Annotated in this window: 55 protein-coding genes (2 of these 55 only partly in view); 26 read left to right on the top strand and 29 right to left on the bottom strand. The window is 72.1% G+C overall.

Going from position 1 to position 55787, the window contains the following annotated elements; genetic code table 11:
• A protein-coding gene (locus FR742_RS33090; protein WP_148035250.1) for a type I polyketide synthase crosses the window boundary here: on the bottom strand, positions 1 to 6979 show its 5' portion. Its footprint begins 524 nt before the window's first position; only the first 6979 of its 7503 coding nucleotides appear in the window; it begins with the start codon at positions 6977 to 6979; its stop codon lies beyond the left edge, outside the window.
• 243 nt (positions 6980 to 7222) lie between these two features.
• Between FR742_RS33090 and FR742_RS33085 the strand changes: the two genes are divergently transcribed.
• Together FR742_RS33085 and FR742_RS33080 are read left to right on the top strand one after the other, a co-directional pair.
• Complete coding sequence (locus FR742_RS33085) at positions 7223 to 7825, top strand: DUF6230 family protein (protein WP_148035249.1); 603 nt, start codon at positions 7223 to 7225, stop codon at positions 7823 to 7825.
• 2 nt (positions 7826 to 7827) lie between these two features.
• Positions 7828 to 8640, top strand: a complete 813-nt coding sequence (locus FR742_RS33080) for a DUF6114 domain-containing protein (protein ID WP_148035248.1) — start codon at positions 7828 to 7830, stop codon at positions 8638 to 8640.
• Here the strand turns inward: FR742_RS33080 and FR742_RS33075 are convergent.
• The 3 genes from FR742_RS33075 to FR742_RS33065 form a co-directional block, all read right to left on the bottom strand.
• A complete protein-coding gene (locus FR742_RS33075) occupies positions 8633 to 9013 on the bottom strand; it encodes a multidrug efflux SMR transporter (RefSeq protein WP_148035247.1) in 381 nt (126 codons plus the stop codon). The genes FR742_RS33080 and FR742_RS33075 overlap by 8 nt on opposite strands.
• 44 nt (positions 9014 to 9057) lie before the next feature.
• Positions 9058 to 9378, bottom strand: coding sequence for a multidrug efflux SMR transporter (locus FR742_RS33070; RefSeq protein ID WP_148035246.1), 321 nt, complete (start codon positions 9376 to 9378; stop codon positions 9058 to 9060).
• Between the two features lie 73 nt (positions 9379 to 9451).
• Positions 9452 to 9907: a MarR family winged helix-turn-helix transcriptional regulator gene (locus FR742_RS33065; RefSeq protein ID WP_148035245.1), complete on the bottom strand. Its 456-nt coding sequence runs from the start codon at positions 9905 to 9907 to the stop codon at positions 9452 to 9454.
• A 343-nt stretch (positions 9908 to 10250) separates the two neighbouring features.
• Between FR742_RS33065 and FR742_RS33060 the strand changes: the two genes are divergently transcribed.
• The gene (locus FR742_RS33060) at positions 10251 to 10547 is read left to right on the top strand and encodes a hypothetical protein (RefSeq protein WP_148035244.1); all 297 of its coding nucleotides are present in this window, start codon (positions 10251 to 10253) and stop codon (positions 10545 to 10547) included.
• A 44-nt stretch (positions 10548 to 10591) separates the two neighbouring features.
• On the opposite strand, the gene FR742_RS33055 is transcribed toward FR742_RS33060, so the two are convergent.
• Both FR742_RS33055 and FR742_RS33050 read right to left on the bottom strand, forming a co-directional pair.
• Entirely contained in the window at positions 10592 to 11680 is a 1089-nt protein-coding gene (locus tag FR742_RS33055; protein ID WP_261809098.1) for a CU044_5270 family protein, read from the bottom strand.
• A 5-nt stretch (positions 11681 to 11685) separates the two neighbouring features.
• The gene (locus FR742_RS33050) at positions 11686 to 12198 is read right to left on the bottom strand and encodes an RNA polymerase sigma factor (RefSeq protein WP_187281479.1); all 513 of its coding nucleotides are present in this window, start codon (positions 12196 to 12198) and stop codon (positions 11686 to 11688) included.
• Positions 12199 to 12572: 374 nt separating this feature from the next.
• Here FR742_RS33050 and FR742_RS44820 point away from each other — a divergent pair, with 374 nt between their 5' ends.
• Positions 12573 to 15485, top strand: coding sequence for an SCO7613 C-terminal domain-containing membrane protein (locus tag FR742_RS44820; protein WP_187281478.1), 2913 nt, complete (start codon positions 12573 to 12575; stop codon positions 15483 to 15485).
• 1 nt (position 15486) lies between these two features.
• Here FR742_RS44820 and FR742_RS33030 read toward each other — a convergent pair whose 3' ends face one another.
• From FR742_RS33030 to FR742_RS33000, 7 genes are all read right to left on the bottom strand, one after another.
• A complete protein-coding gene (locus tag FR742_RS33030; RefSeq protein WP_148035242.1) occupies positions 15487 to 17205 on the bottom strand; it encodes a CocE/NonD family hydrolase in 1719 nt (572 codons plus the stop codon).
• Between the two features lie 8 nt (positions 17206 to 17213).
• Entirely contained in the window at positions 17214 to 18134 is a 921-nt protein-coding gene (locus FR742_RS33025; protein ID WP_148035241.1) for an MBL fold metallo-hydrolase, read from the bottom strand.
• Positions 18131 to 19036 carry an alpha/beta hydrolase gene (locus tag FR742_RS33020; RefSeq protein ID WP_148035240.1) on the bottom strand — a complete coding sequence of 302 codons (906 nt, stop codon included), beginning with the start codon at positions 19034 to 19036 and terminating at the stop codon, positions 18131 to 18133. Before FR742_RS33020 ends, FR742_RS33025 begins: the two co-directional genes overlap by 4 nt.
• A 19-nt stretch (positions 19037 to 19055) precedes the next feature.
• Complete coding sequence (locus FR742_RS33015) at positions 19056 to 20174, bottom strand: FAD-dependent monooxygenase (protein WP_148035239.1); 1119 nt, start codon at positions 20172 to 20174, stop codon at positions 19056 to 19058.
• A 14-nt stretch (positions 20175 to 20188) separates the two neighbouring features.
• A complete protein-coding gene (locus FR742_RS33010; protein ID WP_148035238.1) occupies positions 20189 to 21142 on the bottom strand; it encodes a phosphotriesterase in 954 nt (317 codons plus the stop codon).
• Positions 21143 to 21179: 37 nt separating this feature from the next.
• Positions 21180 to 22154 carry a phosphotriesterase gene (locus FR742_RS33005; protein ID WP_148035237.1) on the bottom strand — a complete coding sequence of 325 codons (975 nt, stop codon included), beginning with the start codon at positions 22152 to 22154 and terminating at the stop codon, positions 21180 to 21182.
• Positions 22155 to 22274: 120 nt separating this feature from the next.
• Positions 22275 to 23864 carry an MFS transporter gene (locus tag FR742_RS33000; RefSeq protein ID WP_148035236.1) on the bottom strand — a complete coding sequence of 530 codons (1590 nt, stop codon included), beginning with the start codon at positions 23862 to 23864 and terminating at the stop codon, positions 22275 to 22277.
• Between the two features lie 190 nt (positions 23865 to 24054).
• Here FR742_RS33000 and FR742_RS32995 point away from each other — a divergent pair, with 190 nt between their 5' ends.
• From FR742_RS32995 to FR742_RS32970, 6 genes are all read left to right on the top strand, one after another.
• Positions 24055 to 24669: a TetR/AcrR family transcriptional regulator gene (locus tag FR742_RS32995; RefSeq protein WP_148035235.1), complete on the top strand. Its 615-nt coding sequence runs from the start codon at positions 24055 to 24057 to the stop codon at positions 24667 to 24669.
• A 65-nt stretch (positions 24670 to 24734) separates the two neighbouring features.
• Positions 24735 to 25046 (top strand): hypothetical protein, encoded by a 312-nt coding sequence (locus tag FR742_RS32990; protein ID WP_148035234.1) that lies wholly within the window; start codon positions 24735 to 24737, stop codon positions 25044 to 25046.
• An 82-nt stretch (positions 25047 to 25128) separates the two neighbouring features.
• The gene (locus FR742_RS32985; RefSeq protein ID WP_148035233.1) at positions 25129 to 25572 is read left to right on the top strand and encodes an SRPBCC family protein; all 444 of its coding nucleotides are present in this window, start codon (positions 25129 to 25131) and stop codon (positions 25570 to 25572) included.
• Complete coding sequence (locus FR742_RS32980) at positions 25569 to 25910, top strand: winged helix-turn-helix domain-containing protein (protein ID WP_148035232.1); 342 nt, start codon at positions 25569 to 25571, stop codon at positions 25908 to 25910. Before FR742_RS32985 ends, FR742_RS32980 begins: the two co-directional genes overlap by 4 nt.
• 19 nt (positions 25911 to 25929) lie before the next feature.
• Positions 25930 to 26361 carry an SRPBCC domain-containing protein gene (locus FR742_RS32975; protein WP_148035231.1) on the top strand — a complete coding sequence of 144 codons (432 nt, stop codon included), beginning with the start codon at positions 25930 to 25932 and terminating at the stop codon, positions 26359 to 26361.
• A 168-nt stretch (positions 26362 to 26529) separates the two neighbouring features.
• Entirely contained in the window at positions 26530 to 27090 is a 561-nt protein-coding gene (locus FR742_RS32970; RefSeq protein ID WP_148035230.1) for a fasciclin domain-containing protein, read from the top strand.
• 52 nt (positions 27091 to 27142) lie between these two features.
• Here FR742_RS32970 and FR742_RS32965 read toward each other — a convergent pair whose 3' ends face one another.
• Complete coding sequence (locus FR742_RS32965) at positions 27143 to 27796, bottom strand: DUF998 domain-containing protein (RefSeq protein WP_148035229.1); 654 nt, start codon at positions 27794 to 27796, stop codon at positions 27143 to 27145.
• 285 nt (positions 27797 to 28081) lie between these two features.
• On the opposite strand from FR742_RS32965, the gene helR reads away from it, so the two are divergent.
• From helR to FR742_RS32950, 3 genes are all read left to right on the top strand, one after another.
• Positions 28082 to 30250, top strand: a complete 2169-nt coding sequence (helR, locus tag FR742_RS32960; protein ID WP_148035228.1) for an RNA polymerase recycling motor ATPase HelR — start codon at positions 28082 to 28084, stop codon at positions 30248 to 30250.
• A 161-nt stretch (positions 30251 to 30411) separates the two neighbouring features.
• Positions 30412 to 30966, top strand: coding sequence for a dihydrofolate reductase family protein (locus FR742_RS32955; protein WP_148035227.1), 555 nt, complete (start codon positions 30412 to 30414; stop codon positions 30964 to 30966).
• 58 nt (positions 30967 to 31024) lie between these two features.
• A complete protein-coding gene (locus FR742_RS32950; protein WP_148035226.1) occupies positions 31025 to 31315 on the top strand; it encodes a DUF3817 domain-containing protein in 291 nt (96 codons plus the stop codon).
• Positions 31316 to 31325: 10 nt separating this feature from the next.
• Here the strand turns inward: FR742_RS32950 and FR742_RS32945 are convergent, their stop codons facing one another.
• From FR742_RS32945 to FR742_RS32920, 6 genes are all read right to left on the bottom strand, one after another.
• Positions 31326 to 31712: a cellulose binding domain-containing protein gene (locus tag FR742_RS32945; RefSeq protein ID WP_148035225.1), complete on the bottom strand. Its 387-nt coding sequence runs from the start codon at positions 31710 to 31712 to the stop codon at positions 31326 to 31328.
• Between the two features lie 98 nt (positions 31713 to 31810).
• A complete protein-coding gene (locus tag FR742_RS32940; RefSeq protein WP_148037107.1) occupies positions 31811 to 32491 on the bottom strand; it encodes an ABC transporter ATP-binding protein in 681 nt (226 codons plus the stop codon).
• Positions 32478 to 33206, bottom strand: coding sequence for an ABC transporter ATP-binding protein (locus tag FR742_RS32935; RefSeq protein WP_148035224.1), 729 nt, complete (start codon positions 33204 to 33206; stop codon positions 32478 to 32480). The genes FR742_RS32940 and FR742_RS32935 overlap by 14 nt, the downstream gene beginning before the upstream one ends.
• Positions 33203 to 34180 (bottom strand): branched-chain amino acid ABC transporter permease, encoded by a 978-nt coding sequence (locus FR742_RS32930; RefSeq protein WP_222709219.1) that lies wholly within the window; start codon positions 34178 to 34180, stop codon positions 33203 to 33205. Before FR742_RS32930 ends, FR742_RS32935 begins: the two co-directional genes overlap by 4 nt.
• Positions 34177 to 35121, bottom strand: a complete 945-nt coding sequence (locus FR742_RS32925) for a branched-chain amino acid ABC transporter permease (protein ID WP_148035222.1) — start codon at positions 35119 to 35121, stop codon at positions 34177 to 34179. Before FR742_RS32925 ends, FR742_RS32930 begins: the two co-directional genes overlap by 4 nt.
• Positions 35118 to 36350, bottom strand: coding sequence for an ABC transporter substrate-binding protein (locus tag FR742_RS32920; RefSeq protein WP_148035221.1), 1233 nt, complete (start codon positions 36348 to 36350; stop codon positions 35118 to 35120). The genes FR742_RS32925 and FR742_RS32920 overlap by 4 nt, the downstream gene beginning before the upstream one ends.
• 275 nt (positions 36351 to 36625) lie before the next feature.
• On the opposite strand from FR742_RS32920, the gene FR742_RS32915 reads away from it, so the two are divergent.
• Genes FR742_RS32915 through FR742_RS32905 form a run of 3 tightly spaced genes read left to right on the top strand, consistent with a single transcriptional unit; the run spans position 36626 to position 39065 of the window.
• Positions 36626 to 37789 (top strand): NAD-dependent epimerase/dehydratase family protein, encoded by a 1164-nt coding sequence (locus FR742_RS32915; protein WP_148035220.1) that lies wholly within the window; start codon positions 36626 to 36628, stop codon positions 37787 to 37789.
• On the top strand, positions 37786 to 38532 hold the full coding sequence (locus tag FR742_RS32910; RefSeq protein ID WP_148035219.1) for a bifunctional 2-polyprenyl-6-hydroxyphenol methylase/3-demethylubiquinol 3-O-methyltransferase UbiG: 747 nt from the start codon (positions 37786 to 37788) through the stop codon (positions 38530 to 38532). Before FR742_RS32915 ends, FR742_RS32910 begins: the two co-directional genes overlap by 4 nt.
• Positions 38529 to 39065, top strand: a complete 537-nt coding sequence (locus FR742_RS32905) for a GtrA family protein (RefSeq protein ID WP_148035218.1) — start codon at positions 38529 to 38531, stop codon at positions 39063 to 39065. Before FR742_RS32910 ends, FR742_RS32905 begins: the two co-directional genes overlap by 4 nt.
• Here the strand turns inward: FR742_RS32905 and FR742_RS32900 are convergent.
• Both FR742_RS32900 and FR742_RS32895 read right to left on the bottom strand, forming a co-directional pair.
• On the bottom strand, positions 38948 to 39787 hold the full coding sequence (locus FR742_RS32900; RefSeq protein ID WP_148035217.1) for a glycosyltransferase family 2 protein: 840 nt from the start codon (positions 39785 to 39787) through the stop codon (positions 38948 to 38950). The genes FR742_RS32905 and FR742_RS32900 overlap by 118 nt on opposite strands.
• 35 nt (positions 39788 to 39822) lie before the next feature.
• Positions 39823 to 40740 carry an NAD(P)-dependent oxidoreductase gene (locus FR742_RS32895; RefSeq protein WP_148035216.1) on the bottom strand — a complete coding sequence of 306 codons (918 nt, stop codon included), beginning with the start codon at positions 40738 to 40740 and terminating at the stop codon, positions 39823 to 39825.
• Positions 40741 to 40912: 172 nt separating this feature from the next.
• Here FR742_RS32895 and FR742_RS32890 point away from each other — a divergent pair, with 172 nt between their 5' ends.
• Complete coding sequence (locus FR742_RS32890; RefSeq protein WP_148035215.1) at positions 40913 to 42136, top strand: hypothetical protein; 1224 nt, start codon at positions 40913 to 40915, stop codon at positions 42134 to 42136.
• Between the two features lie 87 nt (positions 42137 to 42223).
• Here the strand turns inward: FR742_RS32890 and FR742_RS32885 are convergent, their stop codons facing one another.
• The 3 genes from FR742_RS32885 to FR742_RS32875 form a co-directional block, all read right to left on the bottom strand.
• Positions 42224 to 42823 carry a MarR family winged helix-turn-helix transcriptional regulator gene (locus FR742_RS32885; protein WP_148035214.1) on the bottom strand — a complete coding sequence of 200 codons (600 nt, stop codon included), beginning with the start codon at positions 42821 to 42823 and terminating at the stop codon, positions 42224 to 42226.
• Entirely contained in the window at positions 42799 to 43203 is a 405-nt protein-coding gene (locus tag FR742_RS32880; RefSeq protein WP_148035213.1) for a hypothetical protein, read from the bottom strand. Before FR742_RS32880 ends, FR742_RS32885 begins: the two co-directional genes overlap by 25 nt.
• 112 nt (positions 43204 to 43315) lie before the next feature.
• Positions 43316 to 44062, bottom strand: coding sequence for an SDR family oxidoreductase (locus tag FR742_RS32875; RefSeq protein WP_148035212.1), 747 nt, complete (start codon positions 44060 to 44062; stop codon positions 43316 to 43318).
• 264 nt (positions 44063 to 44326) lie between these two features.
• Here FR742_RS32875 and FR742_RS32870 point away from each other — a divergent pair, with 264 nt between their 5' ends.
• The 4 genes from FR742_RS32870 (at position 44327) to FR742_RS32855 (ending at position 48132) form a co-directional block, all read left to right on the top strand.
• The gene (locus FR742_RS32870) at positions 44327 to 45454 is read left to right on the top strand and encodes a sensor histidine kinase (protein ID WP_148035211.1); all 1128 of its coding nucleotides are present in this window, start codon (positions 44327 to 44329) and stop codon (positions 45452 to 45454) included.
• A complete protein-coding gene (locus FR742_RS32865; protein ID WP_148035210.1) occupies positions 45447 to 46568 on the top strand; it encodes a hypothetical protein in 1122 nt (373 codons plus the stop codon). Before FR742_RS32870 ends, FR742_RS32865 begins: the two co-directional genes overlap by 8 nt.
• The gene (locus tag FR742_RS32860) at positions 46538 to 47239 is read left to right on the top strand and encodes a response regulator transcription factor (RefSeq protein WP_148035209.1); all 702 of its coding nucleotides are present in this window, start codon (positions 46538 to 46540) and stop codon (positions 47237 to 47239) included. Before FR742_RS32865 ends, FR742_RS32860 begins: the two co-directional genes overlap by 31 nt.
• Positions 47240 to 47316: 77 nt before the next feature.
• Positions 47317 to 48132 (top strand): AfsR/SARP family transcriptional regulator, encoded by an 816-nt coding sequence (locus FR742_RS32855; protein ID WP_148035208.1) that lies wholly within the window; start codon positions 47317 to 47319, stop codon positions 48130 to 48132.
• A gap of 75 nt (positions 48133 to 48207) precedes the next feature.
• On the opposite strand, the gene FR742_RS32850 is transcribed toward FR742_RS32855, so the two are convergent.
• Complete coding sequence (locus FR742_RS32850) at positions 48208 to 48945, bottom strand: bifunctional 2-polyprenyl-6-hydroxyphenol methylase/3-demethylubiquinol 3-O-methyltransferase UbiG (RefSeq protein WP_148035207.1); 738 nt, start codon at positions 48943 to 48945, stop codon at positions 48208 to 48210.
• A 44-nt stretch (positions 48946 to 48989) separates the two neighbouring features.
• Positions 48990 to 49727 carry an SDR family oxidoreductase gene (locus FR742_RS32845; RefSeq protein ID WP_148035206.1) on the bottom strand — a complete coding sequence of 246 codons (738 nt, stop codon included), beginning with the start codon at positions 49725 to 49727 and terminating at the stop codon, positions 48990 to 48992.
• 69 nt (positions 49728 to 49796) lie between these two features.
• Between FR742_RS32845 and sigJ the strand changes: the two genes are divergently transcribed.
• The 4 genes from sigJ to FR742_RS32825 all read left to right on the top strand — a co-directional run bounded on the left by sigJ (position 49797) and on the right by FR742_RS32825 (position 54359).
• The gene (sigJ, locus tag FR742_RS32840) at positions 49797 to 50672 is read left to right on the top strand and encodes an RNA polymerase sigma factor SigJ (protein ID WP_222709218.1); all 876 of its coding nucleotides are present in this window, start codon (positions 49797 to 49799) and stop codon (positions 50670 to 50672) included.
• A 74-nt stretch (positions 50673 to 50746) separates the two neighbouring features.
• Positions 50747 to 51790, top strand: coding sequence for an iron ABC transporter substrate-binding protein (locus tag FR742_RS32835; protein ID WP_148035205.1), 1044 nt, complete (start codon positions 50747 to 50749; stop codon positions 51788 to 51790).
• 2 nt (positions 51791 to 51792) lie between these two features.
• A complete protein-coding gene (locus FR742_RS32830) occupies positions 51793 to 53328 on the top strand; it encodes an iron ABC transporter permease (protein WP_148035204.1) in 1536 nt (511 codons plus the stop codon).
• Positions 53325 to 54359: an ABC transporter ATP-binding protein gene (locus FR742_RS32825; RefSeq protein ID WP_148035203.1), complete on the top strand. Its 1035-nt coding sequence runs from the start codon at positions 53325 to 53327 to the stop codon at positions 54357 to 54359. Before FR742_RS32830 ends, FR742_RS32825 begins: the two co-directional genes overlap by 4 nt.
• Here the strand turns inward: FR742_RS32825 and FR742_RS32820 are convergent.
• The gene (locus FR742_RS32820) at positions 54344 to 54820 is read right to left on the bottom strand and encodes a hypothetical protein (RefSeq protein ID WP_148035202.1); all 477 of its coding nucleotides are present in this window, start codon (positions 54818 to 54820) and stop codon (positions 54344 to 54346) included. The genes FR742_RS32825 and FR742_RS32820 overlap by 16 nt on opposite strands.
• 143 nt (positions 54821 to 54963) lie before the next feature.
• Here FR742_RS32820 and FR742_RS32815 point away from each other — a divergent pair, with 143 nt between their 5' ends.
• Positions 54964 to 55545: a hypothetical protein gene (locus tag FR742_RS32815; protein WP_148035201.1), complete on the top strand. Its 582-nt coding sequence runs from the start codon at positions 54964 to 54966 to the stop codon at positions 55543 to 55545.
• Here FR742_RS32815 and FR742_RS32810 read toward each other — a convergent pair.
• Positions 55530 to 55787 carry the 3' portion of a hypothetical protein gene (locus FR742_RS32810; RefSeq protein ID WP_148035200.1) on the bottom strand. 135 nt of this gene lie beyond the right edge of the window, so only the last 258 of its 393 coding nucleotides appear in the window; its start codon lies off the right edge, out of view; the stop codon is at positions 55530 to 55532. The two genes, FR742_RS32815 and FR742_RS32810, sit on opposite strands and share 16 nt — an antisense overlap.

Below are 55787 nucleotides of genomic sequence, written 5' to 3'. Positions count from 1 at the left end.
CCAGCACGCCGGTGCCGGCGAGCGCGCCCAGGCAGACCGCGAGCGCGGGCAGGCCCCGGGCCCGCCGCCGTCGCGCCAGCGCCTCCAGGAACAGGTTCGCCGACACGTACGGCGACTGCCCGATGTTGCCGATCGTCGTCAGCGACGAGTACAGCACGAACGCCTCCAGCGGCAGGTCCGCGGTGAGCTCGTCCAGCACCAGCGCGCCCGCGACCTTGGGGCGCAGGACCGCCCGGATCCGGTCGTCGGAGAGATCGGCCAGCGCCGCGTCGTCGAGATGCATGGCGGCGTGCACGACGCCGCGCACGGGGTGGCCGGAAGCGTCCAGTTCGCGCAGGATGTCCCGCATGGCGTCGCGGTCGGCCACGTCGGCCGCGTGCGCGGTGGCCTCCGCGCCGAGGCCGCGCAGCTCCTCCAGCAGCGTGTCCGCGCCCGGCGTGTCCGCGCCGCGCCGGCTGACGAGCGCCAGCCGCCGCACCCCGCCCCGCGCCAGGTGCCGCGCCGTCTCCGCGCCGAACCCGCTCAGCCCGCCCGTGATCAGGTACGTGCCCGCAGCCGGACGCCGGGTGGGCCGGGACCGCACCGTGACAGGGTCGCCGAGGGAGACGACGACCTTGCCGATGTGCCGGGAGTGCCGCATCAGCGCGAACGCGTCGGCCACCCGCTCGGCCGGGAACACCGTGTGCGGCAGCGGGCGCTGGTCGTGCACGTGCTGGAACGCCGCCGTCATCCGCTCGGCCATCAGCGCCGGGTCCTTCCACATGAGGGTGCCCACGTCCACGCCGAAGAACGCGAGGTTGTCGCCGAACGGCCGCAGCGCCACGTGCCTGCTCTCGTAGATGTCGCGCTTGCCCAGCTCGACGAACCTGCCGCCGTGCCGCAGGCACTCCAGGCCGCGGCTGATGGCCTCCCCGGCCAGGGAGTTGAGCACGACGTCCACGCCGCGGCCCCCGGTCAGCTCCCTGACCTGCTCGCCGAAGCGCAGGCTGCGCGAGTCCAGCACGTGCGCGGCGCCCAGCGCGCGCAGCAGGTCGCGCTTGGCCTCGCTGCCCGCCGTGGCGATCACCCGCGCGCCGGCGTGCCTGGCGTACTCCAGCGCGGCCAGGCCGACCCCGCCCGCGCCGCCGTGCACCAGCAGCGTCTCGCCGGGCCGGAGCCGCGCGCACCCGTGCAGCGAGTGGTAGGCGGTCGAGAACGCCATCGGCAGCGTGGCCGCCGCGGCGAAGGTGAGACTGTCGGGGATCCGGACGGCCGTCCACTCCTCGGCCACCGCGTGGCTGCCGAACCCCACCGGGCCCGCGGCCATCACCCGGTCGCCGGGCCTCAGCCGGACGACGCCCGGCCCCACGGCGGTGACGGTGCCGGCGCACTCCAGGCCCAGCTCGTGGCCGCCGAAGACCGCCTCGACCGCTTCCGACGGGAGCAGGCCGACCGTGAACATGACGTCGCGGTAGTTCAGCCCGATCGCCCGTACCTCGATCAGCACCTGGCCCGGCCCGGGCTCCGGGATCTCGGCCCGTTCCCAGCAGAGCTCGTACGACAGCCCCGGGTCACGCACCGCCAGCCGGTACGCGCCCCGGCGGCCGGCGAGGACGGACGGCGGCGCCGACCTCACCAGACGCGGCGTGAACCGTCCCCGGCGAGTGAGGAGGATCTCGTCGTCCTCCCCGGCCGACACCAGCTCCGCCACCAGCCGCGCCGCGTCGCGCCGGACGTCGCCACTACGGTGCAGGCACACCCGCCGGGCGTCCAACTGAGGCTGCTCGTTCCCGAGCGACCGCACCGTCCCCCAGGTGGCGGCATCCTCGGGGTGAAGGGTTTGTACGGGGTCGGTGGCGTTGTCGGGGTGGAGGGTCTGTACGGGATCGGTGGCGTTCTCGGGGCATGCGGCGTCGGCGGTCTTCACCGGGTTGGTGTTTCCGGCGTAGACGTCGTCGGCTGGTCCCGGCTGCGGGAGCGCGCCGCATGGGCGGGTCACCAGCCACAGCCTCACCTGGACGTGGTGCGGCAGTTGCTCGCAGGCCAGGGCGATCGCGCGGAGCGCCGCGGCCCGGCGGGTGATCCGTTCGACGGCGTCCTCCGGGCCTGTGCCGCCGAGGACGACCGCGAACGTGACCATGTTCGCCGACAAGGCCGCGGCCGCCCACGCGGCGGGATCATCGGCGAGGGGCGCCACATCCGCCCGCCCGCCCCGCTCCCGCAGCGACGAAGCGAGCTCGACGGCGAGTGGATCCCCGTCGTCCTCCGCAGCGACAACCCACACGCCGTCCGCACCGCCGTCGGCGATCCTCTCCGCCATGTGGCCGGGGGGAGAGGTGGCGAGGAGTACGGAGAAGTCGCCTGCTTCCGGGTCCTGTTCGGGGCCGGTCTGGATGATGTCGGCGTATCCGGCTTCCGCCAGCAGCTCCGGCCACCGCTGGGCGGACGGGAGCGCGTCGGGGCCCCACAGCTCCGGTGTCAGCCCCAGGAACGGCAGCAGCGGTCCGGCCCGGTGCGGTCCCGCGACGAGTAGTTTGCCGCCCGGGGCGAGGAGCCGTCCCAGCCCGCGGAGGGCGCCGGTGAGGTCACGCGCGAGATGCAGGCACCCAGCCGCCACCACGAGGTCGAACCCGCCGGCCGGCCACCCCTGCCCGGCCGGGTCGGCGTCCAGGTCGAGCAGGCCGAACTCGGCGACGTCCACCCCGGACAGCCGCTGCCGCAACCGGGCCAGCACCGGCTCGGCCACGTCGGTCACCGTGTAGCGGACCCGGTCGACCGGCAGGATCGGCAGCAACGTCACCGTGGTGCCGCCCGTCCCCGCGCCCACCTCCAGGACCCGCAGCGGCCGGTCGGCCGGCCACCCCTTGACGACCTGCTCCACCAGCGCCCGCGCGAGCCGGTTCGCGAACAGGCTCGCCGGCCCCACGTCGTGATACTGGTCCAGCAGCTCCCCGGCCCCGTCCGAGCCGAGCACGTCGCCGGCCGCGACCTCCCCGGCCAGCACCTCGCGCAGCCGCAGCCCGGCCCGCACCGCCAGCGCCGTCTGCGCGGGGAACGCCGCCCCCGCCACGGCCAGCCCCCGCAGCTCGGTCGTGACCGGTGCGGGCGGGGCCAGGCGCACCCCCCGCTCGCCGCGGCGTTCCAGCACGCCGTGCCGTTCCAGCAGCGGCAGCGCCGCCCGGACCAGCGCACGGTGGTGCGGCTCCCGGCAGGCGGCGGCCAGATCGTCGACGGTCAGCTCGCCTCCGCCGGTCAAGGCCGCCAGCGCCGCGCCGAGCGTACGGGCGAACGTCTTTTCCAGCTTGGCCGCGTACTCCGGGTAGCGCAGCTCACGCCAGGCCGAGCGCACTTCGCCCAGCCGCGCGGAAGCCCCCGCGAGTATGCCCGCCGGATCAGGCCCCGGCCAGGCGTCCGCCGGCTCCCCGGGCCGGGGCGTCGCCCGGAGTTCGACGTGGTAGCGCTCGGTCCGCGTGGCGTGCAGGCCGGGCGTCCGGCGCAGCCGGACCCCCTCCATCTCGGCCGCCACCCGGCCGTCGTCCCCGGTGACCGTGATGTCCCAGCACACCTCCTCGACAGAACTGGAACGTTCCCGTACATGCAGGAAACCTTCCGGAGCCGGTCTGCCCCAGAGCCGGACCGACCCGATCGCGGCAGGCATATAACCCGTGCCGCCCACCAGCGCGTCCACCAGCCACAGCACGCCCGCCTGAAGGGCGCTGTCGAACAGCACGGGATGCGCCTGGTAGCGCTCGTCCCGCTGGTCAGGGCACGTGTACGCGCCCAGCACCTCGCCCGGGGCCCGCCACAACCCCGTCAGCACCCGGAACGCCGGACCCCACACCATGCGCCCCTCGGCGGCCCGCGCGTAGTAGGCGGGCACGTCCACGGGCTCGGCGACGCGGGCGCGCAGCTCCGCCAGGTCGAGCGGCGCCGGGGCCGGGCGCAGCAGCGGCCGGACCCGCGCCCGGAAGTGCTCGCGCGGATGCTGCCCGCGCCGCGTCGTGCTCGCCACCGTGATCGTGCCCGTCTCCGCGGACAGCGACGTCTGCGCGCAGACCGGCTCCGCGCCCGGCCCCGGCACCACCAGTGCGCGGGTGATGCTCACCCGGTCCACCTCGATCGCCTCGCCGGCGTCCGGGATCGCCTGCCGGCCCGCCGCCAGCGCCATCTCCACGTAGCCGGTCGCGGGCATCACGGCGGCCCCGCCCGCCCGGTGGTCGGTCACCCAGGGCACCCGGACCTGGTCGATCTCCCCGTACCAGGAAGGGTCGAGCGCGGGCAGCCGCTGGCCCAGCAACGGGTGCGTGATCTCGGGGTCGCCGATCGTGCGCACCCAGGTCAGCGGGCCGCCCAGCCAGTGCCGCTGCCGCTGCCACGGATACGCGGGCAGCGACCGTACGAGGCCCGGCCGCGGGAAGTAGCGGTCCCAGTCGACGTCACCCCCGGCCGCGACGACCGCCGCCACCGCAGATCCGACGGCGGCGCTCGCGGCGGTCTCCTCCACAGCGCCACGCCGCAGCGTCGGCACCACGGCGGCGCGGACGCGGGCGGCGGCCGCGACGCGGCGCAGGTACGACTGCAGCACCGGGTGCGGGCCCACCTCCACCAGCACGTCGAACCCGTCGGCGAGCACCCGCTCGACCGCCGCCGAGAAGCGCACGGGCCGCCGCACGTTGCGCCACCAGTACGTCGCGTCGAGCTCCTCGCCGGTCAGCGGCTCGCCGGTCACGGTCGACACCATGGGGATCCGCGTCCGCGACGGCCTCAGGTCGGCCAGCGCCGCGCGGAGCGGCTCGCGCACCCCGTCCATGGCCGCGCTGTGGAACGGATAGTCCACGTCCAGCTCGCGGAAGAACACCTCGCGCGCCGCCAGATCCTCGCCCAGCCTTCCGAGCGCCGCCCGCGGCCCCGCGACCGTGACGTCGCGGTCGGAGTTGACCGCGGCCACCTCCACCCCGGGGTAACCGGCCAGGAGTTGCCGGGCCTCGGCCTCGGGCAGCCCGACCGCCGCCATCCGGCCCTGCCCGCGCGTCGCGGCCTGCGCCAGGCCGCGCTCGGCGATCACCTGCGCGGCCTGGGCGGGCGACAGCGCCCCGGCGACGTATGCGGCGGCCACCTCGCCGACACTGTGACCGAGCACCGCCCCCGCCCGCACGCCCGCCGCCTCCAGCATCCCGGCGAGCCCGGCCTGGACGGCGAAGAGCAGCGGCTGGGCCCGCTCGGTCGCCGACAGCCGCCACCGGTCCGCGGGCAGCGTCAGCTCCTCCAGCACCGACCAGCCCAGCCGGGTCGCCAGCTCGTCGTCCACGGCCTCGACGGCCTTACGGAAGGCAGGATCACTCAGCAGGCCGGCGCCCATCCCGGCCCACTGCGAGCCGTTGCCGCAGAACACCAGCGCCACCCGGCCCCGCTCCACCGCCTCGCCGATCACCGGCGACGAACCGTACAGACTGGACAGGCTGCCCGCCGCCTCCGCCGCGGACGCGGCGAGCACCACGGCGCGGTGCCGGTGCAGGCCGCGCCGCCGGGTGGCGGTGTAGGCCACGTCGTAGAAGTCACCCTCGTCCACCGACGCCAGGTGTGCGGCCGCCCGCGCGACGGCCTCCGGCAGCGCGCCCGCGGCCCGGGCCGACACGACGACAGGCACCGGCGCGGCCCCCGCCGGCCGCGCCGGCGCCGCTCGGAGGGGCGGTGCGGCCACCGCCACATGCACGTTCGCGCCCCCGAACCCGAACGAGTTCACCCCCACCACCGCCCGGCCGCCCGTCTCGGGCAGCGGGCGCGGCCGGGTGACGACGCTCAGCCGGAGCCCGTCGAAGTCGATGGCCGGGTTGAGCGTCGAGGCGTGCAGCGACGCCGGGATCGTCCCGTGCCGCAGCACCAGCAGCGCCTTGAACAGCCCCGGCATGCCCGAGGCCGGCTCCAGGTGCCCCAGGTTCGTCTTGACCGAGCCGATCGGCAGCGGGCCGCCCGACCGCGCCGTGCCCAGCGCCCGCCCCAGCGCCCCGCACTCGGCCGGGTCGCCGGCCTGGGTCCCGGTGCCGTGCGCCTCCACGTACGCGACCTCGTCCGGGCTGATCCCGGCCTCCCGGTACACCTGCCGCAGCAGCGCCTCCTGCGCCTCGGTACGGGGCAGCGCCAGCCCCATCGTGCGGCCGTCGTTGTTGGCGGCGGCGCCCACGATGACACCGTGGATCCGGTCGCCGTCGGCGAGCGCCTCCTCCAGCCGTTTGAGCACGACCACGCCGCCGCCCTCCGACCGGACGAACCCGTCGGCGTCGGCCGAGAACGCCCGGCACCGCCCGGTCGGCGACAGCATCGACGCCTGGCTGAACCCGACGAACCCGGTCGGGCTCAGCAGCACGTTCACGCCCCCGGCCAGCGCCGTCCGCGTGGAGCCGTCGGCCAGCGCCCGGCAGGCGCGCTCCACCGCCTGCAGCGCCGACGAGCAGGCGGTGTCGATGCTCATGCTCGGCCCGCGCAGGTCGAAGGCGTACGAGAGCCGGTTGGCCGCGATCGACAACGCGCTGCCCGACATCGAATAGGGGCCGATCCCGCCGGGCTCCAGCGCCTGCAGCACCCCGTACGAAGGATCGGAGACGCCGACGAACACCCCCGTGTCGGTCCCCGCCAGGCGTGCCGGGTCGATGCCTGCGTCGTCGAGCGCCTCGGCGGCCATCTCCAGGAGCAGCCGCTGCTGCGGGTCCATCGAGGCCGCCTCCTTGGGCGAGATCCCGAAGTAGGCGGCGTCGAAGCCGGTGAGGTCGTCGAGGAAGCCGCCCGCCCGCGTGTAGCTGCGGTCGGGGCGCGGGAGAGACTCGTCGACGTACCGCTCGGCCTCGAACCGGTCCGGCGGCACGGTGCCGACCAGGTCGTCACCGCGCAGCAGGGCCTGCCACAGTCCGTCGAGGTCGCGGATGCCGCCGGGAAGCCGGCAGCCCACGCCCACGATCGCCACCGCTCGCCCCGGCCACGTCCGCTCGTTCCCGCCTGCGCTCATATGCCACCTTTCCTGTTCGTCGGCGACACCCATGGCATCACAGCCGTACGTGGTCGAACAGCGACTGTTCGTGTTCCTTGCTGGTAAGCGTCATGCCTCCTGTTAAGGGATGGTGTGGTGCGCCGCGGAAACGTAAGGAATGTTGCCGAGAGTAGTCAACGTTATGCAAAGAGTCCCTATACTGGGCCCGCCGGTTCACTCGTTCCGGCTTCCCCGTCCCGCGCCCGAGCGAAGGTGAGCGCCATGTCAGCCGAGACGCGGCTCGGCCGCACGCGGTGGCGGCGCTTCGCCGCGGTGCTCGTCCCCGCGCTGGCGGCGGCCGCGATCCTCGTCGGCGTGACCGGCGAAGGGGGCGTCGCGGCGTCGTTCGCGCTGTCCGGCGAGCGGTTCAAGATCTCGGCCGACCGGCTCGTGGGCAAGGGATTCGCCCAGTACGGAGACGTGGCGTCGACCGCCGAGGGGCGGCGCCCGGTCCTCGTCTCGGTGATCGGCCGGGCGCGGATCACCGGCCTGTGCCAGTCGGCGCTCGTGCGCACCCCGGTCGGCCCGGTCACGTTCCTGGTCAGGGCGGGCGACGGGGAGCGGCCCGTGGAGGCCGCGAACCTCGTGATCGACCTCCACCAGCTCTCCGGCGACGTCACGTTCGGCGACATCGAGATCGGCCGCGACGCCGCCACCCTCGACGCCCCCGCCGGTCTGGGCGGCCGTCCGGGCGACATCGGCCAGCAGGCGGCCACCGTGCGCATCACCGGCCTGCGGCAGACCGCCTACGCCGTCAACGCCGGCACCTTCCGGCTCAACGGGCTGCGGCTCAGCTTCGAGCCCGGCGACCACGAGTGCTTCTGACCATGCCTGACACCCGATTCCGCCGGTGGCGGCGTACCCGTCCCTTCTGGGGCGGGCTGTGGGTGGCCGCCGGTGGGGCCGTCATCCTGCTGGCGCCGCTCGCGCCGCTCCCGCTCCTGGTCCGGCAGGGGGTCGCCGGGATCTCCGGCTATCTGGCGGGGCTGCTTCTCGTCGCGGCCGGCCTGCTGAGCTGGTGGCAGCACGGGCAGCGGGTGTTCCTCGGGGTCGCCGCCATCGCGCTGTCACTGGGCTCCTTCGTCACGTCCAACCTCGGCGGTCTCGGCCTCGGCATGCTCGCCGGGCTCACGGGTGGCGCGCTCCTGTGCGCCTGGAGCCCCGACGGCCGCCCCGCCCGCCGGCGGGAGGAACCGCTGCGCGCGATCGCGGCTGTTCCGGTGGCTCTCGTTCTCGCCCTGCCGGCCCCCCACCCCTCCGGGCCCGCCGATTCCGGGCTCGAAGCCGCGCGGCTCACCCTGTGGGGCGGCCGGTTCGAAGGAGTGGTGAGCCGGCCCGCCGGTCCCCGTCTCAAGCTGTCCATGTCCGCCGTCGAGATCGAGGACGGCCTGCACCGGACGCGTGGTTCCGATGCGGCCGTCCACCAGCGGTTCTCCCGGCTGCGGCTGTCGGGCGGTGTCGTCATGTACGTGACCCGGCTGCGTGCCCGGGTCGGCGGCGTCGCCCTCACGTTCACTCCCGAGCTGCCGCCGCCCCCGCTGCCGCTGCCGTCCATGACCGTCACGGACGTCGAGGCCGACCGGCTCCTCGTCCGTGCGGCCCGCGCCCGGATCGAAGGGCTGACGCAGCGGGTCAGCTGACTCCGGCCGCCGTCTTCTCGGGCCTGTCCTCCAGGGCGGGACTGTCGGCGAGCTTGAGCCACACCACCCCGGCGATGATCACGGCCAGCCAGAAGGCGCGCGCCGGGGTCAGCACCTCGTCGAAGAACACCGGGCCCAGGAGTGCCGCGCCGACGGCCCCGATGCCGGCCCACACGGCGTAGCCGATGCCGACGTCGATGCCCTTCAGGGCGACGCTGAGGCAGAACAGGGTGAGAAGGAAGAACACGACGGCGACGACCGACCAGCCCGGACGGGTGAAGCCTTCGCTGCCGTTCACGGTGAGGGCGTAGCCGACCTCGAACACTCCTGCCAGGAGCAGGACGAGCCAGGAGACGGTCTTGCTGGGTGTCATGGGAGAAGTCCTTCCGGGTGTGGTGTTGGTGGGACGCGCGGAGGTCATGCGCCACCGCTGAGCTGCAGGCCGATGACACCGGCGATGACGACGACGATGCCCAGGAGCTTCTTCCAGGTCAGCTGCTGGCCGAGCAGCAAGGCGCCGACGATGACGATCCCGACCCCGGCGATCGACGTCCACAGGGCGTAGCCGACGCCGACGTCGAAGGTCAGCAGCGCGAGGCTGAGGAAGAACGTGGCGATCCCGCCGGTGACGAGCGTGGCGACGGTCCACCACAGGTCGGTGAATCCCTTCGCGTTGCTCGCGCTGATCGCGACCGCGATCTCGAAGACGATGGCGATCGCCAGATAGAGCCAGCTCATGATGTTCCTTATCTCTCTGCATGTACATACATATTTGTACGCGGGCGCATCTCGCCGCGCCGGGCGCCGTCGCTCACGGGGTGACGACGTCCGCGATCTGTCGTAGTGCGGTGCCGAGCAGGCGGACGTCCACGTGGGGCGCCTCCGCCGACGCGCTGGCCAGGAGTTCGCCGATGCGCTCGTCGTAGGACGCCCGCACCTCACGCGCGAGCGCCTCACCTTCCGGGGTGAGGACGGCGTAGACCCCGCGGCCGTCGTCGGCGCAGATGTCGCGCCGCGCGACGCCCTTGCTCTCCAGCCGGCTGACCAGCCGGGTGGCCGAGCTCTGGTTCAGGCCGATCTTCTGTGCGAGATCGTTGACCCGCAGCTCCTTGTCCGGCGCCTGCGTGAGATGGGCCAGCGCCCGATACTCCGTCAGCCCGATCCGATGCACATCCACGAGCCACTTGCCCAGAGCCGTGTCGATCGCGGACGTGAACGCCGCGACCTGGGACCACTGCGACCCGAGGTCATCTATCTGCATGTGCATGCACTTACCGTAGCGCGACACCTGGCGCCGGCGCAAGCCGCGTTTCCTCCGTGCGAGCTACCGGCGGATGTCCACCGAGCGGTGACGATTCCGGGGCCGGCGTTGCGGTGTCCGGCCGCTTCCCGCTCCACTTGCATCGCAGGGGCATCCGTGCTGACCGCACTCTGCGCCACCGTGGTCGGTGCGTGGCTCGCCGGCCGCGACAGCGACACGGTGGAGAACCGGGACCCGTTCGCCCCCGCCACCCAGACCGGCCCGCTCTCCGGAACCCGGAAGATCGAGGTCGCGGGCCGGTCGGTGTCCTGTTCGGGGGACCCGCGAGCTGCGCGCCCAGAACCTAGCGGTGTTCCAGGGCCAGAACCCGGAGAAGCTCGTCATCCCCGACGGGAAAGTCCGTCCAGCAGGGGTGGAGGTGATCGAGCACGGTCAGCCGTACTTCGCGGCCGTCCCCGAGTACAGGCCGCGCCTGGAGAAGGCGTGGGTCGCCGGACAACGCGAGTGGCTCACGCTGTCCGGCGACAGCAAGCTGACCACGGCCGAGAAGAGCGGACACCACATCTATGCCGACCGGCCTGATATCGCTGTACGGGCGATCGAGCGCGTCCCCTCCCAGTCCGCACGCGCGGCGAGCGGCGGGTGACCGCCACCCAGGACCGCCGTTCAGGCCGCTCGCGGCGTGGCGTACTACGGGTGTTCGTTCGTCCAGCCCGTCTCCAGGATGGTGTGGGTGCTCCACACCGTTCCCGGCTCCAGTCCGGCCTGGAGGCCGCCCGGTTTGACGACCACGCTTTCGCGCGCCAGCGCGCGGCCGGACTTCTCGTCGATGATCAGCCGGACCTGCACCACGCCCTTGGCGGTGTCACCGGGCTTGCGCTGGGAGATGTCCGCGATGGCGATCGCGGTGCCCGGGCGCCCAGCGGCGTCGGTGACCTGGCCGAGTGAGGTGACCGACGGCAGGTCAGCCAGCATCCGGAAGGCCGCCGCCAGCACCTCCGGGCTCACCGGCATGTCGGTGATCAACCCTTCTGTCACCCGGAACAGCCAGGCGTCCTCCGCCATCGGAGCGCCGGACTCGGTGTCCTTGCCCTCGTAGAAACGGAGCAGGTCAGCCTTGAGCGCAACCGGATCGGTCGGCAGGCTCCGCAGGTCGGCCATGGTGACGTTGCGGCCGAGCCAGAAGATCTCCTGGCCCCGCGTGTGACCGGTGCGCGGCCGCTCCGCGCTCTCCTGGATCGGGATCCGTTTGCGGCCTGCGAAGGTCAGCTCTCGCGGTGATCCCGCCTTCTCCCAGGCGGCCCGGTCGGCGTCGGTCGCGGGCCTGACGCCCAGGGAGCGGGTGGAGCCCCACTGTTCGTCCGCGCCCACCCAGCTCTCGGTCTCCTGCTCTATGGAGATCACGAAGCCTTCGTTGACCGGATGGAGACTGCGGGAGCGGCTGGAGACGTGCCAGTAGTCTCCGGCGGCGGCGGGCCGGCGCTCCGCGCTGGTCGCGGCCACGAGCAGCACCTCCCTCGCCGACAGCGTAACCGGCTGCGCCGCGACGTCCGGCGCTCCCGTAGACACGACCGGGGCCGAACCGACGGCTAGCGCAACCGCGGTCACGGCGGACGCCGCCGCGCCCGCCAGGCCCAGGCCCCAGGTCAGCGACTTCCTGCCGCGGCGCGGCACCCGCGTGGGCTGGGCGAAGGCGTGGGCCAGCTCGGCCTGCCGGGTGCGCGGGTCCACCGGCCCGCCGGTCAGGTGGGCCGGGCGGGCGGCACGCAGCTCTTCCATCGGGTTCACGACAACTCCTCGACGAGCCGGGGCTGGGACAGCAGGGGGGATTCGAGCTCGGTGCGCAGGCGTTTTCTCGCCCGGTGCAGCCGGACCCGGAAGGCGGGCACCGAGCAGCCGAGCACCTTGGCGGCGTCTTTCGGACTCAGGCCCTGCCAGGCGACGAGAATGAGGATCTCGCGTTCGTCCTGGCTGAGTCTGGCCATGGCCTTGAGCACGCCCAGGCGTTCGGCCACGTGGTCGGCCACGTCGGCGGTGATCCACGCGCGCATCTCGCGCTGGATCCCCTCACGCCTGGCCTCGGCCCTGATGGTGTCGCGGAGCACGTTGCGCGCCACACCCAGTAGCCATGGCAGGGCGTTCCGCGGCATCTGGTCGAACTTGCGCCAGGCGATGGCGAACGTCTCGCTCACCACCTCGTCGGCCACCTGCCGGCCGGCGCGGCTGACCACGTAGGCCCATACGCGTTGTCGGCATTCGTCGTAGATGGTGGTGAAGCGCTCTCGATCGCTCGTCACCGCCCCAACCCCTCACGTGTCCCGGAACTGTTCACAGGAGGAAGTGGTCCGAGACCATCAGAAATTACAAGCCGACCGGCGATCCCGTCAGATCCGGCCCTGGGCACCTTGGACGCGTGACAGTGGTTCGCAAGGAGGCCAGTGTGAGATATGGGTCATCTCGACACCCCTGAAGCGGAGTATCGGTGCATCAAAGCATGACATGTCCGGACTGTGGAGCGCCGCTGCCCGGCTCCGGTTCCGGCTCCGGGTCCGGGTCCGGTTCCGGTTCCGGGTCCGGTTCCGGTTCCGGGTCCGGTTCCGGTTCCGGGTCCTGGTCCGCGTCCGGCTCCGGGCCCCAGAAGCCGGTGTCCAGGTCCAGGTCCCGGGAGCCGGTGTCCAGGTGCCCGAGGTGCGGCCTGACCCTTCAGGGACCCGCCGCGTACGAGCTCTGGCAGGTGGACCAGGCTCTCGCCGGGCTGCAGGACCAGCAGGCGCAGCTGCGGGCCCGCCGCACGGACCTGCTCGGCATCCTCCGCACCGGCGCAGGCAAAGGCACCGGCACCGGCACCGGCACCGGCACCGGCACAGGTGCAGGTGCAGGTGCAGGCGCTGATGCTGGCGTGGCGGGTCAGGCCGTCGGGGACGCGGCGCCGCCGGCGTACGGCGGCGCGCCGCATGCTGGCGTGCTCCCGCCGCACGGCGGCACGCCGTACGTCGGAGTGCTCCCGCCGCACGCTGGCGCGCCGCATGCTGGCGTGGTCCCGCCGTACGGTGGTGTGCCGCATGCTGGTGTGGTCCCGCCGTACGGTGGTGTGCCGCATGCTGGTGTGGTCCCGCCGTACGGTGGTGTGCCGCATGCTGGTGTGGTCCCGCCGTACGGCGGTGCGCCGCGCGCTGGTGTGGTGTCGCCGTATCCGGTGGTGGGTTACGCGGGCGGGGGGCCTGGTGCTGCGCCGCGGGAGGTCTCGCAGGCTGCTGCGAAGAACGTCCTGCTCATTCTCGGGGGCCTGCTGCTGACGGTGGCGGCGGTGGTGTTCACCGTGGTGAGCTGGGGGTGGCTGGGGATCGGCGGGCGCGCGGCCGTGCTGGCCGGGTTCACCGCGTTGGTCATGGTCGCGCCGGTCGTGCTGATGCGGCGCGGGCTCACCGCGACGGCCGAGACCGTGGCCGGGTTCGCGGTCGCGCTGCTGCTGCTCGACGGGTACGCGGCCAGACAGGCGGGATTCCTCGGGTCCGACGCCCTCGACGCGTCGCATTACACGGCGGGGGTGCTCGGGGGCACCGCGCTCATCCTGGTGGCCTACGCCCGGGTCACCCGGCTGACTGGGCCGCGCCCGCGGAGCGGGGTGGCCTACGCGCGGGTCACGCGGCTCCGCGGGCCCGGTCCGGTTGCCGTGGTGCTGGCGCAGCCGGTGCTGCCGCTGCTGGCCGGGAGCCTGCCGGGGACCTGGCTGGTCGCCGCGCTGGTGGCCACCGCGGCGCTGGACGCGGCACTGGTCCGTTACGTCCGGGGAGCGGTGCGGGTGACGGCCGCCTTGGCCGGCAGCGGGGTCGCCGCGCTCGCTCTGCTGGGTGGCACGACGTACGCGCTGGGGGCTCCGTCCGTCGGTCAGGCTCTGGTGAGGGTGGGGCCGCTGGTTGCGCTGGCTCTGCTGGGCGGGTTCGTGATCTGGCTGCTGGCCAGGCAGGGCGACGTCGAGGGGGAGACCTGGGCCGCCGTGGTCACCGCCGGGACCGCGCTCACGCTGATCGCCGTGGTGGCCGCGCCCGCGCAGGCGGCGCTGGCCGGTCCGGGCGCGGGCTGGCGCTCCCTGGCCTATCTCTTGCCGGCGCTCGCGGTGATGCTCGCCGCCACGTGGCTGCCCTGGCGGAGGGTACGGCTCGCGGGCATGACCACCGGTTGGCTGGTGGCGTTGCTGGTCACGCTGACGCTGCTGCCCCGGCTCGTGGTCACCCTGGGGTCGCCGCTCCCGTGGCTGGACGTGTTCTGGACGGGCACGTGGGGTGGGCCTCAGTGGCAGCCGTTCGCGACGGCGTCGCCTGCGGACGTGGTGGTGCTGGGCACGGTGGCCGCCGCCCTCCTGGTGGCGGCTGTGTGGGGCGCTGGCGGGCGGCCGGTGATGGAGGTGCTTCCCGGCACTGCTGGGCGGGCGGTGCCTCGTGGCGAAAGCGAGGGCAAGGGCGAGGGCGAAGGCGAAGGCAAGGGCGAAGGCGAAAGCGAGGGCAAGGGCGAGGGCGAGGGCGAAGGCAAGGGCAAAAGCGAGGGCGAGGGCGAGGGCAAGGGCCAGGGCAAGGGCGAAGGCGAGGGTAGGGGCGGGGGCGAGTGGCCGGTGCGGGTGGCGGCGTGTGGGGCGCTGGTGGTCGGGGCGCTCATGGTCGCCGTCGCGCCCCAGGCCTTCGCGATGGCCTACCCGGCCGTGGTGGCGGTCCAGGTGGCGCTGGCCGTCGCGCTGGCGGTCGCCGCCACGCTGGGCCGGGCGCCGTGGTGGGCCGGGGCGTGCGCGCTCGTCGCCGGGGCGGCCTCGACGCGGGCGGCGGCGTACGCGTTCGGCAGCGAGCCGGCGACGCTGATCGTGCTGCCGGTCCTGGCGTCGGCGGCCGCCGTCATGGCGCTGGCGGGCAGGACGAAGGAGCTCCGGGTCTGGGCGCCGGCCTTCGCCGCGCTGTTCCTCGGGCTGGAGGCGGTGGCGGCGGGGCTTTCGCTGGGCGTGCGCGTCCTGGTCGCGGCGAGCATGGGATTCGCCGTGGCCGGTGTGCTGGCGCTGCTCTGGTCGCTGCGGGCGGGCCAGGGCGGCGCGCGCGGTCTCAGGTACACCGGCGCCGTCCTGCTGTTGCTGGCCTCGTGGCTGCGGCTGGGGGCGGACGAGGTCACCGTCGTCGAGGCGTACACGGTGCCGTGCTCGCTGGTCCTGCTGGGGTCCGGCTGGTGGCGGCGGCGTGGCGCACCGGTCGGGTCCTGGGCGGCGTACGGCGCGGGCCTCTCCTTCACGATGCTGCCCAGCCTGGTCGCGGTCTACGCGGACGCCGAATGGCGGCGCTCGCTGGCCCTCGGCGTGGTGGCGCTGGTGGTGCTGGTCGCCGGGGCCAGGTTCCGGTTGCGGGCGCCCACGGTGATCGGAGCCGTCGTGCTCGCCGGTGTCGCGGTGCGGGAGCTGGCACCGTACGTGTCGGAGATGCTCCTCGTGGTGCCGCGCTGGGCGCCGATCGCCGTGGGCGGGCTGCTGCTCGTGGTGGTCGGGGCGACGTACGAGGCCCGCATGAGGGACCTGCGCAAGGTGCGTGACACCTTGAGGGCGATGGACTGACCTACCCGTGCCGCTTGGTGAACGGCAGGACGAGCCGGGACGGGTGGGCCGCGTCGCGGTAGATCTTGTGCGTGACGGGACGGCCCACCGGCAGGTGGAAGGCGTCCGGCGGCAGCAGCGCGTTGTGCGCGTCGGCCAGTGGTTCGTCGTTGGACAGCTCCACCAGCAGCCGGTGGCCGGGGCGGAACGTCGCCGCGAACGGGTAGAGCCGCAGGACGTACTCCTCGATCTCGCCGGGCTTCACCGGCACGGCGCGGGTGTGCGGGTGGTACGGGTTGCCCTCGGTCGTCCGGTCGTCCAGCTCACGGTGCGACGCCTTGAGGAAACCCGTGGTGATCAGCTGCCGGCCGCCGTCCGGGGCGACGTCCCACAGCCGCATGATGAAGTTCGTGTCATCCTGGTCGATCTCGGCGAACAGGTGCGCCGCGCCGGTGCCGATGAGCTCCACGGGCTCCTCGAACGGCTCGGTGCTCCAGCTGACGATCTCCACCTTGTCGGTCACCGTGAGGGGCGCCTGGTAGAAGCCGTCCGGGGCGGCGTGCTCGGTGCCCATCAGCTCGGGCTCGGGGGAGAGCTTGTGGCGCGGGCGCAGGTAGAGCGGCCTGTAGTCGATCTCCTTCGGCGGCCACTGCGCCGCGGTGACCACCTCGCGCGAGCCCTCCACGAAGACGCTCACGGCGGGTTCGTCCATGATGCCGTTGTCGATGCCCTTGAGCCAGTAGTCGTACCAGCGGAACATCTTGTCGTGCTCCTCGATCCAGGGGCGCGACTGCATCGGCGGGTAGGAGCCGATGTCGAGCTTCTTGGGGCCCTTCAGCACGTCGAACAGCTCGATGTGGCCGTCGACGGTCCAGCCGCGTCCCTGGTCGATCTGCAGGTAGACCGGGATGTCGATGTTCTCGGCCAGCTTGACGGGGTTGCGCTCCTCGTACCACTCGCCGTCGAGGTCGTTCATCACGATGTCGAACCAGAACTCGCGGTTCTTCGGGTATCTCAGCACGTGCACGAGGTTCGGCCACGCGGCGACGTCCGGGTCCCGCAGGCGCTCGTCGACGAGCTTCCTGAGCTCCTCGGGGGAGTGGACCGCCTGCATGCGGGACCGTACGTCGGTGTGGGCGATGCCGGAGTCGCCGCCGCGTCCCTCGCGGGCGGCCCTGGGCATGAACCACATGATGCCGCCGTGGTAGGTGGTCTCGTAGAAGTCGAAGTGGCCGCCGCTGACGAAGATCGCCTTCAGGTGCGGCGGGCGCTCGGCCGCGGCGTACACCTGCATCGACCCGAAGTACGAGATGCCGATCATGCCGACGTTCCCGTCGCACCACGGCTGCGCGGCGACCCATTCGACGACGTCGTACAGGTCCTGGCCCTGGGGGACGCCGCCGGCGTTGTAGTTGCCGATCATCACGCCGCCGGAGTCGCCGGTGCCGCGCATGTCGCCGATGACGTGGACGTAGTCCTCCTTGACGACGCGCGCGATGTCGCCGGCCTCGATGCAGCCGTCCCACATCGGGCTGGGGCGGCGCTGCGGCGGCGTGGTGAGCGCGAGGGCCTGCAGCTCCTTGCCGTAGGCGCTCATCGCGATCAGGGCAGGGCGCGGCCGGTCCTCCGTGCCGTGGTAGGCGTCGGCGGCGAGGGTGACCCCGTCGCGCATCGGCACCCGCAGGTCCTTGCGTACGGCGATCGCCTGCCCGCCTGCGTGGATCGTCTGGAAGTCAGCCATGAGATGTCCTAGTCCTGGTCGAGGTGCGTGCGGTAGCCGTGCATCGACGTGAAGAACGGCGACGGCTCCAGCGCCGGGTCGCCGGTGTAGCCGAGGCTCTCGGCGACGGGCGCGAACGGCGAGTACGGCGAGTCCGTCTCCCGCGGGCCGTCCAGGAGGCAGCGGCGGGCCGCCTCACCCACCCGCGCCTCGATGTCCAGGCTCTGCTGGAGCGCCTCGCGGGCCTGCCCCGCGTCGAGCTCGACGCCGTACGGGGTGCCGTCCGCGCGCCGGTACGGGTGACCGAGGTAGAGGTGGCGCGGCCGGATCTCGTCGCGCAGGAAGCGCAGGCTCTCGCGGTACGCGGCCGGGTCCGTGAAGCCGGGGAAGCCGTTGGCGGCCCCGTGGACCTGGACGGCGTCGCCGACGAACACCCGGCCGCCGGCCTCGTAGGCCACCGATCCGGGCGTGTGGCCGGGGATCGCGTGGACGGAGACGGTGACGTCGCCGCCGAGCGAGAGGGTCTCGCCGCCCTGGACCAGCACGTGCGGCTCCAGTTCGCCGGAGATGACCGCGTCGGCGGCGGCCGTCACCTTGGCCTCGCCCTCCGGGTCGTTCAGGTAGCGGCCCCGGCCCCGGAGGTACTCGTCCACGTGCGCCCGGCGCGCGCGCAGCATCGGGGCGTCGGCCTCGTGGATGACCACCCGCGCGCGGCGGCCGGTCAGCTCCCACAGGGCGTGGGCGCCGCCGACGTGGTCGATGTGCCCGTGGGTCAGCAGGATCCAGCGCACGTCCTCGATGCGCCGCCCGATGGCGGCCAGCGCGGGGGCCATGCCCTCGGCGGGCGAGGAGGCGATCCCGGTGTCGACGACGGCCGGCTCGGGCGCGTCGAGGAAGAAGCTGTACAGCCCGAACCGGCCCCACGGCGAGACCAGGGGATGGACGTTCATGACGTGCCTCTCAGGAAGGCGGCCGTCTCCTCGAAGACCCGGTGGTACTCCGGGATCCAGGAGAAATGCTGGACGAATCCGTGGCCGGCGCCCGGATAGCGGCTCACCGTCGCCGCCACGCCTGCCTCCTTGAGCCGCCGGCCGTAGAGCTCACCCTCGTCGCGCATCGGGTCGTACTCCGCGGTCACGATCAGCGCCGGCGGCAACCCGGTGAGGTCGGCGCGTTTGATCGGCGAGACCCGCGGATCGGCGGGGTCGGCGCCGCTGTCGAGGTAGAAGGCGTTGAACGGCTTCAGCCCCGCCGTCTCCAGGCCGTAGCCGACGGCGTTCTCGCGCAGCGAGGCGTAGCGGTCCACGTCGAAGTCGAGATCGAGCGATGGGTAGAACATCACCTGGTGGGTGATCCGGTCGAAGCCGTCGTCGCGCGCCAGACCGGCGACCGCGGCGGCGAACGTGCCGCCTGAGCTGTCACCGGCGACGGCCAGCGTCGCGCCCTCCCGGCCGAGGTTCCCGGCGGCCCAGCGGACCGCGGCGTAGCAGTCGTCGAGCCCGGCGGGGAAGGCGTGCTCGGGCGCTCGCCGGTAGCCGACGGAGACGACCTTGAGCCCGGTCTCCTTCGCCAGCGACCTTGCGACGTGGTCGTGGGTGTCCAGGCTGCCGAGGAAGAACGCGCCGCCGTGGAAATAGACGAGCAGGCCGTACGCGTCCGCCTCGTGCGGTGTGTAGACCCGCACCGGGACCTGTCCAGCGGTGAGGTCCTCGACGGAGTGGAGCGGCAGCCGGTCGGCCACGGGCGGGACCTGGGCCTCCTCGGCGGCGCGCATCGCCGCAGGGTCCAGCGGGCCGGGAGGAGGCGCCGGCAGGCCGGCGAGGACGCGGGCGATGTCAGGGTGCAGTGGCATGTCAGACCTTCGGGATGTACTACGACGCGGGCGTCTGGGACGCGGGCTTCTGGCCGGGGAAGACGTCGCTGATCTCGTCCTCGGTCCAGCCCTGGCGCGAGATCCGCTGAAGCTCGTCGGTCACCGGCTTGCGGACGGCCTGGTAGCTCGCCAGCGCCTCCTTGACGGAGCCGGCGTCCTTGAGCGCGTCGGCGAGGGCGCCGGCGTCCAGGATCGCCGAGTTGGCGCCCTGGCCCTGGTGGTGCAGCATCGAGTGGGCCGCGTCGCCCACGAGCACGACGGAGCCGGAGTGCCACGTGCCGACCGGGTCGATGTCGTAGACCGCGCGGCAGTTGACGGCGTCCATGTCGAGGCCGCGGGTGATGTCCACGATCCGCTCGTCGAAGCCCTCGACACACTTCAGCAGGTCGTCCTTGGTGACCTTGGGCGCCCAGGTGCTGTCGGGGCACAGGGCGGTGATGTCGAACGAGACCTGGTCGCGGTGGCGCAGCGGCAGGAAGTAGACCTTCGTGCCCCGGCCGATGTACATCCGGAAGTTGTCGTCGACGGCCATCCCGTGGGCGTCGCCGACGGGGATCACGACGCGGTAGGCGTGCTCGCCGGAGAACACCGGCCGGTTGTCGCCGAACAGCCGCGCGCGCACGACCGACTTGATGCCGTCGGCGCCCACCACCAGGTCGGCGGTGGCCGACGCGCCGTTGGCGAAGGTCAGCGTCGCCCTGTCGCCCTCGTCCTGGATGCCCTCCAGCTTGTGGCCGAGGTGGACCATGCCCTCGGGGAGCACGCTCAGGAGGGCCTCGATGAAGTCGCAGCGGTGGATCAGCCGGGTCTTCTCGCCGAAGGTGTCGATCTCCGGCCAGGCCTCCTTGATGATCGGCTCGGCGGTGGCGGTGAGGATCTCGAAGTAGTCGCTCGGCGAGCTCACCTTCGCGATCGCGTCGAAGATGCCCCACTGGCGGAACCGGTCCATGGTGGACGGCCGCAGGCCGATGCCGGCGCCGACCTCGTGGATCCGGCTCGCCTGCTCGTAGACGTCGACGGTGGCGCCGAGGAGGCTCAGAGCCTTGGCCGCGGCGGCGCCGGCGTACCCCGCGCCGACGACGGCGATCTTCAGGTTCTTCAGGTCTGAGGGCTGCATGCTTGTGGTCCTTGTCAGTTCTGGATCGTCAGGAAGTCGGCGGGGTTGTCGACGAAGATGGTGGTGATCGTGGCCTCGTCGAGGCCGGCGGCACGCAGGTCCGGGATGAGGTCCTCGAAGATGTAGTTGACCGTGTGGCCCTTCACGCCCGGCCAGCCCAGCGGGCTGCAGTTGGCGTCGGCCGAGGCGAGCACCTTGCCCAGGTGCCCCTGACTGATGAAGCGCAGGAAGTGGTCCAGCCGCTCCTTGCGCGGACGGGCCCAGAAGGGCGGGTCCTCCAGCTCGGTCTCGTAGCCGAAGGTGTCGAACCCGATCCGGCCGCCCTGCTCCGCGATCCAGGTGTCACGGGTCTTGTCGGCGTTCACCCCGTCGTCGACGTGCCCGAACAGGACGCGGTCGAGCGGGAGGCCCTCCTCTGTGAAGATGGCGATGGCGTTCTCGGCGTCGATCGCCAGGTGGGTCAGGATGGGCACGCCGGTGGCCAGGGCCGCGCGGGCGGCGGCGCGGTAGATGCGCTTGTCCAGGTCCGTCATGCGGCCGCCGCGGCTCACGCCGACCTTGATGATGCCGGCGCGGCCGCCGGTGTCGCCGATGCCCACGGTGATCTCGTGGACGAAGTGCTCGGTCAGGTAGCCGACGCTCGCCCGGGCGAAGAACGGCAGCGCGGTGTCGCCGCCGACGAAGCCGGTGCTCGCCACGATGTGCACGCCGGTCTTGGCCGACAGCGACCTGTAGTAGTCGACGTCGCGGCCGTTGCAGATGCCGGTCGCGTCGACGAAGGTGCCGCCGCCGTACTCGTGGAACCGGCGCAGCTTCGGGACGGTCTCCTCGTACCGCTGCTCGGGGGTCTTCCACCACTTCGTGTCCAGCTCGGAGCCCGGCATGCCGTACCCGATGTGCTCGTGGACGGCCACGAGACCGAGTTCCTCGGCCGGGATCGGCCCCAGGACGGTGTTCACTCTCGACACAGAACTCACCTTCAAAAGCTCTCTCGGGCTGCCGCGCTCAGCGCACCGACAGCAGGTCGCGGGGGTTGTCCACGAGGATCCGCCGGACGTCCTCGTCGCCGAGGCCCCGTGTCCTGAGGAGGGGGACGAACGTGGTGAGGACGTGGCTGTAGCGCACGTCGTTGGCGGGGTGTCCCTTGGCGACGCCGGTCGCGTTGCTGGAGAGCAGGATCCGGTCGCGGTGGCCGGCCTCGATCAGCTCGGCGACCAGGGCGGCGCGTCCGGCGTCGGTGACGTGGGCGTCGTCCTCGGTGCCCACGTGGTCGAGGGCGACGTAGGCGCCGCGGGCCGCGACCGCGAGCGGCGCGCCGGCCGCGACGGCGTCCCTGCGGTCGAGCCCGCCGACGACGACGCGCCCGGCGGGCAGCTTCTCGTCCAGGACGACCTCGAGATCGTGTACGGCGTCGCCGCCGTAACGGATGGACACCGGGACGCCGGTGGCGAGGGCGGCCCTGGCCGCGCCGCGGAACAGGCTCTCGTCGGTCGCGGTCATGCCCGAGGAGGTCGCGGCGGTGGCCATGAGACCGGCGGCGCCGCGCCGCTCGACCCGGGGGACCACCATGCCCTCGGTGACCTCCTTGGCGAAGAGGTCGGCGAACTTCCCGGCCGGCCAGGGCGTCGGCGGGTTGGTCTGCGGCGTCAGGAAGTAGCCGCCGAGCAGCTCCTCGGGGCCCTGGCCCGTCGACGCGACGATGTGCACGCCGGTGGCGCGCGAGAGGGTCTCGTAGAGCCGCACGTCGCGCCCGTGGAACATGCCGGTGCTGTCGACGATCGTGCCGCCTCCATGGCGGCGGAAGTCCGTCAGCTTCGCGGCCAGGGTCTCGAAGATCTCGGCGCGGTCGAGGGTGACGTCGAACGCGTGCTCCGCTCCCGGGAACACCGACAGCAGGGCCTCGTGCACCGCGACGACACCCAGCTCCCGCGCGGGAACCGGGCCGAGGACGGTGTTGACGGTGTCGGTCTGGTCGCCCATCACTGCCACTCCTTTCGGGTTTCAGCTCGGGTCTCAGCGAGTGACCGCGTCACCCCGCACTGTGAATCGTGGCATCTGGTTTTACATTGTGTCAAGCAAATGTCCGTCACGTAAATTTACCTATCCATTCGTACTGGACAGGTCGGCGTCGTGCTTCGCGCCGAAGAGCCCGAACAGCGTCAGGGCCGCGGCGGCGGCGGCGCAGAGGGCGGCGACCAGGAACGCGAGGCTGTAGGCGCTGCCGAGCGACTCGAGCGCGAGCGTGCGCAGGCTCTCGGGCATCGGCACCGGCGGCGTGTCCGGGCCGGCGCCGGGTACGACCGGCATCGAGTTGATCGCCATGGCGCCGCTCCCGTTCGCGATCCCTCCGGCGACGTCGGTGTACGGCGGCTGGAGGCCGGACGCGCCGAGTGCCCCGCCGAAACCGGCGCTCATGTCGCTGTTCGCCCGGCTGACCGCGAACGCGGCGATGAGCACCGGGCCGAGGGCGAAGCCGAAGTCGCGGAGCAGGTTGGTGGTGGCGCTGGCCATGCCTGCGAGCCGCAGCGGAACGGTGTTGATCGCGACCGCCGTGATCGAGCCGACGGTGAGCGCGAAGCCGACGCCGAGCGCCAGCATCGGGGCGATGAACCGCGTCCAGTCCATGTCGTGGACGTCGAAGGTCGAGCACCAGACGCCGCTGACGGCGATGAGGGAGAAGCCGGCGGTGAGCACCCAGCGGGGCGAGAAGTTCCTGATCAGGTGGGAGACGATCGGCACCAGCACGAAGGCCGGGCCCTGGATGAACAGGAACAGCACGCCGATCTTCAGGGCGCTCTGGTGCTGGATCGCGCCGAGCCAGATGCTCATCGAGTAGCAGGTCGCGAGGAACGCGAACATGCCGACCACCGTGGCGATCGCGACGACCGCGTAGGAACGGTTGGCGAAGATGCCGAGGTGCAGCAGCGGCACCTCGGTGCGCAACTCGATGACGACGAAGGCGCCGAGGAGCGCGACGCCCAGGACGAAGGCGCCGATGATCTCGGGGCGGGCGAACCCGGCTTCGGAGCCCTGCGTGGCGGCGAAGAGGATGGCGATCAGGCCGAGGGCCAGCGTGACCTGGCCGGGGACGTCCAGCTTGCGGCCCTCAGGCGCCGAGGAGTCGGCGGCGAACCGGGTGATCACGATCGAGATGACCGCGGCGGCGACCACGACGAGGTACGACGCCCGCCAGTCGCCCTGCTCGGCCAGCCATCCGCCCATCAGCGGGGAGATCGCCGCACCGATCGAGAGGAAGCCGGCCCACACGGCGATGGCCTTGGACCGGGCCTCCTGCGACGGGCTGGCCGCGGCCAGCATGGCCAGCGAGATCGGGTAGAGGATCGCGGCCCCGAAGCCCGCCACGGCCTGCCCGATCCACAGGGCCTGGACGGTCTCGGCGACGTAGCTGACGAGCGAGCCGGCCACGGTCAGCAGAGCGCCCGTCTGCAGCAGCCGCTTGCGGCCGAACAGGTCGCCGAGCACGCCGGTGGTCAGCTCGAAGACGACCATGGGGATGGCGAAGGCGGCCGTGACCCAGGTCAGTTGGGCGCCGGTGGTCTGGAACTCCTGGTGGAAGGTGCCGTTGAGGGCGCCGGGCAGTGAGTACGCCACCTGCGCGAGGAGGACGGCGAAGCAGCCGGCGATCACCGTGGCGGTGTGGCCCTGCTTGCGCGCAGCGGTCTGCGTCATCGCGGTTCTTTCTTGTCCACAGGCCGGACCGGTTCCGGCCGCGCTCGGGATCGGCCACCCGTGTGAGCCCGATCACCTCATTGGCGTGCAATGTGTCATATGACTTGACACTGCATCAAGTATTTGAGCGGTACGTATTGAGAACGATCAGTGAGAGTGGAAGGCGGCCGGGGTGCTCTATGCTGGCCGCATGGCGACGCTCCGTGCGGCACAGAAGGAGATGACGCGCAAGCTCCTGCTCGACGCGGGTCTCGACCTGTTCGGGTCCAAGGGCTACGCGACGACGACGGTCGACGACATCGCGTCGGCGGCGGGGACGACGCGGGTGACCTTCTACGCGTACTTCCCGTCCAAGGTCGAGCTGATGAAGGCCCTCATCTCGGAGCGGCTCAACGCCGCGCTCGACCGGACCCCGTCCACCGAGCGCGGGTCCACCGAGCGCGAGCTGGTCGACGTGGTCGAGGACGGCTCGCGCGAGCGGATCCGCGCGTGGCTGGCGTCCACCTCCGAACGGTGGGACGTGATCCGCCCCTACACCACGGCCGCCTTCGAGGCCGCGGCCGTCGACCCCGACATCCGCGCGCTCCTCGACGAGTGGCTGAACGAGGCCACCGGCGACATCAAGGAGGGGCTCGACCGCGCCGGCCGGTTCCCCGCCGGCACCCGCCACTTCCGCGGCGTCGTCGCCATCACCGAGCTCGACCACGTCGCGCGCCACTGGAAGCCGGGCACCTGGGGCGTCGAGCGCGACGAGATGCTGGACGTCCTCACGGAGAGCTGGTTCGGCACGATCGGACGCCACTAGCCTGCCCCCATGAGCCGAACGCCGGGCCCCGCGTTACGCGGCGCCGCCTACCTGGAGCGGTGCTGGTGTCCGCCGCCCTCCTGCTGGCCGCGCTCGTGGCCCTGGCTCCCACGGAGGACGACCGCTTCGCCGGCTCGGTCGCCGGCATGGAGGCGGTCGCCCGCTCGCTGGCCGAGGGCGAGGAGCTCGGGGAGCGGACCGTCGGCGGTCTCACGTTCGAGAGGGTCTTCCGCGAGAACGGCCTGGTCTACTTCGAGCTGGGCCGGGGGTGGCTGGGGGACCGCGCCCATGGCTATGTCAGGAGCCCCCGAGGGCGGCCGGACGGCGCCGATCACGTGGCGGGCCCGTGGTACCGATACCGGGATGCCGAGGGCTGACGCAACCGATGGTTGCGTGTCGGGGGGTTTGGCTGCTAGCTTGATGTGCAACCAAAGGTTGCGCGTCTAGGGGAGCGGGCGTATGGAGTACGGCAGCATCGAACGGGAGATCCACGTCGACGCCTCGCCCGAGGTGGTCTTCGAGGTCGTCAGCCGTCCCGAGCACATCGCGCAGTGGTGGACGGACGACGCCGACTTCGAGGCGGCTCCCGGTGCCGTCGGGGAGTTCGTCTGGGGTGACAGGGCGGTCGTCTCCCCGATGACCGTGGTCCAGGTGGAGCCGCCCCGGCTGTTCTCGTTCCGCTGGTGCTATCCCGACGGCAAGGCTGCCGAATCCCTGCTGGTCACCTTCGAGCTCACCCCGTCGGGCACGGGCACGAGGATCCGGCTCACCGAGACCGGGTTCCGGGAGATGGGCTGGGAGGCCGCCAAGCTGGCTCAGATGTACCGCGAGCACGTCGAGGGCTGGGACACCTTCGTTCCCCGGCTCGGCGCGTACGCGGCGCGCCTGGTGTCGGCTCCATGACCGCCGCCGTCGACGACGACCTGTGGTCCGCGGTCGGTGACCCGACCCGTCGGCGGATGCTCGACCTGCTCCTGGCCGACGGCAGCGGCACCGCCACCAGTCTCAGCGAGCGGCTGCCCGTTACGCGGCAGGCCATCGCGAAACACCTCGTCGTCCTCGACCGCGCCGGCCTCGTCCACGCGGCGCCCGCCGGGCGGGAGAAGAGATACCGGGTGGACGAGGCGCAGCTCGCCCGCGCCGTGGCCCAGCTGTCCTCGGTGGGGGCGGCGTGGGACGCCAGGCTCCGGCGCATCAAGCGGATCGCCGAGACGATCCAGCGCGAAAAAGATCACCAGTGAATCGATGGAAGGACCGGCAATGGCAGACATCTTGCACAGAGTGGGGATCAAGGCGCCGGCGGCCGACGTCTATGCGGCCCTGACCACCGTCGAAGGGCTCGCCGGCTGGTGGACGGCCGACACCCGGGGCGAAGGCGACGTGCTCCGGTTCAGGTTCGGGACCGACGGGTTCGACATGAAGGTCCTCGACGCCCGCCCCGGCGAGCGCGTGCTGTGGGAGGTGGTCGGCGGGCCCGAGGAGTGGATCGGCACGCACGTCGGCTGGGACCTCGATCGGGCCGGCGACTACACCGTCATCCTCTTCAAGCACGCGGGCTGGAAGGAGCCGGTGGAGTTCATGCACCACTGCAGCACCAAGTGGGCGGTCTTCCTCATGAGCCTGAAGTCGCTGGTCGAAACCGGGAAGGGCGCCCCCGCCCCCGACGACGTGAAGATCGACAACTGGAACTGACTGCCAAAAGGGAGTAACGCCCCTTTTGTCCCCGTTTGAGCGCTATGTGACTTGGCCGTGGCCGGAGCTCCTCAACACTGGAGATCAGGGAATCCGTGGTCCGGAATCTCGGGCACGCCATACGGGCTCCGCCGTCGGGCGGGTCCCAAGGATCTCAGGGGGACCATCGTGAAGCACTTGCTCATCGCCGCGGCCATGACACTGGCCGCCACCGTGACGGGTACCGCCGGCGCGTCCGTCACCTCGCCCGCGCCCCAGCCCACGAACGGAGGCAGCCCGTCAGGCCCGGGGTGCGCGGCCATCGAGGGCAGCCTCAAGGACATCGCCGACAAGCCGGTCGGGACCGCACTCACCCAGGTGCCGGAGCTCTCCACGCTGGCCAAGGCGGTCGAGGAGGCCGGCCTCACAGAGAAGCTGAACTCCGCCGAGGACATCACCGTGTTCGCGCCCACCAACGAGGCGTTCCAGGCTGTCCCGAAGGAGCAGCTGGACCAGCTCATGGCGAACAAGGAAGAGCTCACCAAGGTTCTCCAGTACCACGTCGTCCAAGGGAAGCACATGGCCGCCGACCTGGAGGGCGCGCCGCTCACCACCCTTCAGGGCGGTGACCTGACGGCGAAGGCCTCCGGTGAGGAGATCACGGTCAACGACGCGAAGGTGGTCTGCGCCGACGTGCCCACGCGTAACGCCACCGTCCAGGTCATCGACAAGGTCCTGATGCCCCAGTAGGGCAGGACAGACGCCCACGGTGCACGCGGCGCGGTCTCGCGCCGCGTGCGCCTCATCTTCCGGTCGGCATCGACCTCAGGCACAGCGCGGCCGCCCAGGTCCAGATGGCCGCGCCGCCGACGACCATCAGGCGGAAGTCCTGCGCGGGGAACGCGGCGAACCCCAGGACGAGGTAGGCCACCGGTGCCAGGACGCTGTAGAGAGCCCAGCCACGCTGACCGGCGCGGGCGAACCGGCGGGCGAACACCAGGCACGCCACGCTCAGCGCGAGGCCCATCCCGACCGGGGCGAGATTGTGCAGCATGCCGTGCCAGCTGACCTCGCCGGGGCCGTCAGGGGTTCCGACGGGATATCCCTCGGCCGGGTCGGTGGGGAAGACGCCGGCCCAGATCAGGCTCGCGCCGTAGACCCCGATGAGCCAGGTGCCCCAGGCGCGGCCCGGCGTCCCGGGCCGGAGCGTACGGCGCAGACCGGCGACGGACGCCAGCACCAGCAGCCCGCAGAGCACGAAGGTGAACGTCTGGATCCAGCCGTAATCACCCAGGCTGAGCATGCTGAGCGGGTGGCGCCGGGCGTCGAACCCGTCGCGGGTCATGGCCTGCGCCACGATCAGCAGGACGAACAGCGGCCCCGCGGCCACTCCGCAGGCGAGCAGGGCGCGGGTCGTGCGCAGGGGTGGCCGGTCAACGGCGGTCTCGGAGGACATGGTCGATCTCCATCGGTCGTGGCTGATTGCAAAAATGAGCTTGTACGTAAAAATATTCTTTGTCAACAAGGTCGGCAGAAGGACGTCGATCAGCCGTGAGCAGTGATAGGTATGGCCCTGCGAGGGCCCGAGACAGCCGCCTCAGGCGGCGGACGAGGGGAAAGGGGAAGATCCGCGCCTTTCCACTTCCAACCTATAGCGCACCCCAGGGCTTGCGGCAAGACCCGGGTCGTGCCGCAGAATCGTCGGCCGGGGCCAGAACCTGCGGAAACTTGGGGGGCGCACGTGCGTTTCGGAGCTGTTGACACGAACCCGCTGACCACCAGCGCGTTCGACCTACCCGGCAACCTCGCGCCCAAGGCGGACCCGGCCTTGATCGCCGGCGACGAGCGGCACTTCGCGGCCATCGCGGAGAGCCTCCGGCAGACGATCGCCGAACTGTCCGACCGGCTCGACGCCACGCGGAAGGCGCCCGGCGGCAAGGGCCGGGCGGCGCTGGACCGGGACCTGGAGGTCCACCGGCTGTCCGCCCGCCTGCGCGCGCTGCGCAGGTTCGGTCTCGACCTGTGCCTCGGGCGGATGGTCGGCGCGGACGACCCCGAGCCCGTGTACGTCGGACGGCTCGGCCTGACGGACGGCGAGGGTCGCCGGCTGCTGCTCGACTGGCGCTCACCGGCGGCCGAGCCGTTCTTCGGAGCCACCCACGCCAACCCGATGGGCCTGGCGAGCCGCCGCAGGTACCGCTGGACGCGTGGCCGGATCAGCGACTACTGGGACGAGGTCTTCACCTCCGACGGGTTCGACGGGCACGCCGCGCTCGACGACCAGTCCGCCTTCATCGCCAGCCTCGGCGGCAACCGGTCGAGCCGGATGCGCGACGTGCTCGGCACCATCCAGGCCGACCAGGACGCCGTCATCCGCGCCGGATCCCGTGGCGCCCTCGTCGTCGACGGCGGTCCCGGCACGGGGAAGACCGTCGTCGCGCTGCACCGCTCCGCCTACCTCCTCTACTCCGACCCCCGGCTCGGCCACCGCAGGGGCGGCGTGCTGTTCGTCGGCCCGCACCAGCCCTACCTGGCCTACGTGTCCGACGTCCTGCCCAGCCTCGGCGAGGAGGGCGTGCAGACCTGCACCCTGCGGGACCTCGTCGCCGAGGGCGCCGCGGCCGGGGTCGAGACCGACCCGGAGGTGGCCCGACTGAAGGCGTCCGCGGACCTGGTGAAGGCGATCGAGCCGGCCGTCAGGTTCTACGAGAACCCGCCCACCGAGGAGATGACGGTCACCACCGACTGGGACGAGGTCCGGTTGAGCGCCGACGACTGGGCCGAGGCGTTCGAGGCGCCGGAGCCCGGCACCCCGCACAACGAGGCACGCGACCGGATCTGGGAGGAACTCCTCACGATCCTGGTGGACAGGCACGAGGTCGAGGCCCCGGCCGACCTGATCCGAAGGTCGCTGCTGCGCAACCGGAAGCTGCTCACGACCTTCAACCGCGCGTGGCCGATCATCGAAGCCGCCGACCTCGTCGGAGACCTGTGGACCGTGCCCGCCTACCTGCGGATGTGCGCCCCCTGGCTCAGCCCCGACGAGGTGCGGAAGCTGCGGCGCGCGGACGCCCAGGCCTGGACGGTGTCCGACCTGCCGCTGCTGGACGCGGCCCGGCAGCGGCTCGGCGACCCGGAGACGTCACGCCACAGGCGCCGCCAGGAAGCCACCCTCGCCGCCGAGCGCGAGCGGATGTCCGCGGTCGTCGACCACATGATCGAGGCCGACGACGACGGTGAGGGCGCGGTGATGATGCTGCACGGACAGGACATCAAGGACGCCCTGGTCGACGAGAGCATGCTGCCCGGCGTCGAACCGGACCGGCTCGCCGGCCCGTTCGCGCACGTCGTCGTGGACGAGGCCCAGGAGCTGACCGACGCGGAGTGGCAGATGCTGCTGCTCCGCTGCCCGTCCAGGAGCTTCACCATCGTCGGGGACCGCGCCCAGGCCAGGCACGGGTTCACCGAGTCGTGGCAGGAGCGGCTGGAGCGGGTCGGGCTCGACCGGGTCAGCCTGGCCTCGCTGACCATCAACTACCGGACGCCGGAGGAGATCATGGCGGAGGCCGAGCCGGTCATCAGGGCCGCGCTCCCGGACGCCAACGTGCCGACCTCCATCCGGAGCGGCGGCGTCCCCGTCGCGCACGGGTCCGCGGGTGAGCTGGACTCGATCCTGGACGGCTGGCTCGCCGCGAACGCCGACGGGACCGCCTGCGTCATCGGCGATCCCGCGTTCCGGGCGACGTCCCGGGTCCGGTCGCTGACCCCGGAGCTGGCGAAGGGGCTCGAGTTCGACCTGGTCGTCCTGGTCGACCCGCAGGCGTTCGGCGAGGGCGTCGAAGGAGCGGTCGACCGCTATGTCGCGATGACCAGGGCGACCCGGCAACTGGTCGTCCTCACGAGCCCCTGACGTCAGGGCCGCCACTATGGGATCTCAAGCGGCCCCCCTTCCGGTCTCCTGACGGCCGGACCGCAGGACGCCTTAAGGGATCCGTAAGCAGGTCCGGCGAAGCTGTCGGTACGACAGAACGGCGCGGCCGGACAGCCCCGCCCCTTCCCCGGAGGACCGTCATGAGGACGATCACCGCAAGCCTGTTCATCTCCCTCGACGGCGTCATCGACGAGCCGGCGGAGTGGCACTTCCCCTACTTCAACGAGGAGATGGGCGCCGCCGTGACGGAGGGCATGGCCGACACCGTGCTCGTGGGCCGCAAGACCTACGACAGCTTCGTGGGCGCGTGGCCGGAGCGGGAGGCAGCGGGCGGCGAGGACGCCGACTTCGCCAAGACCCTCGGCGACGCGCGGAAGATCGTGATGTCGCGCCAGTCGCTGGAGTTCACCTGGCGCAACTCCGAGCAGCTGCGGGGCGACCTGATCGAGGGCGTGACCGCGCTGAAGAACGAGCCGGGCGGCCGGATCGCCATGAGCGGCTCGGTCTCGGTGGTCCGGCAGTTGCTGGCCGCCGGGCTGCTGGACGAGCTGCACCTGCTGGTGCACCCGATCGCCGTCCGCAAGGGCGAGCGGCTGTTCGACGAGGGCGGCGACGCCATCCCGCTGGAGCTGGTCAAGTCGCAGACGTTCACCACCGGGGTGCTGTCCCTGGTCTACAAGCCCGAGGGCGCCTGACCACGGCCAGCTCTACAGCCTGTAGAGTGAGCGCTTCCTCCAGGTGAAAGGGTGCGGCATGCTGCGCTGGTTCAGGATCGTTGCGGTGGCCGAGGCGTGCTCGTGGGCAGGGCTGCTGATCGGCATGTTCTTCAAGTGGGTGACGGATACCACCGAGCTCGGGGTGAAGATCTTCGGGCCGGTCCACGGAGCGCTGTTCGTGCTGTACGCGGCCGGGGTGGTGCTCGCGGCGCGCGAGGCCGGCTGGAGCCGCGGCACGGTGGTGCTGGGCCTGGCGTGCGCCGTGCCGCCGTTCACCTCGCTGTGGTTCGAGCGCCGCATGGCGTCGCGCATGGTGACGCAGTCCTGATCCGAGCCCTTCAGGCGCAGGTGTAGCCGGACGGCAGGGCGTCGCCGCTCGGGCGGCTCACCTGGAAGCCGACGCTGGTGGTGCGGGCTCCGGCGGCGAGGGTGCCGTTGTGGGCGACGTGCCTGATGGTCACGGTCTGGCCGCTGGTGGTGACGGTGCCGTTCCACGAGCCGGTCAGCGTGTGGCCGGCCAGGCCGGTGTCGTCGGTCGAGGCCGTCCAGCTCAGGCTCGTGCCCGTGGCCGTGGTGCACGAGGCGGCGAGGCCGGTGGGGGCGGTCGGCGGGGTGGTGTCGCCGGAGCCGCCGAGCGCCGGGGTCTGCCAGTCACGCCACTCGGCGAGGTTGCCCCGCTTGCTCGCCGACCTGGCGGCCAGCCAGTCGATGTGCGGGTTGTCCATGACGAACAGTCAATCAAGAGCCGAAAATTTCGGTCCGTACGATCACGCAATCCATCCATGAGCTGGCGAGATGCCTCGGGAAACCGGCTGAAACGAGTTCAGAGGCCCAGGTAGGCGCGGCGCACCCGTTCGTCGCCCGCCAGGTTGTCGCCCGACAGGGTGATGACCCCGCTCTCGATGACGTAGGCGCGGTCCGCGAGCGCCAGCGCCTGGGCCGCGTTCTGCTCCACCAGCAGGATCGCGACGCCGCTCTCGCGGATGCGCCCGAGCGCGGCGAAGACGGCGCGGACCATGAGAGGGGCCAGCCCGACCGACGGCTCGTCCAGCATGAGCAGTCTGGGCCGGGTCATCAGCGCGCGCCCGATGGCCAGCATCTGCTGCTCACCGCCGCTCATCGTGTCGGCCCGCTGGTCCAGCCGCTCGGCGAGCCTCGGGAAGAGCTCCAGCACCCGGTCGGCGGGCTCGCCCGTGTGGTAGGCGCCCATCGCCAGGTTCTCCGCGACGGTGAGCGGGCCGAACAGCGCGCGGCCCTCGGGGACCTGGACGAGCCCGCGTCGCACCACCGCGTGGACCGGCAGCCCGGACAGTTCCTCCCCGTCGAACACCACCCGGCCGGCGGTCGGCCTGAGCAGCCCCGAGGCGACCCGCAGTGTCGTGGACTTGCCCGCGCCGTTGGCCCCGACGAGCGCGACGATCTCCCCGGCCGCCACTTCCAGCGACAGGCCGTGCAGGACCCGCAGGCCGCCGTATCCGGCGTCGACGCCGTCAAGCGAGAGCATCATCGGAGTCCTCTCCCAGATAGGCGGTCACGACGCGGGGATCGCGGGCGATCGCCGCGGGCTCCCCCTCGGCGAGCACGCTCCCGCGATCCAGCACCAGCACGCGGTCGGCCAGCCGCATCACCGCCGGCATCACGTGCTCGACCAGGACCAGCGTCATGCCCTCCGCGCGCAGCTCGCCCAGCAGGGTGATCATCGGCTCCCGCTCCGCCGGGGTGAGCCCGGCCAGCACCTCGTCCAGCAGCAGCACCTTCGGCCGGAGCGCCAGCGCCCTGGCCAGCTCCAGCTGCTTGCGCGCGGCGGCCGGCAGCTCCCCGGCGGGCCGCGACAGGTAGGCGCCGAGCCCGATCCTCTCGATCGTCCCGGTCGCGGCGGCGACGGCCTCCTTCCTGGTGCGGAGGTGCGCGCCGGCGGCCACGGTCACGTTGTCGAGGACGGACAGGGCGGGGAAGGGCCGGGTGAGCTGGAACGTGCGGACCAGACCGGCTCTGGCGCGCAGATGGGCGGGCCGGGCGGTGACGTCCTGGCCGTCGAACAGGATCCGGCCGCTCTCCGGCCGCTGCTCGCCGGAGATCACCGAGAACAGCGTGGTCTTGCCCGCGCCGTTGGGCCCGATGACCGCGTGGATGGTGCCCCGCTCGACCTCGAACGTCACCGCGTCCAGCGCGCGCAGGCCGCCGAACGCCTTGCTCACCGCCTCCATGCGCAGGATCATCGCGACCTCCTGGCGAAGCCGCCGTACAGACCGCGTGGCATGGCCAGGACCACGACGATCAGGAGCACGGCGTACATGATCACGTCGAGCCCGCTGCGGCCCTGGAGGAAGGAGAGGAACTCGGGCGGCGTGCGGACCACCGTCGCGGCCACGTCCGACAGCGGGGCCAGCACCGCCGCGCCGATCAGCGGCCCCCACACCGTGCCGACGCCGCCGATCACCGCGGGCAGGATGGCCTGGATCGACACCGACGGCCCGAAGGCGAGGTCCGGGCTGACGAACAGGTAGTAGACGGCGTAGAAGCCGCCGGCGACCGAGGTGAGCGCGGCGGAGACGCCGATGGCCAGGATCTTGTGGCGGACCACCGCGACCCCGGCGGCCGCGGCGGCCGTCTCGTCCTCGCGCACGGCCACCAGGTTCAGCCCCGCCCTGCTGCCGAGCAGCACGATCACCGTCGCCACGCACGCGAGCGTGAGCAGCAGCGCGACCCAGAAGTACGCGGGGTCGCCGACGTCGAACCGGAGCGTCCACCACCCCTGCTCGCCGGTGACGGGCAGGGTGAGTCCAACCGCGCCGCCCACGAGCTCGGAGTTCAGCGCCGCCAGCCTGAGCATCTCCGCGAAGGCGAAGGTGGCCAGCGCGAAGTAGGCGCCCTTCAGCCGGTAGCGGACCGCCAGATAGCCGGTGACGACGCCGAACAAGCCGGCCACCGCCATCCCGGCGAGCAGCCCGAGCCACGGCGAGAGCCCCAGCTCGACGGTCAGCAGCGCGGTGGTGTAGGCGCCCAGTCCGAAGTAGGCGGCGTGCCCGAAGCTGAACAGGCCGCCGAACCCGCTCATCAGGTTCCAGGCCACGGCCATCATCGCGAACATCAGGGCGCGGACGGCGACCGCCTCCTGCGCGGGCGGCAGCAGCAGGGGCAGCGGGGCGAGGGCCACGCCGATCGCCGCGAGCACGACGAGCCTTCTGATCACGCCGGCCTCCCGAACAGGCCCTGCGGGCGCCAGAGCAGGACGAGCACGAACACCGCGAACACCGCCAGCAGCGGGCTCTGCCCCGGCAGGTAGATGCCGCCGAGCTGCTCGGTCAGGCCGACGATCAGCCCGCCCGCCACCGCCCCGGGAACGCTGCCCAGACCGCCGAGCACCACGACGACGAACCCGATGATGTTGAACAGCTCACCGGCGGTCGGCTCGACGGTGACGAGCGGCGTCACGAGCGTCCCCGCGGCCCCGGCGCAGGCCGTGCCGGCGGCGAACGTCAGCGCGTGCAGCCGCCGCACGTCGAGCCCCACCAGCGAGGCGCCCTCCGGGTTGGCGGCCACCGCCCGGATCGCGGTGCCCAGCCTGGTCCTCGTCAGCACAAGCCACACCGCCCCGGCCAGCCCCATCGCGCCGGCGAACGCCAGCACCCTGCTGAGGTCGGCCACCGCGCCGAGGACGCGCAGCGGGGTGTCGAAGGAGACCGCGACCGTCCTGGTGTCGCCGGAGAAGGCCAGCAGCAGGGCGTTCTCCAGCAGCATCGCGATGCCCAGGGTCAGCAGGAGCTGCGCGGCGAGCGAGCCGCCCATGGTCCGGCTCACCAGGTGGCGCTGCACGACGTAGCCGAGGCCGAACAGCAGCGGCACGCTCACCAGCAGCGACAGGTAGGGGTTCAGCCCGGCGCCGGTCGCGAGCAGCGCGGTGGCGTACATCCCCAGCGTCATGAAGGCGCCGTGCGCGAAGTTGACGATGTCGAGCACCCCGAAGATCAGCGTCAGGCCCATCGCGACCAGCGCGTAGACCCCGCCGAGCAGCAGACCGGTCAGCACCGCCTGGGCGGTGACCGATCCGCTGCCCGAGCGGGCCCACGCGCCCGCGACCACGGCCACCGCCACGAGGATGCCCAGGCCGGCGCGCGAGATCAGGTGGTTCACTCCGCGGCGGGCCTCGGCTCGGCCACGGCCTTGGCCGCGGGGTGCACCGGAACGACCTTGCCGTCCTGGACTTGCAGGACGATCGGGGTGGCGTTCTCGTTCTGCCCGGACTCGTCGAACTGGACAGGGCCGTCGAACGCCATCAGCGTGTCGAAGGAGATCCCGGCGAGCGCCTCACGGATCTTCGCCGGGTCCCGGCTGGCCGCCTTCTCCAGGGCCGCGGCCACGAGCCTGACGCACTCGTACGAGGTGAAGGGGATGAAACGCAGTTCCTCGCCGTACTCGGCCTGGAAGGCGTCGAGGATCGCCTTCGACTCCGGCTTGGTGGCGTCGTAGTTGAAGTTGGAGTCGTAGACGCCCTCCGCGGCGGCGCCCCCGTCGCGCGGGAAGACGGGCGAGCTGAAGGCGCCGTGCGAGACGCCGAGCACGATCTTCACGCCGGGCTGGACCGACGCGATGGCCTTGGCGGTGAGCAGGCCGTCGCGGTAGTAGCCGGTGACCGCGAGCGCGTCGACCCCGGCGGCCTTGACCTTGGTGAGCTCGGTGGTCAGGTCGGCGGCCTTGAGCGCGTCGTAGGTGATCCGCGGGCCGACCTGGAGGCCGAGCTCGGCCGCCTCGTCGGTGAACGACTCGTACGTGGAGGATCCGTAGTCGGTCTGCTCGTGCAAGTAGGCGACCTTGGTGATCTGCTGCCCGGTGCGGTCGGCCAGGTCCTTCAGGTAGCGCGCGCCGTACCTGCCGAGGGTGTCGGAGGAGGGCTGGAGCCGGAAGGTATAGGTGTAACCCTGCTTGAGTATGTCGTCGGCGGAGGCGACGTCGATGACGAACGGCACCTTGTTCCGCTCGGCCACCGTGGCGACCTGGGCGGCGACCGCGCTCTGGTAGGGCCCGACGAGCGCCACGGCGCCCGCCTGGGTGAGGCGCTGCGCCTCGCTCTGGCCGATCTCGGGCTTGCCCTGGCTGTCGGCGTCCAGGATCTCCAGCTTCGCGCCGCCGAGCGACTTGATGCCGCCGGAGTCGTTGATCGCCTTGGCGGCGAGTTTGATCGCCTTGGACATCTGCTGGCCGTCGAAGGCCAGGGCGCCGGTGAGGGGGTGGATGGAGCCGATCTTGATGGTGCCCGACGCGTCCGGCGAGGCCGGGGCGGCCCCGCCGGGAGCCGAGCCGCCGCAGGCCGTCAGGGAGAGAGTCAGGAGCGTGCCGATGGCGATACAGGACTTGATACGCATGGCGTCGTCCTCGGGGGGTTGCCTCGGTTCCATCTTCTGGAACGCTGTTTCGCTGATGTTGGCAGCAGGCGCGCGTCGCGGTCAAGCGACTTGTCCCGTTGATCCAGCGCCTGTCAACCTGCTGTGAAGTGGCGCAAGACGGGAAGGTTAGGACCGGTGATGTGGTACGAGTGTGATGGATACAGCAGGGGGAACACTCTGACATCTAGGTGTGATACACCCCCATAGGCGTATTAATGTCCCCGAACTTGTCGCACAGTGAGAAAGTCAGGTCAATGCGGATTCTGGTCCTCGGTGGTGACGGCTATCTTGGCTGGCCCACCGCCCTCCACCTCTCTCAGACCGGGCACGAGGTCGCCGTCGCCGATAACTTCGCCCGGCGGCAGTACGACTTCGAGCTCGGCGTGGAAAGCCTGGTGCCGATCGAATCCCTGCAAACCAGGATTTCCACCTGGCACCGGCTGACCGGCAAGACCATCCAGGCGTACATCGGCGACCTGATGGAGGCGGACTTCACCTACGACATGATCCGCGACTTCCGTCCGGACGCCGTGGTCCACTTCGCCGAGCAGCGGGCCGCCCCCTACTCGATGATCGACCGCAAGCATGCCGTCTACACGCAGGTCAACAACGTGGCGGGCACGCTGAACGTGCTCTACGCCATCGCCGAGATCGACCCCGAGATCCACCTGGTCAAGCTCGGCACCATGGGCGAGTACGGCACCCCCAACATCGACATCGAGGAAGGCTGGCTGGAGGTCGAGCACAAGGGGCGCAAGGACCGGGTGCTCTACCCCAAGCGGCCGGGGTCGTTCTACCATCTGTCGAAGGTGCACGACAGCCACAACATGGAGTTCGCCTGCCGGATCTGGGGCCTGCGCGCGACCGACCTCAACCAGGGCGTCGTGTACGGCCAGCAGACCCCGGAGACCGCGCTCGACGACCGGCTCGCCACCAGGTTCGACTACGACGCGGTGTTCGGCACGGTCCTCAACAGGTTCGTCGTCCAGGCGGTGCTCGGCCACCCCCTCACCGTCTACGGCAAGGGCGGCCAGACGCGGGGCATCATCGACATCCGCGACACCGTCCGCTGCATCCAGCTCGCCTGCGAAACCCCGGCCGACCGCGGCGAGTTCCGCGTGTTCAACCAGATGACCGAGTCCATGTCGGTCGCCGACATCGCCGAGACCGTCGCGCGGAGCTTCCCCGACGAGGTGACGATCAACAACCTCGACAACCCCAGGGTCGAGAAGGAGGAGCACTACTACAAGGTCGTCCACAGCGGCCTGGTGGAGCTCGGCCTCGAACCCCACCTGCTCTCCGACACGCTGATCACCTCGCTGTTCGACGTGACCAAGCGCTACGCCGAGCGGGTCGACCTCGACGCCATGCAGCCCCGGGTCGACTGGCGCGGCGCCCTGGGCGGAGAGAGGCGGTGAGCGCTGAGGAAGGCGCGTTCGCCCGGGCCACGGGCCGCACCGCGGAGCGGGAGGAAGGCGGCCACGACAAGCCGCGCTACCGCCGCTACCAGTTCGACCTGATCGCCCCCCACTGCGGGCGCAGCGTGCTGGAGGTGGGGGCCGGGCTGGGCGAGTTCGCCAGCCAGTTCACCGGCCTGGACCGGCTCGTGGTCACCGACGTCGACCCCGACGCGGTCAAGGTGATGAAGGCCCGCTTCGCCGGCCGCGGCGAGGTGGAGGCGGCCCAGTTCGACCTCGCCTGCGGAGCCAGCCTGGACCGCCCGGTCGAGACCGCGATCGCCATCAACGTGCTGGAGCACTTCGAGGACGACGCCGCCCTCCTCACCCTCCTCGGCCGCTCGGTCACCCCGGGCGGCACGCTCGTGCTGTGGGTGCCCGCCTACCAGAGCCTGTACGGCGACTTCGACCGCAAGGTCGGTCACTTCCGCCGCTACACCCCGGCCACGCTCAGGGACGCCGCAGTGCGCGCCGGGCTGGAGGTGGAGCTGTCTCGCCCGGTCAACCTGCTGGGCGGGATCGCCTGGTGGGCCGCGGTGCGGCTGGGCAAGGCGGGCTCGCCCAAGGCGGGCGCCGTCGGCCTGTACGACAAGGTCCTGGTCCCGGTCACCCGGGTGCTCGACCGGGTTCTGCCGATCCCGTTCGGCCAGTCGATCCTCGGCGTCTTCCGGGTGCCCGGCAACCGGGGGCACGCGGCGTCGTGATCCAGGTTCGTCGTCTTCTACGGGGAGCTCTCCCGCGCATCTTCGGGCGCTACGCGATCGGTTCGGTGGTGGCGGGCGTGGTCAGCGAGATCACGCTGCTGACGGTCTACGGGCTGGAGCTTCTCGGCCCGTCGGCCGCCTCCGTGGTCGCGTGGGGGCTCGGCGCCGTCGTCAACTACGTGCTCAACCGGTGGTGGGCCTGGAAGCTGCGCGGCCGGCCCAAGCCGCTGCGCGAGCTGCTCCCGTACTGGCTGACCGCAGTGGTGGGGCTGGTCATCGCGTCATGGGGCACCGGGGTCGCCGACCGGGTGGGACACCAGATCTTCGACACCGACGGCCCCCGGGTGATCTTCGTGGGGGCCGTTTTCCTGGGGATCTACGGGCTGCTGTTCGTGGCGAAGTTCTTCCTGTTCCACTACTTCGTCTTCGCCGACACCCGCTCGGGTGAGGAGGGCGCCGAGCCCGCAGAGGAGGGCGACGAAGCCGGCCGGCGGCGCTCACGGAGCCAGGTCCCGAGCACGACCCGCGAGTAGCGGTAGCCGTAGACGAGGTTGCCGCCCTTCTTGGTGGTGCCGGCCGCGCGCAGTCGCATGGTGGCCGGCACCTCCACGACCCGGAACCCCCGCGAGATCACACCGATCAGCAGCTCGGACGACTGGTACTGCGGCTGGGTGAGGGTGACCGCCCCGGTGACCTCCGCCCGCATCGCCCGCAGGCCGAACGAGGTGTCGGTGATCCGCTGGCCGGTGAACCGGCTGATCAGGAACGCGAACACGTGCACGCCGAGGCGGCGGACCCTGTCGTGGGTCTCCTGCCGCCCCAGCACGCGGGAACCGGTTGCGAAGTCGGCCTCCCCGCGCAGCACCGGGGCGAGCACCCGCTTGATGTCGGCCGGGTCGTACTGCCCGTCGGCGTCGGTGGTCACGATGTAGCGGGCGCCGCTCTCGCGGGCCAGACGGTAGCCGAGCCGCAGCGCGGCGCCCTGCCCGCGGTTCGCGGGGACGTCGCAGACCATGGCCCCGGCCTTGCGCGCCTCGGCCGCCGTGCGGTCGGTGGAGCCGTCGACGACCACGATGGTCGCGGTCTCCATCCCGTCGACGACCGCCGGGATGCCGTTCACCGTGGCGCCGATGCTGCGCTCTTCGTTGTACGCGGCGATGACGATCGCGACGGGAGGCAGGTCCGAGCCGTATTGCGAGGTGAACTCCGCCATCGCGGCGGCGTCGATGTCCACCGGTGTCTCCGGGCTCGTCATGCGTCTTCCTCCGGTTTGTCGCTTTTAGCCGCAGATCATTCTGCTGCAGATGGCGTGAAGTCCGGCCATACTGTGGCCATTCCCGAGGTCAAATCGTGGCGAGGCTGATATCCGAGGGCCTTCGCCGCCGAGATGTCGAGCACGACCGCCGGCATCTCGCCCTGCTTCGCGGGGACGTGCTCGACCGGGATGGGCGCACCGGTGACCGTCCGCGCCGCGTCGATCAGGTCGTGCACGCTCACCGACGTGCCGGACCCGACGATCAGGGGACCGTCGTGGTCCTCGCGCCAGGCGAGCAGGATCGCCTGCACGACGTCGTCGACGTGGACGTAGTCGCGGAGCTGGGCGCCGTCGCCGTACACCTGGACCCCCCTACCCTCGGCGGCGGCCCGCATCAGCCTCGGGACGAAGCTGTCCTTGTGGAGCATCCCCGGGCCGTACACGTTGGCGAAGCGCAGCGCGCTCGTGCGCATGCCGTAGACGCCGGAATAGGCGCTGAGCAGCATCTCGCCCGCGGCCTTGGTCGCGCCGTACGGCGTGAGCGGGCGCAGCGCCAGGCTCTCGCTGATCCGGACGCCGCCCACGTCGCCGGTGACGGCGTTGGTGGACGCCAGCAGGAACCGCGGCACCCCGCGCTCCCTGGCGAGCTCCAGCAGCCCCGCCGTGGCCTCGACGTTGGTCTGGTATGTCCCGACCGGGTCTTCCACCGAGCGGAGCACCGACGTGACGGCGGCCAGGTGGACCACCGCGTCGAGCCCGGCCGTCACCGCCCGCTCGCGCACCCCGGGATCGCGCAGGTCGCCCACGACGGACACCACGCCGGGATCCGGGTGCGGGTCGAGGTCGACGACCGTCACCTCGGCCTTCTCGGCGAGCAGCGCCGCCACCAACCGCTTTCCGATGAACCCCGCTCCGCCCGTGACGAGCACGCGGGCCCCGGCCACCTCCGGCATCTCCTGGCATTCCTTTCCCTCAGGTCCCAGCGACGATACCGGCATCCGGACGGTGGACCCGCATCGGTTCTGACGATGTGGCGGGCATTCCCAGCAAACGCTTGGATTCCCTGCGTAGGCTACGGTCTTTGTCGTCCTGTCGACCGACCGCGAGGCAGTTGGAGGAGTGCACGTGAGCCCAGCTCTGGTGGTGGGCCCTCCCCTTGTGGCCGGCCTGGTCCTGGCACTGGCCGCGCAACGGCGCGGCTGGGCGCCGCCGCTGTGGGCGGCGCTGGCGGTCGGGGCCGTGCTCCGGATCATCGCGATGGCCTGGGCCGCGCAGGACCCCGCCCAGCCGTACGACTTCGCCAACGACTTCTCGATGGCGGCCGCCGAGGTGCTCGAAGGCCGCAACCCGACCACCCACATGCGCGACGGCGGCTGGCACTTCCTGCCGTTCCTCGCCTACGTGCTGGCGGGCCAGAAGGAGCTGGGCGACCTCATCGGGCTCTCCTGGAACTGGTCGGGCCGGATCGTCCCCGTGCTGGCCGACCTCGCGCTGATCCCGCTGGTGGCCAAGCTCGCCGGCGAGCGCGGGGCGCTGCGGGGCTTCCAGTACGCGTGCGTGCCGCTCGGCATCATGGTGAGCGGCATCCACGGCCAGTTCCCGCCGCTCACCCTGGTCTTCGGGGTGGCCGCGCTGGTCGCCGCCCGCGCCGGGCGCGCCCACTGGGCCGGCGTGCTCATCGGCCTGTCGGTGGCCTGCACCAACTGGTCGGTGCTGCTCGTGCCGGGAGTGGTCCTCGCCGTCGCGGGGTCGCGCCGCCTGGTGGTGCTCGGCTGGACCGCGGCCGTTCCCGGGCTGTGGCTGCTCAGCAGCGCGGTGTTCCTGGACACGCCGGTCACCGGGCTCGTCGACCTGGGCAAGGCCATCATGTCGACGCGCCCGGTGGTGGGCGACTGGGGCTGGACCGCCCTGGTCACGGGCGGCGACCAGGACGTCTCGTCCGTCCTCGGCAGGATCGGCACGCTCGTGCTGGTCGCGGGGCTGCTCGCGGCCGGGTGGTGGTGGCGCGGGGCCGACCCGGTCGACCTGACCCTGGTCCTGCTGCTCGTCTTCCTCATCCTGACCTACCGGCTCGGCGCCCAGTACCTGATGTGGCCGGTGCCCTACCTCCTGGCCCGCGCCGGCCGCGCCACCTGGCCGGTGATCATGGTGACCAGCGCCTGGGCGGCGGCCGGCTACCTGCGCGTCCAGATGTTCACCGGGATGGGCTGGTGGCAGTTCCACAGCGTGTGGGCCCTGTCCTCGCTCGTGGTCATCCCCTTCCTGATCGCCGCACTGCCGCCCAGAAACCCGCCCCGTCCCGGCCCTGCCGAGCCCGTACGGCCGACGGGAGCCATGTCAGAGCCGTAGCCGCCCCCGCGTCAGCGGCCGGTGCGCGTGCGCCGCCGGCCCGCAGCAGTTCGCCGGCGGCTCGATCTTCCGAAACCCGCCTGACAGTCAGCTCATCAAATCGACCAGGGCCTCGCCCCGCGAGGTCAGACCGATGCGCACGTGGCGGCCGTGCCGCTCGCGCTCCAGGAGGCCCGCCGCCTGCAACTGGTCGCAGTGGTAGCTGGCCGTGGCCGGGGTGCAGCTCAGGAGGCCGGCCAGCTCGCCCATGGTGAGCGGCACCCGGCCCGCCCTCAGTATCGTGGCGCGCACCCGGCCCACCGTCAGGGCCAGGCTGTCCTTCTCGTCGCTCTCCGCCTCGTGGCCGGACCAGAGCAGGCCCACGGCGGGCACGGGGTAGCCGATCCACGCCAGCCCCGGCCGGTCGAAGGAGAACAGGCACGCGCCGTGACCGGAGACGACCGGCACGAACGTCAGCTTCCTGCCGCCCAGGTCGAACCGCCGGCCCTGCTGGTCCGGCAGCCTGATGGAGGTGCCCCCGAACCTGAACCTGCTGTTCAGGCCGGTGAGCACGGCCTCCGGAGCGCCGGTGACCGCCGCGACGCCCACCCGCTCGCGCTCCTTGCCGAGCAGCCCGCCGGCGCGGTGCCACGTCGGCGCGAAGTCCTCCCACAGCCTGCGCATCAGCCGCGCGTAGACGCGAGCCACGCCCGCGGGCGGTCCACGACGGGCTGCCAGTGGACCGGAGCCCCGGCCCCGAACTCCGCCTCCAGCTCCCTGATCAGGGTCGCCGGGTCCAGGTCCTCAAGCATCTCCAGGTAGGTCTCGACGTCGCCCTCGACCATCGTGGCCGTCGCCGTCAGGCAGTCGGGGATGATCGAGCAGTACGGGTCGAACAGCGGCTTCAGCGCGGCCGCGTCCTCGCCGATCACGCCGGCCACCCCGCGCCGCCAGTGACCGGGCACACCGTGCGGCCGGCCGCCCACGCTGCCCGCGGCCAGCGACAGCAGGCTGACGCCGGGGTGCAGCGCCACCGTCGCCCTGACCTCGTCCAGCGGTCCGAGTTGCAGTTCCGAGTACCCGTTCATCGTCCCCCAGCCGCCGGTCGAGCCCGGCCGATGGCTATTGTGCACAGAGCCTGGGGGACGCGGTCATCCGCCCGCAATCACTAAGAGAATCCTCGAAACGAGGGCCGACGGGCTACACGCGGCCCGGCCAGTCGGCGTAGCGGATCTCGCCGAGCACCGCGCCCTCGCCCGGCACCAGCGAACGCTCGTGCAGCTCGGCCCCGAAATAGCGCGCGTCCGGGTCGGTGACCACCTGGCGGGGGTCGCCCCAGGCGGCGAGCGCGTCGCGGAAGAACTCGTCCATCCTGAACTGCTCCGGCCCGGCGACCTCGACCCTGCCGTTCAGCGGCGACCCCACCGCGGTCCTGCCGACCTCCTTGGCGACCTCGTCGCCCGCGATGGGCTGGTAGAGCACCGGCGCGATCCGTACGGTGCGGCCGTCGGTGGAGGCGGCGTCGGCGATCGTCCGGGTGAACTCGAAGAACTGGGTCGCGTGCACGAGCGAGAACGGGATCCCCGCCTTCTCGATCAGCCGCTCCTGGGCGAGCTTGGCCTGGAAGTAGCCGCTGTCCGGCAGCCGCTCGGTGCCCACCACCGACAGCGCGACGTGATGCCCGACGCCGGCTTCGGACTCCGCGGCGAGCAGGTTGCGGGTGGAGGTCTCGAAGAACTGCATGACGGCGCTCTCCTCGAACGACGGGGAGTTCGACACGTCGATCACCACGGCCGCGCCGGACAGGACCTCGGCGAGCCCTTCGCCCGTGAGGGTGTCGACCCCGGTGTTCCGCGCCGCCGCCACCGCCTCGTGCCCGTACTCGCCGAGCCGGGTCACGAGCTTCGACCCGATCAGGCCCGTCCCGCCGATTACCACGATCTTCATGACAACGCCTTCCTTGTCCCCCGGTGAACCAGGGTTCCCGCCCCTGGGACAAGGCAAGCCCGCAGTCCGTGCCAACTCCGGGGAAATTGTGCGGTCAGGCGGGAAGTCGGTAGACCGACACGCGATCACGACGAGATCTTCCGGACGTCCCCCGAGATCATGCCGGGCTCGTGAACCGGCGCCCTTGTCGATCGACGTGTTCCGGCCGGGCAGGCCGAGTCATTAGGCTGCCTCACGACGAGGGCCGCGTGCGGTGGGGGCGAGGTGACCGGTGTGGCGGAGGAGGCGGCACGGCTGCTGGTGCGGTTCGGCCGCCGTTACGCGGCCGCCGTGCGCCTGGCGACGCTGGTGCCGATCTGCGCTGTCGCCCTGTTCAGGGCGTCCCCGGAGCACTTCGCGGCCACCGCCTCGATGGTCGCCGTCGCGGCGGTGTGGACGTGCGGCTACGTATGGTGGCTGCGCCGGGGCCGGGGGGACGCGCTGCTCGCCCCCGACGTGATCGTCCTGCTGACCCTGACTGCGAGCGTCACCTGGACCGGCGCCCTTGAGGACACCAATTTCGGATGGTCACGGCTCCTGGTCACCTTCGCGTGCGTGACGTGGCAGTGGCACACCTCGCTGCCCGTGGGAGCCGCCGTGGCTCTGGTGGCCGGAGGCGGGGCGGCCGTCATCGTCGCCATGGCGGTGCCGGACCCGAGTGTGATCAGAGGCAACCTCTGGGCGGTGCCGGCGGCCGCGCTGTCCAGAGCCGCCTGGACCCTCCTGCGGCAGGCCGCAGACAGGGCCGACCGGATGGCGGCCGAGGCCGCCCGGGCGCGTGCCGCCGCGCAGGCGGCGGCGGCCGTCCGCGCCGAGGAACGCGAGCTCGCCAACGCCCTGCACGACACGGCCGCGACGACCCTCCTGATGGTCGGCACCGGGCAGGTGCGCTCCGACTCCGCCTGGCTCGGCCCGCAGGCCCGCCGCGACCTCGACAGGCTGCGTTCCGACAGCAGGCGGACGCCCCGCCCCACCGACCTCGTCGACCTGCTCAGGGCCGACCTCGACGCCGCCCAGCTCTCCGTGGAGTTCGACCTGCCGGCACGCTTACCACTCCCGGCGGGGGTCGCGGCGCCCATCGCCGACGCGGCGCGCGAGGCGCTCACCAACGTGCGACGCCACTCGGGCACGACACGGGCGACCGTCCGCCTGCGCGGGGACTCCCAGTCACTGCGGCTCGACATCATCGACGAGGGAAAGGGATTCTCCCTGGGAGACGTCCCGGGCCACCGCCGCGGCATCCGCGAGTCCGTGCGCGGCAGGATGACCCGCATCGGAGGCACGGCCACCGTCGTCTCCGCCGAGGGCGAGGGCACCCGAGTGCGGCTCGAATGGCCGGCCGGCCATGACTGACGCCGCCGGGGAGCGGACCGGAGCCCAGCTCAAACGCGGCCTCCGGATAGCGACGCTGCTCGTCGCCGTGGCGATAGCCGGCGGGCTCGGCGGCGCCAACCTGATGCGCCACTGGGACGTGTACGAGTGGCCGGTCGCCCAGGTCGTGGCTCTCGCGATGCTGGCGGCCGTGCTCGCCTGCGAGGCCGTGCTGCTGGTCCGGCGGCGCCCGTGGAACCGGCTGCGCTGGGCCGCCGTCGCCGTGGTGCTCGCCGCGTCCGCTCTCTCGTACGCGACGCTGCCGGACGGGCGGACGTCCACCACCACCGACTGGATCTTCGGCGCGGCGAACTGGGCGGGCTTCACCGTGCTGCTCGACCGCCCGTTGCGGACCTCGGCGGGGTTCCTGGCCGCTCACGAGCTCGTCGCCCTGCTCCACCTGTTCCTGTTCGACGAGCCCGACCGGCAGGCCCTGGCCCGGTTCGCCACCGGCTCGGTGACCGTGATCGGCTTTCCGCTCTGCGTGGCCGTGGGCGCGGCCGTGCTCCGCGGCCTCAGCGCGGCGGCGACCACCGCCCAGCGGGAGCTCGAACGGGTGCGCGTGGTGGAAGCCGTCGCGGCGGCGTCGCACCGCCGCAGGCAGCAGCGGTTCACCGAGCTATCGGCGAGCACGATCCCGCTGCTGGAGGGGTTCGCCGACAACTCGCTCCGGCCGGACGATCCTGCCGTCCAGCGGCTGTGCGCCATCGAGGCGGCCCGGATGCGGCGGCTGTTCGCCGAGACCGACACCGTCGCCGACCCCCTGGTACACGAGCTGCGCCACTGCGCCGACGTCGCCGACCGCAAGGGCGTCGAGGTGGAGCTGGACACGCGCGGGCAGTGGCCGACGCCCCCCGTGGCCGTCCGGCGCGATCTCACCGAGCCGGTGCTGACCGTGCTCGCCACCGCCGCCTCCCGGGCCAGGGTCACCGTCGTGGGCAGCGCGGACCTGGTGTCGGTGAGCGTCGTCGCCGACAGCGGCGAGGTGGACGTGCCGGATCCGGCGACGCCGGGAGTGCTGGTCGAGACGCTGCGCAATGACGAAACGGTATGGATGGAGGTCCAATGGCAGCCCACCACGCCGGCGACGAGGTGATCACCGCGGTGATCGTCGATGATCACGCGGCCATCTCCGCGGGCGTCAGCGCCTGGTGCGCCGAGGCCGCGCCGCCGATCGACCTCATCGACGCGGGGGAGCGACTCGCCGACGTGTGGACCGGGCCGGGCGCCGCCGCCGACGTGGTGATCTTCGATCTGGAGCTGGTCCCCGGCAGGCCGGACTTCGGCGAGCTGCGCAGGCTGGTCCACAGCGGCAGGCGCGTGGTCGTCTACTCCCAGCACACCGACGACGCCACCGCGATCAAGTGCGTCGACCTCGGCGCGCTCGCCTACCTGACCAAGCGGGAGGGTCCCGAGCACCTGGTGACGGCCATCAGGGCCGCGGCGCGGGGAGAGCCCTACACCGCGCCGTCGCTGTCCGGGGCGCTCGCCGCGGACCAGTCCCCGGACCGGCCGCGCCTGTCCCAGCGCGAGACCGAGGTGCTGCGGGCGTGGTTCGTCTCCTCATCCAAGGACCTCGTCGCCGCGAAGCTCAACATCACCGTCAAGACCGTCGAGACCTACATCGCGCGCGTACGCGTCAAGTACGCCAACGTCGGCAGGGCCGCCCGCACCAAGAGCGACCTCGTCACCCGCGCCATCGACGACGGCGTCATCACGCTCGCCGAGCTCAACCAGACGCTCGACCACACGGAGGCCACGCTGTAGGGCGTTCGCCGGACACCGGCCCGCCGCCCGCCTCCCTAGAGTTGCGATCAAGCTGCGGCCGACACAGGGGGGCCCGGATGGCACTGAAAATCAAGATCCTCGGACCATGGGAGGTCACGGCGGATGACGAACCGGTCAAGGTGGCCGGTGAGCGGCGGGTCGGCTTGCTGGCCCGGCTGGCGCTGAGCGCCGGCCACGTGGTTCCCGCCGAACAGCTGCTGGCAGACGTCTGGGGGCAGAGCACGGCGGCGACGGCGGCCAAGCAACTGCACATCGTCGTGTCGAAGATCCGCGACCTGCTCTCCAGGCACCAGGAGAACGAGGTCATCACGACCGTCGCCGGCGGATACCGGCTGAACGTGGAGCGGGAGAACGTCGACGCCCATCTGTTCACGCTGCTGAGCGGCCGGGCGGGCGCCGCGCGGGCCCGGGGCGAGGCGGCGACTGCCGACAGGCTGTTCCAGCACGCTCTGGCGCTCTGGCGGGGCGGCGCGCTGACCGGCATCACCGCTCCGTGGGCCCAGGTCGAGGCCGCACGCCTGGAAGAGGAGCGCCTCATGGCGCTGGAGGACCACGCCGACCTCCGCCTCGCCGCCGGTGACCACCGCGCGCTGGTGCCGATGCTCACCGCCCACACCCTGTCCCACCCGCTGCGGGAACGGCCCCGGGCCCAGCTCATGCTGGCGCTGTACCGGGCGTCCCGGGCGTCGGAGGCTCTCGCGGTCTACCGGGACACCCGGTCTGTCATGGTCGGCGACCTGGGCATCGAGCCGGGGCCGGGGCTGCGCCGGATGCAGGAGGCGGTGCTCCGCCGCGACCCGGCGCTGGACCTCGCCTCCCCGGCCATGCTCATGACGCTCACCGAGCGCGTCATCACCACCGCCCGGCGCTGACCGGTCAGCGGTCGGGGATTCCGTCCCGGGCCGGGCGTGACGGCTCCGGCGAGATCGTCCGGAACGGATCCGCGGTCAGCCGGGAAGGCGGTAGACCGACACGTGCGAACGCGACTCGGCGGTGAAGGCGGCGCCGGACCAGTCGGCGTGCCTGCTCTCCAGCTCGAACCCGGCCAGCTGCGCCATGAGGTCGAGCTCGGCGGGCCAGATGTAGCGGTGCGGGCTGCGGAACAGCCGGGCCTGCCTGCTGTCGTCGAACTCGAAGTGGTGCGAGACGACGTGCTGCGCCGGCACGTCGTAGGTGTCGAGACCGATGTAGCCGGGCTCGCTGTGGAAGACCGTGGCCCGCTGCCCCGGCGGGAGCTTGCGCAGCTCGGGCACCCAGAGCTCGATGACGAACCGGCCGCCGGGCGCGAGGTGACGGGCGGCGTTGCGGAAGCACGCGACCTGCCCGGCCTGCGTGAGCAGGTTGGAGATGGTGTTGTAGACGAGGTAGACCAGCGTGTACGTGCCCGGGGCGACGGCCGTCGTCATGTCGCCGGCGATCACGGGGATGGTCTCCTCGTCCGCTTTCGTCCGCAGTTGGTCGATCATCGGAAGGGAGAGCTCGATGCCGGTGACGCTCACCCCCCGCTCGGCCAGCGGCACGGCGACGCGGCCGGTCCCGATGGCGAACTCGAGCGCCCGGCCGCCGCCCGCGAGCTCGGCCAGGCGTCCGACCGTCGGCTCCAGCACCTCGGGCGCGAACATGCCGGTGCCCGGCGTGTCGTAGCGCCGGGCGGTCTCGGCGTCCCAGATGTCCTCCTGTCGCATGCGGCCCACGATCTCCCGCTCGTCCGCGCGCTGTCCAACGATTTCTAGCGCACCCGCTCGGCCAGGAACTCCTCCCACGTGCGCTTGCCCAGCTCGGCCTCCAGCGACAGGTTGTCGCCCGCCCGGTAGGCGCGGCCCGCCTTGCCCGGCATCCGGACCCGCAGCATCGGCCGCCGCTTGCCCCTGGCCGCCAGGTAGCCGCGCACCAGCTCGCCCATCACGTACACCTTCGGCCCGGCGAGATCCGGCACCAGGTCGGACGGCGGGCCGACGGTCAGGTCCGCGAGGCGGGCGGCGACGTCGCGGGCGTCCACCGGCTGGAACCTGAGCCCGCCGGGGACCGGGACCACGGGGAGCTTGGCCATCGGCGTCACGGCCTTGAGCACGAGGTCGTGGAACTGGGCGGCGCGCAGCATCGTCCAGGGGACACCCGAGTCCATCACGGCCCGCTCGGCGTCCCGCTGGTAGCGGAACCAGGCCAGCGGCACGCGGTCGGCGCCGATCACCGAGATGTGCACCAGGTGCCGCACCTCCGCGCGCACGGCGGCCTGGACCAGGTTGCGGGTCAGCACGTCGTCGTTCTTGGGGCCGCCCGCCAGGTGCAGGACGGTGTCGGCGCCGTCCACGGCGGGCTGGAGGCCCTCGCCGGTGAGCAGGTCGGCGGTCACGTCGCCGCCGCGCCGGCCGAGGACGCGCACCTGGTGGCCGGCGGACCGCAGGAGCGGTACGACGAGGCGGCCGAGCGTACCGGTGCCGCCGGTGACCAGAATCAGGGATGTCATGGTTTGCTCCAGTAGTCCATCGGGTGGGGTCTACAGCGCCGACACCTCGCGGGGAAGGAATGTGACACGGTGAACGAGCGCGAGCTGATGACGGCGTGTTTCGAGGAGGAGCGCGGCCGTCTGCGCGCGGTGGCCTACCGGATGCTGGGCTCGCTGAGCGAGGCGGACGACGCCGTCCAGGAGACCTGGCTGCGGGCGAGCCGCGCCGGCACCGGCGAGGTGGCGAACCTGGCGGCGTGGCTGACCACGGTGGTGGGCCGCGTGTGTCTCAACGTGCTGCGTTCGCGGCGGCGGCGCGACGAGGAGCCGCTCGGCGCGGGCATCCCCGATCCGGTCATCAGCCCCGAGTCGGGCGTGGACCCCGAGCACGAGGCGCTGCTGGCGGACTCGGTCGGGCTGGCGCTGCTGGTGGTGCTGGACACGCTGTCGCCGGCCGAGCGGCTGGCGTTCGTGCTGCACGACATGTTCGCGGTGCCGTTCGAGGAGATCGCGCCGCTGCTCGACCGGTCACCGGCGGCGGCCCGCCAGCTCGCCAGCCGCGCGCGGCGCCGGGTGCGCGGGCAGGCCCCGGTGCCGGACCCGGATCCGGCCCGCCAGCGCGACGTGGTGAACGCGTTCTTCGCCGCAGCCCGTGACGGCGACTTCGACGCGCTCGTCTCCGTACTCGACCCCGAGGTCGTGCTGCGGTCCGACGGCGGCGTGGCGCGCGCCCGCCACACGGTCGTCTTCCACGGCGCGGGAACGGTCGCGGAGCAGGCGGTCACGTTCGGGCGGCTCTCACCGTTCGCCCGCCCGGCGCTCGTCAACGGTACGGCCGGCGTGGTCGTCGTGGCGAAGGACCGGCCGCTGTCCATCATGGCGTTCACCGTCACGGACGGCCGGATCGCGGCCATCGACGTGATCGCCGACCCCGAGCGTCTGGCGCGGCTGATCCCCGGCGTCTGACCCCAGGTCACGCGGGGGTTTCAGGTGCCCCCGCCCATCGACAAGGAAATTAGGTGAGGCTAAGCTAACGCCTCATGAGACGTCCCCTCACTCTGACCGTGCTGCTCGCGAGCGCGTTGGTGCTCGGGCCGGCCGCCTGTGGTGGCGCGCCCGAGAGCGACTCCGCCTCCGGTGGAGACAAGAAGATCACCGTTTACAGCGGGCGCAGCGAGTCGCTGGTCAAGCCGCTTCTGGAACGTTTCAGCCAAGAGAGTGGCATCACCGTCGAGGCCAGGTACGGCAACACCGCCGCCATGGCCGGCCAGCTCCTGGAGGAGGGAGACCGCTCGCCCGCCGACGCGTTCTTCGCCCAGGACGCGGGTGCGCTGGGCGCGGTGGCCAAGCAGGGCATGTTCGCCCCGTTGCCCGACGACCTGACCGGCAAGGTGCCCGAGACGTACCGGGCCGGCAGCAAGGAGTGGGTCGGCGTCACCGCCCGCTCGCGGGTCCTGGTCTACAACCCCGACCTCGTACAAGAGGCGGACCTGCCCGCGTCGGTCTTCGACCTCACCGAACCGGAGTGGAAGGGCAAGGTCGGCGTGGCCCCGACCAACGCCTCCTTCCAGGCGTTCGTGACCGCGATCCGGGTCCAGCACGGCGAGGAGAAGGCCAAGGAGTTCCTGACCGGGCTCCAGGCCAACGAACCGCAGATCCGCGAGGGCAACGGCCCGATCCTGGAGGAGGTCGACGAAGGCAAGATCGCCATCGGCCTCATCAACCACTACTACCTGGGCGAGCTGGCCAAGGAGCGCGGCACCACGCCGGACACGCTCAAGGCCAAGCTGCACTTCTTCCCCGGCGGCGACACCGGCGCGCTGGTGAACGTGGCCGGGGTGGGCGTGCTCAAGAAGGCCGCCGAGGACCCCGACGTGCGGGCGTTCGTCACGTACCTGCTCGGCGCGGACGCGCAGAAGTACTTCGCCGAGCAGACGTACGAGTACCCGGTCGTGGACGGCGTGGCCCCGCCCGCGTTCGTGCCGCCGCTCGACCAGCTGACCGCGCCCGACGTGGACCTCAACGACCTCGACGAGCTGGAGGCCACGATCGCGCTGATCAAGGAATCGGGGCTCGTCCCGTAGTGATGCGCACGCGCACGCGCCGGCCGCTGCTGCTCGCCCTCTCGGTGGTGACGGTGGCGGTCGCGCTCGTCCCGGTGGCCTACCTGACGGTCAGGACGGCCGAGGCCGGATGGGCGCGGATCGCGGAGGAGGTTCTCACCGTCAGGACGGCCCGGCTGGCCGTCCTGACCGTGGGCCTGGCGGCCGTCGTGACCGTGGCCTGCACCGTCCTGGGCGTGGCGTCGGCGTTCCTCGTCGTACGCACCGACCTGCCGGGCAGGCGGCTGTTCGCGGTGCTGGCGGCGCTGCCGCTGGCCGTGCCCACCTACATCGCCGCGTTCGCCTGGCGGTCCTCGGTGGACGGGTTCGAGGGCTTCTGGGCGGCCGCGCTCGTGCTGACCCTCTGCTCGTACCCGTACGTCTTCCTGCCCGTCGCGGCGGCGCTCGTCAACGCGGACCCGTCGCAGCAGGAGGTGTCGCGCTCGCTCGGCAGGAGCGCGTGGCGCACGTTCACCGGCGTGACGCTGCGGCAGATCAGGCCCGCCTACGCCGGCGGGGCGCTGCTGGTGGCGCTGTACGTGCTGTCGGACTTCGGCGCGGTGTCGATCGTGCGCGCCGACACCTTCACCCGGGCCGTGTTCGTCGCATTCGACCTGGGCTTCGACCGCACCGGCGCGCTGGTGCTGTCCACCGTGCTGGTGGTGCTGACCATGCTGGTGCTCGCGGGGGAGACCGTCACCCGCCGCCGCGGCGCCCGGTACGCGCACCTCGGCGGCACCCGCAGGACCGCGGCCAGGCAGCGGCTCGGGCGGGCCCGCTGGCCCGCCGCCGCCGCGCTGGCCGTCCTGGCAGGGCTCGCGCTCGGCGTCACCGCGCTCAGCCTCGGCCTCCGGATGCTCCAGGGCGTCTCCCGTCCGGGCGCCTGGGCGGAGGTGGCCGCCGCCATGGGCAACTCGCTCTGGCTGTCACTCGCCGGGGCCGCGCTCACCATGGCGCTCGCGCTGCCGCTCGGCCTGCTGACGGCCAAGGCTCCTGGACCTGTCGCGACCGTGCTCGACCGGCTCGCCTACGTCAGCCACGCGCTGCCGGGCGTGGTGATCGGGCTGTCGCTGGTGTCGTTCGGGGTCACGCTCGCGTACCCGCTCTACCAGACGACCTGGCTGCTGGCGCTCGGCTACGCCGCCCTGTTCCTGCCGCTCGCCCTCGCCGCCGTCGCCGGGGCCGCCGCGCAGGCGCCGCCGGTGCTGGAGGACGTGGCCCGCTCGCTCGGGCGCGGGCCGGTGGCCGTGCTGCGCACGGTGACGCTGCCGCTCGTCCTGCCCGGCATCGGCGCGGGCGCCGCGCTGGTCTTCCTGACCTGCATGAAGGAGCTGCCCGCCACGCTGCTGCTGCGGCCGACGGGCGTCGACACCCTGGCCACCGAGCTGTGGACGCACACCACCGTGGCCGCGTACGCGGCGGCGGCCCCTTACGCGGCGCTGCTCGTGCTGCTGTCATCGGTGCCCGCGTGGCTGCTCACCGCGCGCACCGGCATACTCACCGCGGAGACTTCACGATGAGCCAGTTGGACCTGCGGGGACTCGTCAAGCGCTACGGCGCGGTGACCGCGCTCGGCGGTGCGGACCTCGCCGTGCCCGGCGGCACCCTCACCGCCGTGCTCGGCCCGTCCGGCTGCGGCAAGACCACGCTGCTGCGGTGCGTGGCGGGCTTCGAACGGCTCGACGCCGGCGAGATCTCCGTCGACGGCCGCGTGGTCGCCGGGCCGGGCACGCACACGCCGCCCGAGCGGCGGCACGTCGTCACGGTCCCGCAGGAGGGCGCGCTCTTCCCCCATCTGTCCGTACGGGACAACGTCGCGTACGGGCTGACCCGCGAGGAGCGCCGCTCAGGCCGGGCCGAGGAGGTGCTCGACATGGTCGGCCTGGCCGGGTACGGCGACCGGATGCCGCACCACCTGTCCGGAGGCCAGCAGCAGCGGGTCGCCGTGGCCCGCGCCCTGGCGCCGCGGCCCTCGGTCATCCTGCTCGACGAGCCGTTCAGCGCGCTCGACGCCGGGCTCCGCGCCGACCTGCGCAGGGACGTGCGGGCCGCGCTGCGGGCCGACAAGGCGACCGGCATCCTGGTCACCCACGACCAGAACGAGGCGCTGTCCGTCGCCGACCAGGTGGCGGTGATGCGCGACGGCCGCGTCCTGCAGAGCGGTCCTCCCGTCGAGCTCTACCGCGAGCCGGCCGACCCGTGGGTGGCGGCCTTCGTGGGCGAGGCCGTGTTCCTCCCGGCGACCGGCCCCGACCTGCTGACGCCGCTCGGCCCGGTCGCCGCGGACCGGGTCCCCGGCGGTACGGGCGAGCTGACGGTCATGGTGCGGCCCGAGCAGATCGTGCTCACGGAAGGGCCCGGCGTGTCGGCTACCGTGACCGGCCACGACTTCCACGGCCACGACGCCACCGTCGCGCTCCTGCTGGCGGACGGCACCCGCGTCACCGCCCGCGTGCCCGGCCACGCCGTCCCGGTCGCCGCCGGCTCGGCGGTGTCGGTGCGGGTCGAGGGGGCGTGCCGGGTGTGGCGCGGGGGTCACTTGGACAGGTAGAGGGTCTTCCAGGTGCCGGCGTACAGGCAGTTGAGTGACGGCTTGGACCGCTTGCCCTCGGCGCAGACCTTGAGCTCGACCTGGTAGACGTCGCTGTCGGTGAACGAGAAGCTCTTCGCCGTCCGGTACGTGCAGTCGCGGACGCTGCGGTGCTTGTGCGGCAGCTGGTTCCCGTCCCGGTAGGTGATGCGGAACACGGCCCAGCCGCAGACCTTGGACGAGGCGGCGTAGTCGTAGACCTTGCCGGTGATCTTCACGGAGTCGGCGGTGGGAAGGTCCGCGTGGTCCTCGCCCTTGGCGGTCAGCGTGCCGACGGCCTTGGCCTTCTGGCCGGGAGCGTAACGCGGGCCCCACGGGGCGGCGGCTTCGGTGGTGGCGGTCGCGGCCTGGGCGGCGGGGGCGATCGCGAGAAGGGTGCCTGCGGCGAGGGCGAGAACGGCGACGGGGCGGGAGAGCGACATCGGTGCGGTCCTTTCTCAAGTTTTCCTGACCGCACTGTGCGCCGCCCCGCTTTCAACCCCCTTGCCGGGTGGAATCCGCCGCTTTCAACATTCTTGCCCCCGTAGCGGCCATCTCCCTTGATCAGGTCCGGTAGCGTCCAGCCATGCTGAAGACGATCGCGTTGGTGGTGGCCGGTGCGCTGATGGCGCCCGCGCAGGCGCCCGCCATCCCGAAGGACTTCCTGCTGTACGAGAAGCAGGCGCGGCAGGACGACGAGCACTGGATCCTCGGCCTGGACGGGGCGGAGGACGTGTGGAACATCCAGTGCAGCCCCGTGATGCTCTCCGGGTGGAAGGAGAGCCGCGAGGTCTCGTACGACACGAAGATCGGCGGCGGTGAGCGCACCGACCGCAGGCGCGGCGAGCAGCTGTTCGTGTTCGCCAGTGCCAAGGGCGCGGGGAAGATGATGGACCGGATGCGCGCCCTGCTCAGGCAGTGCGGCAAGACGGTCAAGGTGGGCAAGCCCCGCATCGGCGACGAGGCGCTGCAGGCGGCGCGGACGATCCGGCCCACGAAGAAGGCGCCGATCCCGCAGACGCAGAAGTTCGTCGCCGTGCGCGAGGGCTCCGCCGTGGCGATCTACTGGGACATGCACAACGACGCCAAGCCGCTGCGCACCCTGGCCAGGCACCGGGCGGACGCCGCGAAGATGGCCGCCAAGATGGCCCGCTACTGGTCGAGGTAGGCCCTGCTGTCGTGACGGAAGAGGTGGACGATCACCCCGATCGCCAGGCCGAGCCCCACGATGGCCGGAAGGCTCAGCCCGCCGCCCGCGGCCAGGTTGGCAACGTAGCCCAGGACGTTCAGCGCCATGATCGCGATGAGGCCGAAGCGGGCCCAGCGCCTGCGGGCGGTCAGCTTGACCGTCAGGAAGGCCGTGAGCACGAGGAGGGCGGCGCTCCACCCCGTGATCAGGTAGATCTGAGA

It is taken from the genome of Nonomuraea sp. C10, from assembly GCF_008017515.1.
GTDB lineage: Bacteria > Actinomycetota > Actinomycetes > Streptosporangiales > Streptosporangiaceae > Nonomuraea > Nonomuraea ferruginea.
The sequence above is the reverse complement of the archived record's forward strand: the minus strand, read 5'-3'. Positions and strand labels throughout refer to the sequence as shown.

Coding starts and splice junctions, on each gene's coding strand:
- FR742_RS33085 (WP_148035249.1), top strand. CDS start 7,223: ATGTCAGCCGAGACGCGGCTCGGCCGCACGCGGTGGCGGCGCTTCGCC.
- FR742_RS32830 (WP_148035204.1), top strand. CDS start 51,793: ATGCGCACGCGCACGCGCCGGCCGCTGCTGCTCGCCCTCTCGGTGGTG.
- FR742_RS33075 (WP_148035247.1), bottom strand. CDS start 9,013: ATGACACCCAGCAAGACCGTCTCCTGGCTCGTCCTGCTCCTGGCAGGA.
- FR742_RS32985 (WP_148035233.1), top strand. CDS start 25,129: ATGGAGTACGGCAGCATCGAACGGGAGATCCACGTCGACGCCTCGCCC.
- FR742_RS33030 (WP_148035242.1), bottom strand. CDS start 17,205: ATGGCTGACTTCCAGACGATCCACGCAGGCGGGCAGGCGATCGCCGTA.
- FR742_RS32845 (WP_148035206.1), bottom strand. CDS start 49,727: ATGACATCCCTGATTCTGGTCACCGGCGGCACCGGTACGCTCGGCCGC.
- FR742_RS32980 (WP_148035232.1), top strand. CDS start 25,569: ATGACCGCCGCCGTCGACGACGACCTGTGGTCCGCGGTCGGTGACCCG.
- FR742_RS33070 (WP_148035246.1), bottom strand. CDS start 9,378: ATGAGCTGGCTCTATCTGGCGATCGCCATCGTCTTCGAGATCGCGGTC.
- FR742_RS33015 (WP_148035239.1), bottom strand. CDS start 20,174: ATGCAGCCCTCAGACCTGAAGAACCTGAAGATCGCCGTCGTCGGCGCG.
- FR742_RS32820 (WP_148035202.1), bottom strand. CDS start 54,820: ATGTCGCTCTCCCGCCCCGTCGCCGTTCTCGCCCTCGCCGCAGGCACC.
- FR742_RS32935 (WP_148035224.1), bottom strand. CDS start 33,206: ATGATCCTGCGCATGGAGGCGGTGAGCAAGGCGTTCGGCGGCCTGCGC.
- FR742_RS33065 (WP_148035245.1), bottom strand. CDS start 9,907: ATGCACATGCAGATAGATGACCTCGGGTCGCAGTGGTCCCAGGTCGCG.
- FR742_RS33025 (WP_148035241.1), bottom strand. CDS start 18,134: ATGAACGTCCATCCCCTGGTCTCGCCGTGGGGCCGGTTCGGGCTGTAC.
- FR742_RS32945 (WP_148035225.1), bottom strand. CDS start 31,712: ATGGACAACCCGCACATCGACTGGCTGGCCGCCAGGTCGGCGAGCAAG.
- FR742_RS33080 (WP_148035248.1), top strand. CDS start 7,828: ATGCCTGACACCCGATTCCGCCGGTGGCGGCGTACCCGTCCCTTCTGG.
- FR742_RS32950 (WP_148035226.1), top strand. CDS start 31,025: ATGCTGCGCTGGTTCAGGATCGTTGCGGTGGCCGAGGCGTGCTCGTGG.
- FR742_RS33020 (WP_148035240.1), bottom strand. CDS start 19,036: ATGCCACTGCACCCTGACATCGCCCGCGTCCTCGCCGGCCTGCCGGCG.
- FR742_RS32865 (WP_148035210.1), top strand. CDS start 45,447: ATGACTGACGCCGCCGGGGAGCGGACCGGAGCCCAGCTCAAACGCGGC.
- FR742_RS32915 (WP_148035220.1), top strand. CDS start 36,626: ATGCGGATTCTGGTCCTCGGTGGTGACGGCTATCTTGGCTGGCCCACC.
- FR742_RS32900 (WP_148035217.1), bottom strand. CDS start 39,787: ATGACGAGCCCGGAGACACCGGTGGACATCGACGCCGCCGCGATGGCG.
- FR742_RS32880 (WP_148035213.1), bottom strand. CDS start 43,203: ATGAACGGGTACTCGGAACTGCAACTCGGACCGCTGGACGAGGTCAGG.
- FR742_RS32965 (WP_148035229.1), bottom strand. CDS start 27,796: ATGTCCTCCGAGACCGCCGTTGACCGGCCACCCCTGCGCACGACCCGC.
- FR742_RS33005 (WP_148035237.1), bottom strand. CDS start 22,154: ATGGGCGACCAGACCGACACCGTCAACACCGTCCTCGGCCCGGTTCCC.
- FR742_RS32940 (WP_148037107.1), bottom strand. CDS start 32,491: ATGCTCTCGCTTGACGGCGTCGACGCCGGATACGGCGGCCTGCGGGTC.
- FR742_RS33000 (WP_148035236.1), bottom strand. CDS start 23,864: ATGACGCAGACCGCTGCGCGCAAGCAGGGCCACACCGCCACGGTGATC.
- FR742_RS32825 (WP_148035203.1), top strand. CDS start 53,325: ATGAGCCAGTTGGACCTGCGGGGACTCGTCAAGCGCTACGGCGCGGTG.
- FR742_RS32815 (WP_148035201.1), top strand. CDS start 54,964: ATGCTGAAGACGATCGCGTTGGTGGTGGCCGGTGCGCTGATGGCGCCC.
- FR742_RS32995 (WP_148035235.1), top strand. CDS start 24,055: ATGGCGACGCTCCGTGCGGCACAGAAGGAGATGACGCGCAAGCTCCTG.
- FR742_RS32920 (WP_148035221.1), bottom strand. CDS start 36,350: ATGCGTATCAAGTCCTGTATCGCCATCGGCACGCTCCTGACTCTCTCC.
- FR742_RS33055 (WP_261809098.1), bottom strand. CDS start 11,680: ATGGAAGAGCTGCGTGCCGCCCGCCCGGCCCACCTGACCGGCGGGCCG.
- FR742_RS32850 (WP_148035207.1), bottom strand. CDS start 48,945: ATGCGACAGGAGGACATCTGGGACGCCGAGACCGCCCGGCGCTACGAC.
- FR742_RS32955 (WP_148035227.1), top strand. CDS start 30,412: ATGAGGACGATCACCGCAAGCCTGTTCATCTCCCTCGACGGCGTCATC.
- FR742_RS32855 (WP_148035208.1), top strand. CDS start 47,317: ATGGCACTGAAAATCAAGATCCTCGGACCATGGGAGGTCACGGCGGAT.
- FR742_RS32835 (WP_148035205.1), top strand. CDS start 50,747: ATGAGACGTCCCCTCACTCTGACCGTGCTGCTCGCGAGCGCGTTGGTG.
- FR742_RS32895 (WP_148035216.1), bottom strand. CDS start 40,740: ATGCCGGAGGTGGCCGGGGCCCGCGTGCTCGTCACGGGCGGAGCGGGG.
- FR742_RS32875 (WP_148035212.1), bottom strand. CDS start 44,062: ATGAAGATCGTGGTAATCGGCGGGACGGGCCTGATCGGGTCGAAGCTC.
- FR742_RS32975 (WP_148035231.1), top strand. CDS start 25,930: ATGGCAGACATCTTGCACAGAGTGGGGATCAAGGCGCCGGCGGCCGAC.
- FR742_RS32860 (WP_148035209.1), top strand. CDS start 46,538: ATGGCAGCCCACCACGCCGGCGACGAGGTGATCACCGCGGTGATCGTC.